At 70.4% G+C, this 53,641-nt stretch carries 52 protein-coding genes, 4 tRNA genes and 2 pseudogenes; 16 read left to right on the top strand and 42 right to left on the bottom strand.

The annotated features are described in order from the left end of the window. Nucleotides 1-138: 138 nt before the first annotated feature. Nucleotides 139-390, top strand: a pseudogene (locus tag NH287_RS15430) (zinc ribbon domain-containing protein); the annotation flags it as partial. Nucleotides 391-414: 24 nt separating this feature from the next. Here NH287_RS15430 and NH287_RS06075 read toward each other — a convergent pair. The 11 genes from NH287_RS06075 to rplU all read right to left on the bottom strand — a co-directional run bounded on the left by NH287_RS06075 (nt 415) and on the right by rplU (nt 7,861). After that, entirely contained in the window at nt 415-921 is a 507-nt protein-coding gene (locus NH287_RS06075; protein ID WP_139770613.1) for a hypothetical protein, read from the bottom strand. Between the two features lie 19 nt (nt 922-940). Then, nucleotides 941-1,016: transfer RNA gene (locus NH287_RS06080), tRNA-Ala, on the bottom strand. A 72-nt stretch (nt 1,017-1,088) separates the two neighbouring features. Beyond that, nucleotides 1,089-1,466 carry a ribosome silencing factor gene (rsfS, locus tag NH287_RS06085; protein WP_253034887.1) on the bottom strand — a complete coding sequence of 126 codons (378 nt, stop codon included), beginning with the start codon at nt 1,464-1,466 and terminating at the stop codon, nt 1,089-1,091. Next, nucleotides 1,466-2,695: a hypothetical protein gene (locus NH287_RS06090; protein ID WP_253034888.1), complete on the bottom strand. Its 1,230-nt coding sequence runs from the start codon at nt 2,693-2,695 to the stop codon at nt 1,466-1,468. The genes rsfS and NH287_RS06090 overlap by 1 nt, the downstream gene beginning before the upstream one ends. Beyond that, nucleotides 2,692-3,288, bottom strand: coding sequence for a nicotinate-nucleotide adenylyltransferase (nadD, locus tag NH287_RS06095; protein WP_064002209.1), 597 nt, complete (start codon nt 3,286-3,288; stop codon nt 2,692-2,694). The genes NH287_RS06090 and nadD overlap by 4 nt, the downstream gene beginning before the upstream one ends. Before the next feature lie 10 nt (nt 3,289-3,298). Next, nucleotides 3,299-3,523 carry a hypothetical protein gene (locus tag NH287_RS06100; RefSeq protein ID WP_253034889.1) on the bottom strand — a complete coding sequence of 75 codons (225 nt, stop codon included), beginning with the start codon at nt 3,521-3,523 and terminating at the stop codon, nt 3,299-3,301. Between the two features lie 44 nt (nt 3,524-3,567). After that, the gene (locus tag NH287_RS06105; protein WP_217531487.1) at nt 3,568-4,827 is read right to left on the bottom strand and encodes a glutamate-5-semialdehyde dehydrogenase; all 1,260 of its coding nucleotides are present in this window, start codon (nt 4,825-4,827) and stop codon (nt 3,568-3,570) included. Nucleotides 4,828-4,869: 42 nt separating this feature from the next. Further along, complete coding sequence (gene proB, locus NH287_RS06110; protein ID WP_064002212.1) at nt 4,870-5,700, bottom strand: glutamate 5-kinase; 831 nt, start codon at nt 5,698-5,700, stop codon at nt 4,870-4,872. After that, complete coding sequence (gene obgE, locus NH287_RS06115) at nt 5,697-7,202, bottom strand: GTPase ObgE (protein WP_253034890.1); 1,506 nt, start codon at nt 7,200-7,202, stop codon at nt 5,697-5,699. Before obgE ends, proB begins: the two co-directional genes overlap by 4 nt. 71 nt (nt 7,203-7,273) lie before the next feature. Beyond that, complete coding sequence (gene rpmA / locus NH287_RS06120) at nt 7,274-7,531, bottom strand: 50S ribosomal protein L27 (RefSeq protein WP_064002214.1); 258 nt, start codon at nt 7,529-7,531, stop codon at nt 7,274-7,276. 21 nt (nt 7,532-7,552) lie between these two features. After that, nucleotides 7,553-7,861: a 50S ribosomal protein L21 gene (gene rplU / locus NH287_RS06125; RefSeq protein ID WP_064002215.1), complete on the bottom strand. Its 309-nt coding sequence runs from the start codon at nt 7,859-7,861 to the stop codon at nt 7,553-7,555. Nucleotides 7,862-8,072: 211 nt separating this feature from the next. On the opposite strand from rplU, the gene NH287_RS06130 reads away from it, so the two are divergent. Beyond that, nucleotides 8,073-8,345 carry a DUF4031 domain-containing protein gene (locus tag NH287_RS06130; RefSeq protein WP_217531489.1) on the top strand — a complete coding sequence of 91 codons (273 nt, stop codon included), beginning with the start codon at nt 8,073-8,075 and terminating at the stop codon, nt 8,343-8,345. Between the two features lie 9 nt (nt 8,346-8,354). On the opposite strand, the gene NH287_RS06135 is transcribed toward NH287_RS06130, so the two are convergent. Then, nucleotides 8,355-10,703: an Rne/Rng family ribonuclease gene (locus tag NH287_RS06135; protein ID WP_253034891.1), complete on the bottom strand. Its 2,349-nt coding sequence runs from the start codon at nt 10,701-10,703 to the stop codon at nt 8,355-8,357. A 302-nt stretch (nt 10,704-11,005) separates the two neighbouring features. Between NH287_RS06135 and NH287_RS06140 the strand changes: the two genes are divergently transcribed. Further along, nucleotides 11,006-11,611: a vitamin K epoxide reductase family protein gene (locus NH287_RS06140; protein WP_253034892.1), complete on the top strand. Its 606-nt coding sequence runs from the start codon at nt 11,006-11,008 to the stop codon at nt 11,609-11,611. 52 nt (nt 11,612-11,663) lie between these two features. On the opposite strand, the gene ndk is transcribed toward NH287_RS06140, so the two are convergent. From ndk to ileS, 4 genes are read right to left on the bottom strand one after another with little or no spacing between them, the layout of a single operon-like run. Next, on the bottom strand, nt 11,664-12,080 hold the full coding sequence (ndk, locus tag NH287_RS06145; RefSeq protein WP_064002219.1) for a nucleoside-diphosphate kinase: 417 nt from the start codon (nt 12,078-12,080) through the stop codon (nt 11,664-11,666). 1 nt (nt 12,081) lies between these two features. Beyond that, nucleotides 12,082-12,477 (bottom strand): DUF4233 domain-containing protein, encoded by a 396-nt coding sequence (locus NH287_RS06150; protein ID WP_253034893.1) that lies wholly within the window; start codon nt 12,475-12,477, stop codon nt 12,082-12,084. Further along, nucleotides 12,474-13,826: a folylpolyglutamate synthase/dihydrofolate synthase family protein gene (locus NH287_RS06155; RefSeq protein ID WP_253034894.1), complete on the bottom strand. Its 1,353-nt coding sequence runs from the start codon at nt 13,824-13,826 to the stop codon at nt 12,474-12,476. Before NH287_RS06155 ends, NH287_RS06150 begins: the two co-directional genes overlap by 4 nt. After that, complete coding sequence (gene ileS / locus NH287_RS06160) at nt 13,823-17,200, bottom strand: isoleucine--tRNA ligase (protein ID WP_253034895.1); 3,378 nt, start codon at nt 17,198-17,200, stop codon at nt 13,823-13,825. The genes NH287_RS06155 and ileS overlap by 4 nt, the downstream gene beginning before the upstream one ends. Nucleotides 17,201-17,421: 221 nt before the next feature. On the opposite strand from ileS, the gene NH287_RS06165 reads away from it, so the two are divergent. After that, the gene (locus tag NH287_RS06165; protein ID WP_253034896.1) at nt 17,422-18,084 is read left to right on the top strand and encodes a hypothetical protein; all 663 of its coding nucleotides are present in this window, start codon (nt 17,422-17,424) and stop codon (nt 18,082-18,084) included. After that, nucleotides 18,081-18,593 (top strand): GNAT family N-acetyltransferase, encoded by a 513-nt coding sequence (locus NH287_RS06170; RefSeq protein WP_217531494.1) that lies wholly within the window; start codon nt 18,081-18,083, stop codon nt 18,591-18,593. Before NH287_RS06165 ends, NH287_RS06170 begins: the two co-directional genes overlap by 4 nt. On the opposite strand, the gene NH287_RS06175 is transcribed toward NH287_RS06170, so the two are convergent. Further along, on the bottom strand, nt 18,590-19,003 hold the full coding sequence (locus NH287_RS06175; protein WP_217531495.1) for an OsmC family protein: 414 nt from the start codon (nt 19,001-19,003) through the stop codon (nt 18,590-18,592). The genes NH287_RS06170 and NH287_RS06175 overlap by 4 nt on opposite strands. Before the next feature lie 48 nt (nt 19,004-19,051). Here NH287_RS06175 and NH287_RS06180 point away from each other — a divergent pair, with 48 nt between their 5' ends. From NH287_RS06180 to NH287_RS06190, 3 genes are read left to right on the top strand one after another with little or no spacing between them, the layout of a single operon-like run. Then, nucleotides 19,052-19,795, top strand: coding sequence for a methionine ABC transporter ATP-binding protein (locus NH287_RS06180; protein WP_217531496.1), 744 nt, complete (start codon nt 19,052-19,054; stop codon nt 19,793-19,795). Next, nucleotides 19,792-20,484, top strand: a complete 693-nt coding sequence (locus tag NH287_RS06185; protein WP_253034897.1) for a methionine ABC transporter permease — start codon at nt 19,792-19,794, stop codon at nt 20,482-20,484. The genes NH287_RS06180 and NH287_RS06185 overlap by 4 nt, the downstream gene beginning before the upstream one ends. A 45-nt stretch (nt 20,485-20,529) precedes the next feature. Beyond that, nucleotides 20,530-21,339: a MetQ/NlpA family ABC transporter substrate-binding protein gene (locus NH287_RS06190; RefSeq protein ID WP_253034898.1), complete on the top strand. Its 810-nt coding sequence runs from the start codon at nt 20,530-20,532 to the stop codon at nt 21,337-21,339. A gap of 140 nt (nt 21,340-21,479) precedes the next feature. On the opposite strand, the gene NH287_RS06195 is transcribed toward NH287_RS06190, so the two are convergent. Then, nucleotides 21,480-22,313 (bottom strand): type IV toxin-antitoxin system AbiEi family antitoxin domain-containing protein, encoded by an 834-nt coding sequence (locus NH287_RS06195; RefSeq protein WP_253034899.1) that lies wholly within the window; start codon nt 22,311-22,313, stop codon nt 21,480-21,482. Nucleotides 22,314-22,585: 272 nt separating this feature from the next. Here NH287_RS06195 and valS point away from each other — a divergent pair, with 272 nt between their 5' ends. Both valS and NH287_RS06205 read left to right on the top strand, forming a co-directional pair. Continuing rightward, nucleotides 22,586-25,162, top strand: a complete 2,577-nt coding sequence (gene valS, locus NH287_RS06200; protein WP_253034900.1) for a valine--tRNA ligase — start codon at nt 22,586-22,588, stop codon at nt 25,160-25,162. 1 nt (nt 25,163) lies between these two features. Next, the gene (locus tag NH287_RS06205; protein WP_217531501.1) at nt 25,164-25,412 is read left to right on the top strand and encodes a hypothetical protein; all 249 of its coding nucleotides are present in this window, start codon (nt 25,164-25,166) and stop codon (nt 25,410-25,412) included. 7 nt (nt 25,413-25,419) lie between these two features. Here the strand turns inward: NH287_RS06205 and NH287_RS06210 are convergent, their stop codons facing one another. Next, complete coding sequence (locus tag NH287_RS06210; protein ID WP_217531502.1) at nt 25,420-25,635, bottom strand: hypothetical protein; 216 nt, start codon at nt 25,633-25,635, stop codon at nt 25,420-25,422. Continuing rightward, nucleotides 25,632-26,231, bottom strand: a complete 600-nt coding sequence (locus NH287_RS06215; protein ID WP_253034901.1) for a helix-turn-helix transcriptional regulator — start codon at nt 26,229-26,231, stop codon at nt 25,632-25,634. The genes NH287_RS06210 and NH287_RS06215 overlap by 4 nt, the downstream gene beginning before the upstream one ends. A 97-nt stretch (nt 26,232-26,328) precedes the next feature. Between NH287_RS06215 and NH287_RS06220 the strand changes: the two genes are divergently transcribed. Further along, nucleotides 26,329-28,386 carry a M3 family metallopeptidase gene (locus tag NH287_RS06220; protein ID WP_253034902.1) on the top strand — a complete coding sequence of 686 codons (2,058 nt, stop codon included), beginning with the start codon at nt 26,329-26,331 and terminating at the stop codon, nt 28,384-28,386. A 6-nt stretch (nt 28,387-28,392) separates the two neighbouring features. On the opposite strand, the gene NH287_RS06225 is transcribed toward NH287_RS06220, so the two are convergent. The 6 genes and pseudogenes from NH287_RS06225 to NH287_RS06250 form a co-directional block, all read right to left on the bottom strand. Beyond that, complete coding sequence (locus NH287_RS06225) at nt 28,393-28,956, bottom strand: dihydrofolate reductase family protein (RefSeq protein WP_217531505.1); 564 nt, start codon at nt 28,954-28,956, stop codon at nt 28,393-28,395. A 39-nt stretch (nt 28,957-28,995) separates the two neighbouring features. Beyond that, entirely contained in the window at nt 28,996-30,264 is a 1,269-nt protein-coding gene (gene clpX / locus NH287_RS06230) for an ATP-dependent Clp protease ATP-binding subunit ClpX (protein ID WP_253034903.1), read from the bottom strand. A 129-nt stretch (nt 30,265-30,393) separates the two neighbouring features. Continuing rightward, complete coding sequence (locus tag NH287_RS06235; RefSeq protein ID WP_064002237.1) at nt 30,394-31,059, bottom strand: ATP-dependent Clp protease proteolytic subunit; 666 nt, start codon at nt 31,057-31,059, stop codon at nt 30,394-30,396. 20 nt (nt 31,060-31,079) lie between these two features. Next, nucleotides 31,080-31,676 (bottom strand): annotated as a pseudogene (locus tag NH287_RS06240) (ATP-dependent Clp protease proteolytic subunit); the annotation flags it as partial. A gap of 165 nt (nt 31,677-31,841) precedes the next feature. Then, nucleotides 31,842-33,401: a trigger factor gene (gene tig / locus NH287_RS06245; RefSeq protein ID WP_253034904.1), complete on the bottom strand. Its 1,560-nt coding sequence runs from the start codon at nt 33,399-33,401 to the stop codon at nt 31,842-31,844. 68 nt (nt 33,402-33,469) lie between these two features. Beyond that, nucleotides 33,470-33,546: transfer RNA gene (locus NH287_RS06250), tRNA-Pro, on the bottom strand. A 94-nt stretch (nt 33,547-33,640) separates the two neighbouring features. On the opposite strand from NH287_RS06250, the gene NH287_RS06255 reads away from it, so the two are divergent. Beyond that, nucleotides 33,641-33,714 (top strand) — tRNA-Gly (locus tag NH287_RS06255). Between the two features lie 73 nt (nt 33,715-33,787). Here the strand turns inward: NH287_RS06255 and NH287_RS06260 are convergent. From NH287_RS06260 to NH287_RS06295, 8 genes are all read right to left on the bottom strand, one after another. Further along, nucleotides 33,788-36,250, bottom strand: coding sequence for an RNA helicase (locus NH287_RS06260; protein ID WP_253034905.1), 2,463 nt, complete (start codon nt 36,248-36,250; stop codon nt 33,788-33,790). Continuing rightward, nucleotides 36,247-37,002: a twin-arginine translocase subunit TatC gene (gene tatC, locus NH287_RS06265; RefSeq protein WP_217531542.1), complete on the bottom strand. Its 756-nt coding sequence runs from the start codon at nt 37,000-37,002 to the stop codon at nt 36,247-36,249. The genes NH287_RS06260 and tatC overlap by 4 nt, the downstream gene beginning before the upstream one ends. Nucleotides 37,003-37,063: 61 nt before the next feature. Further along, nucleotides 37,064-37,318 (bottom strand): Sec-independent protein translocase subunit TatA, encoded by a 255-nt coding sequence (tatA, locus tag NH287_RS06270; RefSeq protein WP_217531510.1) that lies wholly within the window; start codon nt 37,316-37,318, stop codon nt 37,064-37,066. A 56-nt stretch (nt 37,319-37,374) separates the two neighbouring features. Next, nucleotides 37,375-38,334 carry a YafY family protein gene (locus tag NH287_RS06275; protein ID WP_253034906.1) on the bottom strand — a complete coding sequence of 320 codons (960 nt, stop codon included), beginning with the start codon at nt 38,332-38,334 and terminating at the stop codon, nt 37,375-37,377. Then, the gene (locus NH287_RS06280) at nt 38,331-39,329 is read right to left on the bottom strand and encodes a YafY family protein (RefSeq protein WP_253034907.1); all 999 of its coding nucleotides are present in this window, start codon (nt 39,327-39,329) and stop codon (nt 38,331-38,333) included. Before NH287_RS06280 ends, NH287_RS06275 begins: the two co-directional genes overlap by 4 nt. A gap of 44 nt (nt 39,330-39,373) precedes the next feature. Continuing rightward, entirely contained in the window at nt 39,374-40,339 is a 966-nt protein-coding gene (locus NH287_RS06285) for an FKBP-type peptidyl-prolyl cis-trans isomerase (RefSeq protein ID WP_253034908.1), read from the bottom strand. 4 nt (nt 40,340-40,343) lie between these two features. After that, complete coding sequence (locus NH287_RS06290; RefSeq protein WP_253034909.1) at nt 40,344-41,357, bottom strand: tRNA (adenine-N1)-methyltransferase; 1,014 nt, start codon at nt 41,355-41,357, stop codon at nt 40,344-40,346. Further along, nucleotides 41,354-42,034: an HAD family phosphatase gene (locus tag NH287_RS06295; RefSeq protein WP_253034910.1), complete on the bottom strand. Its 681-nt coding sequence runs from the start codon at nt 42,032-42,034 to the stop codon at nt 41,354-41,356. Before NH287_RS06295 ends, NH287_RS06290 begins: the two co-directional genes overlap by 4 nt. A 78-nt stretch (nt 42,035-42,112) precedes the next feature. Here NH287_RS06295 and NH287_RS06300 point away from each other — a divergent pair, with 78 nt between their 5' ends. Further along, nucleotides 42,113-42,976 carry a PAC2 family protein gene (locus tag NH287_RS06300; RefSeq protein WP_253034911.1) on the top strand — a complete coding sequence of 288 codons (864 nt, stop codon included), beginning with the start codon at nt 42,113-42,115 and terminating at the stop codon, nt 42,974-42,976. A 6-nt stretch (nt 42,977-42,982) separates the two neighbouring features. Here the strand turns inward: NH287_RS06300 and NH287_RS06305 are convergent, their stop codons facing one another. From NH287_RS06305 to NH287_RS06325, 5 genes are all read right to left on the bottom strand, one after another. Further along, nucleotides 42,983-43,816, bottom strand: coding sequence for an undecaprenyl-diphosphate phosphatase (locus NH287_RS06305; RefSeq protein ID WP_253034912.1), 834 nt, complete (start codon nt 43,814-43,816; stop codon nt 42,983-42,985). A 10-nt stretch (nt 43,817-43,826) separates the two neighbouring features. After that, complete coding sequence (locus NH287_RS06310; RefSeq protein ID WP_253034913.1) at nt 43,827-45,125, bottom strand: M20/M25/M40 family metallo-hydrolase; 1,299 nt, start codon at nt 45,123-45,125, stop codon at nt 43,827-43,829. An 86-nt stretch (nt 45,126-45,211) separates the two neighbouring features. Then, a tRNA-Leu gene (locus NH287_RS06315) sits at nt 45,212-45,296 on the bottom strand. A gap of 92 nt (nt 45,297-45,388) precedes the next feature. Then, nucleotides 45,389-46,492, bottom strand: coding sequence for a VIT1/CCC1 family protein (locus NH287_RS06320; protein WP_253034914.1), 1,104 nt, complete (start codon nt 46,490-46,492; stop codon nt 45,389-45,391). Between the two features lie 80 nt (nt 46,493-46,572). Next, on the bottom strand, nt 46,573-48,414 hold the full coding sequence (locus NH287_RS06325) for a DEAD/DEAH box helicase (protein ID WP_253034920.1): 1,842 nt from the start codon (nt 48,412-48,414) through the stop codon (nt 46,573-46,575). A 98-nt stretch (nt 48,415-48,512) separates the two neighbouring features. Between NH287_RS06325 and NH287_RS06330 the strand changes: the two genes are divergently transcribed. Further along, a complete protein-coding gene (locus tag NH287_RS06330) occupies nt 48,513-49,355 on the top strand; it encodes an SGNH/GDSL hydrolase family protein (RefSeq protein ID WP_253034915.1) in 843 nt (280 codons plus the stop codon). A gap of 6 nt (nt 49,356-49,361) precedes the next feature. Here NH287_RS06330 and NH287_RS06335 read toward each other — a convergent pair whose 3' ends face one another. After that, nucleotides 49,362-50,153 carry an RNA methyltransferase gene (locus tag NH287_RS06335; RefSeq protein ID WP_253034916.1) on the bottom strand — a complete coding sequence of 264 codons (792 nt, stop codon included), beginning with the start codon at nt 50,151-50,153 and terminating at the stop codon, nt 49,362-49,364. Between the two features lie 77 nt (nt 50,154-50,230). On the opposite strand from NH287_RS06335, the gene NH287_RS06340 reads away from it, so the two are divergent. Then, on the top strand, nt 50,231-51,076 hold the full coding sequence (locus NH287_RS06340; protein ID WP_253034917.1) for a Sir2 family NAD-dependent protein deacetylase: 846 nt from the start codon (nt 50,231-50,233) through the stop codon (nt 51,074-51,076). 26 nt (nt 51,077-51,102) lie between these two features. Continuing rightward, nucleotides 51,103-51,708 carry a histidine phosphatase family protein gene (locus NH287_RS06345; protein WP_253034918.1) on the top strand — a complete coding sequence of 202 codons (606 nt, stop codon included), beginning with the start codon at nt 51,103-51,105 and terminating at the stop codon, nt 51,706-51,708. 3 nt (nt 51,709-51,711) lie between these two features. On the opposite strand, the gene NH287_RS06350 is transcribed toward NH287_RS06345, so the two are convergent. Together NH287_RS06350 and NH287_RS06355 are read right to left on the bottom strand one after the other, a co-directional pair. Continuing rightward, nucleotides 51,712-52,866 carry an acyl-CoA dehydrogenase family protein gene (locus NH287_RS06350; RefSeq protein WP_253034921.1) on the bottom strand — a complete coding sequence of 385 codons (1,155 nt, stop codon included), beginning with the start codon at nt 52,864-52,866 and terminating at the stop codon, nt 51,712-51,714. Nucleotides 52,867-52,874: 8 nt separating this feature from the next. Continuing rightward, nucleotides 52,875-53,641, bottom strand: a 767-nt coding sequence (locus NH287_RS06355; protein WP_253034919.1) for a dihydrolipoamide acetyltransferase family protein, incomplete at its 5' end; no start/stop codon positions are given.

Genomic DNA, 53,641 nt, shown 5'->3' on the forward strand with positions numbered 1-53,641 from the left:
AGAGGGAGTGGTCATCGGTGTGACGCCTTTCGAGTGGGATGTGAGAGTTTCCTCGAAGGAAGATCCCGGTGGCCACGCTGACGTTTACTGGCCGGGATCGTTACACCACTCTACGGGGCACTACTCAGCCACGACGTGATGGTCACACCCGAGGTCTGGTCGAAAGTGCAGCAGATTCTCGACCGCAACAACCAGCGAGGTCAGCGACCGCAGAAGCACGACCACTACCTCAAAGGCGCGCTCTACTGCTCCTGTGGGGCAAAGCTCATGCTTGAACGTCCGCAGGGAAACACGGGCGAACGGTACGACTACTTCTCCTGCTCAGGTCGCCGTCGCAAAACCACGAGTTGCACGCGAAGTGCGATCCTGGTGGAGCGGATCGAACTGAAAGTCGAGCAGGCATACGCCACGAAGTCACTCACCGAAGACCAAGCTGCCGGGGTTGGGAAGATTCTGCACGAGGTGTTCGACAGGCTCGAAGGCGGGGCCAGCGACGAGCGCGCGGCACTCACCGAGCAGAAGGCTCGCCTCGAGTCCGAACGGTTGAAGCTCGTGCAGGCGCACTACGCCGATGCGATCCCGGTCGATCTGTTGAAGAGCGAGCAAGACCGAATCCAGAACGCACTCGGCGCGATCCAGACCAGGCTCGACAGCCTGCATTCCCGCTACGCGGACGCCCGTGAAGGCCTCGAAGACATGCTCGCCGTGCTCACCGATCTGCAAGGGTTGTACCTGCGTTGCGAACCCGCTGAACGCCGGTTCCTGAACCAAGCCTTGTTCACGCGCATCATCGTGGACGAGAACGAGAACGTCGAGCTGCAGCCCCAGGCCGGTGTCGACACCGTGACTTCGCAGAGAATCAACACCTACAGCGCAGGCCCGGTAGCAACAACGAAAATGCCCCGCATTCAAGCGGGGCAAGTTTCGACTTTCGAACTTTTGGTGGACCTGAGGGGACTCGAACCCCTGACCCCCTGCATGCCATGCAGGTGCGCTACCAGCTGCGCCACAGGCCCTTGGTCGCCGCTCGCGGCAACTCATTCAGCTTACTACACGCCGAGGAGTGCTCTGAACACGAGGCGACATCGTCACTCGCTCGGAGTGGGCTCCGCGATCGTCACGGGGATGACCGGGCAGTCCTTCCACAGGCGCTCGAGCCCGTAGAAGACCCGCTCCTCCTCGTGGAAGACGTGGACGACGAGGTCGCCGAAGTCCAGCAGCACCCAACGCGACTCGTCGCGCCCTTCGCGGCGCAGACGCTTCTGCCCGGCCTCGAGCATCTTGTCCTCGACCTCGTCGGCGATGGCGGCAACATTGCGCTCGCTGTTTCCCGTCACGAGGAGGAACGCGTCGATGAGCGGGAGCGGACCGGAGACGTCGAAGGCGACGAGATCCGTGCCGCCCTTGCTGCCGGCGGCGGCGGCGGCCACCTGGACGAGTTCGTGCGTGTGCTCTGCAGCGACCATCAGAAACTTCCGTTCACAAGGATGAGGACGAGCACTGTCGCGATGGCGAGCCCGAGGGCTCCGGCGCAGATCGCGAGTGTCATCATGAGGCGGCTGCCCTTTTCGGGCGCCGGGGGGCGGATGATGTCATCCGCACTCTTGATCGTACTGATCGCGGCCGACGCGGCGATCGGGGTGGGCGACGACGCCGGCGGGAGTTCCCCGTCCATGAGGGCGGCGTCGGCATCCTTCCCGTCGGAGACCCCGGGGGCTCCACCGGTCGAGCCGAACGTGTCGGGCAGCTGATAGCTGCCCGTGATGATCAACTCACCGGTACCGAGGATCGGGACCGACAGCGAGCCGGTGTCGGGCGTCTGCGACAGGATGAGGGCGTTCGGCGCGGAGGCGGACCCGCTCCCTCCCCGGGTCAGCAGGTGGTCGAACGACGGCGGCAGTTCGACGTGCGCCGCCCCGTCCTCGAGCAGCTGCGCGCCGAGATCGGGCGCGACGACGCGCGCCGGCTCCTGCTCCTCGTCGTGCGCCTCCGTCTCCTTGCGCTCCGCGGGTTCGGCGGCGGCGTCGGCCGGTTCGTCGGCATCCGCCTCTGCGGGCGCGTCGTCCTGTGCGCGCTCCTCCTCGGCGAGATTCTCGTGCTCCGCGGACTCGTCGCCGTGGGCCGCGGGCTCCTCGTCGTCGACATCGTGCGCGTCCTCGTCGACATCGTGCGCGACCTCGTCGACGGCTCCGTGCGCGTCCTCGTCGACGGCTCCGTGCAGCGGCTCGGCCTCGATCTCGTCCGCGGGCTCATCGACAGCAGGCTCGTCCGCCGCTGCAGGCTCCTCGGGGTGTTCGATGTCCTCGGCGTCGACGACGTCGGGAGCATCCTCGGGCGCCTCATCTCCGGCGTCGGCCTCGGTCTCCGAGGTGGGGACGTCGCCGGTGTCGGTCGGGATCACCTCGACGGTGCCGGTGCGCAGCTTCTCCAGCAGACGCGCCTGTCGCCGCGTGACGGGATGCGCGTCCGGGTCGAGGTCGGAGAGATCGTCGAGCGCGATCGGCGTCCGCTCGGGCGCGACCTCGGCTTCGTGGGCGGCGGCCGCCTCGGCCGCTTCCTCCGCGGCGGCATCCGACATCTCGGCATCCGCCCGCGCCTGCTCGGGGGTGATGATGGGCGTGGATGCCGTGTTGCGCAGCTCGCGCAGTTGGCGCCGGGTGAGCGGCGGAGTGCTCGGCTGGTCAGGTGTGCTCATGCCTTGCTCCGATACAGGTGATGCTTCGCGATGTATTGGACGACGCCATCCGGGACGAGGTACCAGACGGGGTGTCCACGGCTCACGCGAGCGCGGCAGTCGGTGGAGGAGATCGACAGGGCGGGGATCTCGAGCTTACTGACGTCCTCAGCTGGCAGCCCGTCGACGCTGAGCGTGTGCCCCGGACGCGACACCGCCACGAAGTGCGCGAGCTCCCACAGCTCGGCGACGTCGCGCCATCCGAGGATCTGCGCGATGGCGTCGGCCCCGGTGATGAAGAAGAGGTCGGCGTCGGGCCGCTGCGCCTTGAGGTCCCGCAGGGTGTCGATCGTGTAGGTCGCCCCGGTCCGGTCGACGTCGACGCGGCTCACGGTGAACATCGGGTTGGATGCCGTCGCGATGACGGTCATCAGATACCGGTGCTCCGCCGAGGAGACGCCCGACTTCTGCCACGGCTGACCGGTCGGGACGAAGATGACCTCGTCGAGATCGAACGACTGAGCGACCTCGCTCGCCGCCACGAGGTGGCCGTGATGGATCGGGTCGAACGTGCCGCCCATCACACCGATACGCGGTGCGCGCGTGGTTGCCATGGACACGGCCTCAGTGGTGGCCGTGGCCCGCCTGCTGCACGGGGTTCTTCGCGGCGTACGCCTCGGCCTTGTGCGCGTGGCGGTTGGCCACGTTGCGGTACGACACCGACACGAGCGCGAGCAGCAGGAACAGCACGAGGGCCACCACACCGTAGACGAAGGTCGTGGCCATGACGTTGCCGCCCTGGTGCTCGGCCTCCGCCGCAGCGGAAACGATGGTCGTCGCGAGATTCATTCGGGCTCCGTTCGAGGGGTCGGGTGCAGGAACAGTTTAGGTGGTCAGGAGCGGATCTGCCCGGCGCCCCGCGCCAGCCACTTGGTGGTCGTCAGCTCCGGGAGGCCCATGGGGCCCCGCGCGTGGAGCTTCTGCGTCGAGATGCCCACCTCAGCGCCGAAGCCGAACTCGCCGCCGTCGGTGAAACGGGTCGACGCGTTGACCATGACGACCGCGGCATCCACCTCGGCGAGGAACCGCTCCGCGGCCGCGTCGTCGGCCGTGATGATCGACTCGGTGTGCTGTGTCGAGTAGCGCCGGATGTGCGCGAGGGCCTCGTCGAGGTCGTCGACGACACGCACCGAGATGTCGAGGCTCATGTGCTCGGTCGCCCAGTCGGCCTCCGTCGCGGGGACCACATCGGCCGCCAGTGCCGCGGTGGCGTCGTCGCCGTGGACGGTGACCCCCTGGGCCTGCAGAGCGGCCACCACGGGCGGCACGAGGCGCTCGGCGGCGCCCCGATGCACCAGCAGAGTCTCGACGGCGTTGCATACGCTGGGGCGCTGCACCTTCGCGTTGACGGCGATGTCGGTCGCCCACTCGAGCGGAGCCGATTCGTCGAGGACGATGTGCACGACGCCCGCACCGGTCTCGATGACCGGCACCGACGACTCCGTGACGACCGTCTCGATCAGCTGCGCGCTGCCGCGCGGGACGAGGACGTCGACGAGTCCGCGGGCGCGCATGAGCGCCCGCGCGCCGTCCCGACCGAAGTCGTCGACGGTCTGGATGGCCTCGGGGTCGACGCCGGCCTCGGCGAGGGCGCCGCGCATGACGGCGATGAGGGCCGCGTTCGAGGACTGCGCAGCGCTCCCGCCGCGAAGGACCACGGCGTTGCCCGACCGCAGCGCGAGGGCGGCGATGTCGACGGTCACGTTGGGGCGGGCCTCGTAGATCGAGCCGATCACCCCGAACGGGACGGACACCTTCTGCAGGTGCAATCCGTTGGGCAGGACGCGCTCATCGAGCACGCGACCCACGGGGTCAGGGAGCTCGGCGACGTCGCGCACGGCGGCAGCGAGGGCGCGCACCCGCTGATCGTCGAGCGTCAACCGATCGAGCAGGCCGGTCGAGAGGCCGTCGGCGCGGCCGCGCGCCAGGTCCTCGGCGTTGGCGGCGACGATGGGCGCGATGTTCGCCTCGATCGCGGCGGCGATCGAGCGCAGGAGGTCGGCCTTGGCGGCATCCGTCAACAGACCCAGGGACCGGGACGCGGTGCGCGCCGCGTGCATGCGCTCCTGGGGGGTGGTCGCGGTGATCGTCATCCGCCAAGTCTAGAGCGGACGGATGCCGCCGCTCCCCCCGTGTCAGGCCTCGGGAACCCGCACGGACCCGGTGATCGACGGCGCGGCCGGATGCGGGTTCGGCGCGAACCACGTGCCCACCTCGTCGCCGCGGAGCGCCGCGTGCACGAGATCGGCGCTCGTGACGAGCACCGCGATCCCCGCAGCGGACGCGAGCCGGGCCGCCGACACCTTCGTGGCCGCTCCCCCGGTGCCGACGCTGTTCACGACGACGGAGCCGAACTGGTACCCGGCGAGGTCGTCACCGAAGTCGACGCGCGTGATGGGGACGGCGCCGGGCTCGTCGGGCGGGCGGGTGTAGAGCGTCTCGATGTCGCTCAGCAGCACGAGTGCGTCGGCCCCGATCAGCTGGGCGACGAGGGCGGCGAGCCGGTCGTTGTCGCCGAAGCGGATCTCGTGGGTCGCGACGGTGTCGTTCTCGTTGACGATCGGCAGGATCCGCAGACCCAGCAATCGCTCCATCGCGCGTCGCGCGTTCGAGCGGTGCGTCGGGTTCTCGAGGTCGCCCGCCGTCAGCAGGACCTGACCCGCGACGATCTCGAACGGGCGCAGCGCCTCCTGGTAGCGGTAGATGAGGACGTTCTGCCCCACCGCGGCGGCCGCCTGCTGCGTGGCAAGGTCGCTCGGACGCGCGTCGAGGAGCAGGAACGGCATGCCGGTGGCGATGGCGCCGGAGGAGACCAGCACGACCTCGGTGCCGCGCGCGTGCGCCTCGGCGAGGGCATCGACGATCGGTCCGATCTTGCCGGCGTTCTCACCGCTGATCGAGGACGACCCGACCTTCACCACGACACGGCGTGCGCCGGCGAGGCCTGCGCGGTCCTGCAGCGTCACGACGCGTCCTCGTCCTCCCCGCGGGCCGCGAGGCGCTCGGACTCGAGCTCGGCGCGGGCCTCGGCCTTCGCATCCATCCGCTCGTGATAGCGGTCACGGCGCTGGGACGTCGTCCGACGCGGGTTCAGATCGAGTCGGGGGTCGGTGCCGCGCGGCGCGGTCATGAGCTCGGCCGCGGACCCGAGGGACGGGTGCCAGTCGAACACGATGCCGTCACCGGGGCCGATCACGACCGTCGACCCGGCCTGCGCGCCGGCCTTGAAGAGGCCGTCCTCGACGCCCAGCTTCTCGAGGCGGTCCGCCAGGAATCCGACGGCCTCCTCGTTCTGGAAGTCGGTCTGCTGCACCCACCGCAACGGCTTGTCGCCGAGGATGCGGAAGATGTTGCCGTACGTGCCGCCCTCGACGCGGATCTCGAAGTCCTTCGTCGATCCCTTCGGGCGGATCACGACGCGCTCCGGCGCGGGCGCGGCAGCGAGGGCCGCGCGGTGCTCCTCGACGATCTCGCCGAGCGCGAAGGTCAGCTGACGCAGACCGTCGCGGCTGACGGTCGAGATGTCGAACACGCGGAAGCCGCGCGCTTCGAGCTCGGGTCGGACGAGGTCGGCGAGGTCCTTCGCCTCGGGGACGTCGAGCTTGTTGAGTGCGACGAGCTGCGGACGCTCCAGCAGGGGCACCTGGCCCTCGGGCACGGGGTAGGCCCCGAGCTCGGCGAGGATCACGTCGAGGTCGCTGAGGGGATCGCGACCGGGCTCGAGCGTCGCGCAGTCGAGGACGTGCACGAGCGCCGTGCAGCGTTCGACGTGACGCAGGAACTCGAGTCCCAGACCCTTGCCGTCACTGGCACCCTCGATGAGGCCGGGCACGTCGGCGACGGTGTACCGCGCATCGCCGGCCTGGACGACCCCGAGGTTCGGGTGGAGCGTCGTGAACGGGTAGTCGGCGATCTTGGGCCGCGCGGCGGAGATCGCCGCGATCAGGCTCGACTTGCCGGCGGACGGGAAGCCCACGAGGGCGACGTCGGCGACCGTCTTCAGCTCGAGGTGGACATCGCCCTCCCAGCCGGGCGTGCCGAGTAGCGCGAAGCCGGGGGCCTTGCGCTTGGGGTTCGCGAGCGCCGCGTTGCCGAGACCGCCCTGCCCGCCCGGCGCGACCACGAAGCGGATGCCGGGGGTCGCCATGTCGATGAGGGTTTCACCGTTGTCGTCTTTGACGACCGTGCCGACGGGGACGGTGAGCTCGAGGGGCTCGCCGTTCGCGCCGGAGCGGTGGTCACCCATGCCGAACCCGCCGTTGCCGGCCGAGCGGTGCGGCGAGTGGTGGTACGACAGGAGCGTCGTCACCTGCGGGTCGGAGACGAGGACGATGTCACCGCCGTGCCCGCCGTTGCCGCCATCGGGGCCGGCGAGCGGCTTGAACTTCTCGCGCTTGACAGAGACGCAGCCGTTGCCGCCCTTGCCCGCGCGCAGATGCAGCGTCACGCGGTCGACGAACGTCACCATGCGATGTCTCCTATCAGGGGAAAAGACGAGGGGCGGGCCGTAGCCCGCCCCTCGTGAAGGATTGCGTCCGATTACTCGGCGACCGACACGATGTTGACGACCTTGCGGCCGCCCTTCGTGCCGAACTCGACCGCGCCCGCGGCCAGCGCGAACAGCGTGTCGTCGCCACCGCGGCCGACACCGGCGCCCGGGTGGAAGTGGGTGCCGCGCTGACGGACGATGATCTCGCCGGCGAGGACCTGCTGGCCGCCGAAACGCTTCACGCCGAGGCGCTGTGCGTTGGAGTCACGACCGTTACGGGTGGAGCTTGCGCCCTTTTTGTGTGCCATCTCTCGTGTCCTCTCGGCTTCTTACTTGATGCCGGTGATCTTGACGCGCGTGAGGTCCTGGCGGTGGCCCTGGCGCTTCTTGTAGCCGGTCTTGTTCTTGAACTTCTGGATGACGATCTTCGGGCCGCGCTCCTCGCCGAGGACCTCGGCGGTGACCTTGACCTTCGCGAGCTTGTCGGCGTCGGTCGTCACGGCGTCGCCGTCGACGAACAGGACGGCGGGGAGCTCGATCTTGTCGCCGACCTTCGCCGCCTGACGGTCGAGGACGACGATGGTGCCGACCTGGACCTTCTCCTGACGGCCACCGGCGCGCACAACTGCGTAAACCACTTCACACCTTGTTTCTTCTGTGGAGCGCTCGGCTCCGATTGTCTGATGAGACTGGAAGTCGTGGTGCGGAAGCCAGGCTCTGCGTCGCAACTGCCTGCGACACGTGACGCACCAAGGAGCCAGAATACCCGATCGCCGCAGTGAGGGCAAAAGCGCGGCCCGGCGCGCCGCGGCCGGTCCCCCTCGCGCGGTGCGGTCATATGATCGGCGGATGGCCATCCTCGTCGACTCCGCGATGTGGCCGGCGCACGGCAGGCTCTGGGCCCACATGGTCTCGGACAACGACCTCGACGAGCTCCACGCCTTCGCGGCGACCCACGGCATCCCGCCCCGCGCCTTCGACCGCGACCACTACGACGTCCCCGAGGACGCGATCGACCGCCTCGTGGCGGGCGGTGCGGAGCGCGTGAGTGCGCACGACCTCGTCCGTCGGCTGATCGCCTCGGGACTGCGCGTCACCGCCCGCGAGCGCCGCGGACGGTGACGTGCGCGTTCAGTCCTCGGTCGGGGTCTGGACGGGCGTGCCGGTCAGCGCGGCGGTCGTCACGCGACGACGCGCGCGCCCCTGACCGGGCGCCTTCGGCTCGGGCAGCGCCTCGAGCACCGAGTCGAGCAGGCGGTCGGCGTCGGTCTTGGCGGGCTCCGCCTTCTTGCGGCGCGGGCGCTTGGGCCGCTCGGGACGCTCGGCGACGGGCTCCTCCGCGACGACGGCGGCGGGCTCCTCGTGCGGCTGGATGGTGGATGCCGCGATCTGCGCGAGCGCGGACTTCACACCCTCGGTGATCACGTGCGTGCCGCCGGGTGCCGGTGCGGCGGCGGCGCCGTTCTGCGCCGGCGCGGAGCCGCCGTTCTGACGCGGGCGCCGGTTGTTGCCGTTGCCGTTGCCCCCGCCCGACGAGGCGCGGTGCTTGACGACCGGGTCGTGGTGCACGATGACGCCGCGACCGGCGCACACCTCGCACGCCTCACTGAAGGTCTCGAGCAGCCCGAGGCCGATCTTCTTGCGGGTCATCTGCACGAGGCCGAGCGAGGTGACCTCGGCGACCTGGTGCTTCGTCCGGTCGCGGCTCAGGCACTCGACGAGGCGGCGCAGGACGAGGTCGCGGTTGGACTCGAGCACCATATCGATGAAGTCGACGACGATGATGCCGCCGATGTCGCGCAGCCGCAGCTGGCGGACGATCTCCTCCGCGGCCTCGAGGTTGTTCTTGGTGACGGTCTCCTCGAGGTTGCCGCCCGTGCCGACGAATTTGCCGGTGTTGACGTCGACGACCGTCATGGCCTCGGTGCGGTCGATGACGAGCGATCCGCCGGAGGGCAGCCACACCTTGCGGTCGAGCGCCTTCTCGATCTGCTCCGTCACGCGGAACACGTCGAACGGGTCCTGCTCCCCCTCGTACTTCTCGATGCGCTCGAGCAGGTCGGGGGCGACGCCGGTGAGGTAGGACGTGATCGTCTGGTACGCCTCATCTCCCTGGATGAGCATCTTGCGGAAGTCCTCGTTGAAGACGTCGCGGACGATCTTGACGAGCAGGTCGGGCTCGGAGTGCAGGAGCGCGGGCGCCTGGCCCGTCTGAGCCTGCGTGCTGATGTGCTCCCACTGCGAGGTGAGGCGCTGCACGTCGCGGGTGAGCTGCTCCTCGGTGGCTCCCTCCGCCGCGGTGCGCACGATGACGCCCGAGGACTCCGGGAGGACCTCCTTGAGGATCTTCTTGAGGCGGGCGCGCTCGGTGTCGGGGAGCTTGCGCGAGATGCCGTTCATCGCGCCGCCGGGCACGTACACGAGGTAGCGGCCGGGGAGCGAGATCTGGCTGGTCAGTCGCGCACCCTTGTGGCCGACGGGGTCCTTGGTGACCTGCACGAGGACGCGGTCGCCGGACTTGAGGGCGAGTTCGATCCGGCGCGGCTGGTTGCCGGTCTCGACGGCATCCCAGTCCACCTCGCCCGAGTACAGCACGGCGTTGCGACCGCGACCGATGTCGACGAAGGCCGCCTCCATGCTGGGGAGCACGTTCTGCACGCGGCCGAGATAGACGTTGCCGATGAGGGAGGCGTCCTGGTTGCGCGCGACGTAGTGCTCGACGAGGACGTTGTCCTCGAGCACGGCGATCTGGATGCGGCCGCCGCGCGAACGAACGATCATGTCGCGGTCGACCGACTCGCGGCGCGCGAGGAACTCCGCCTCGGTGACGACGGCGCGCCGACGGCCCGCCTCGCGTCCGTCGCGGCGACGCTGCTTCTTGGCCTCGAGGCGCGTCGAGCCCTTGATGCGCTGCGGCTCGGTGATGACCTCGACGACGCGACGACGCGGCGCCGCGGGCTCGTCGTTCTGTTCGGACGTGTTGCCGCCGCCGCGCCGGCGGTTGCGGCGACGCGATCCCCCGGATGCCTCGGCTCCGGCGTCGTCGCGGTCGTCACGATCGTCGCGCGACAGGGCAGGGAGCGGGGCGACCTCGGGGGCGTAGAAGTGCAGCGCGGTCGACACCGCGGAGACGAACTGCTCCGGGAGCAGACCGAGGCTCACGGCGGTGGGGATCGCGGGGGCGGCGGGCTCTTCCGGTGCCCCCGGCGCTTCCGCCGCGGGCGTCTCGGTCACGGGCGCCTCCTCCGCGGGCGCCTCGGTCCCGTGCGCCTCTTCGGCGGGCGCCTCCGCGGCCGGAGCCACCTCGGCGGGGGCCTCGACCTCGACGGCCGCGTCCACGGGCGCGTCCTCGGTCGGCTCGGCGGGCTGCGACTCCGCCTCGACGGGCTGGCCGGTCTCGGTCCCGCCGTCGGCGTCGTGAGGCGTCAGAACGCCCTCGGTCGCATCGGATGCTGTCGTGTCGTTCGTCTCATCTGCCATCTCTGGCTTACTCCCAGCCGACGGCTCCGCGTGCCGTCCGGCGAAAATCGGGCGGCTCCGCTCCGGTCTCGGAGGTGTGCCGCGAACTCATCTGGTCTGCAGCCGATCCCCGCACTCGCGGCGGGGTGATGCTGCGCGGGCGTTGCTCGCCCGAAGTCTTCTGGTGACATCCTGGCGGCGCGGCCGCGGGGACGTCGACCCCCATTATCCCACTTCCCGAGCCGGAGCCGTGACCGACGCCCTCGGACATGCACGGCCGGCGCCTCAGGGAGCGGATCACGCGCGGTGCGATAATCGCCCGCATGCCCTCCCCGAGCCGCACCTCCCGCCCGACCGTCTTCGCCCTGTGGCTCATCTTCGCCGGCGTCGTGGGCTGGTTCGCCGCCTTCCAGCTGACCACCGAGCGCTTCCATCTCCTCGAGAATCCCGGGTCGGCGGCATCCTGCGACATCAGCCTGCTCGTCCAATGCGGCAAGAACCTCGAATCGGCGCAGGGGTCGGTGTTCGGATTCCCGAACCCGATCCTCGGCCTGACGGGCTGGGTCGCGCCGATCGTGGTCGGTGCGGCGCTGCTCGCCGGCGCGCGCTTCGCGCGGTGGTTCTGGGTGCTGTTCGGGGTCGGCGTCACCGCCGCCTTCGCCTTCGTCCTCTGGCTCATCTCGCAGAGCATCTTCGTGCTCGCGACCCTCTGCCCCTGGTGCATGGTCACGTGGTCGGTGACGATCCCGACGTTCTTCGCCGTCGCCGTGCATCTGGTGCGGGTCGGCGCGCTGCCGGCGTCCGCTGCCGCACGCCGTCGCGCGGACGCCCTGATGGCGTGGACGCCGCTCATGGCGATCGTCGCCTTCGCCATCATCGGGGTGATCGCGCAGGTGCAGCTGGACTGGATCTCGGAGTTCACCCGCTGACACGACGAAGCGCCCGCCCCGATGACGGGACGGGCGCTCTCGTGGATCCGGGTCAGTCGAACCAGATGGCGAGCTCGCGGTTCGCGGACTCGACGCTGTCGCTGCCGTGGACGAGGTTCTGCTGGACGGCGAGACCCCAGTCGCGGCCGAAGTCGCCGCGGATGGTGCCCGGTGCCGCCGTGGTCGGGTCGGTGGTGCCGGCCAGGGAGCGGAACCCCTCGATGACGCGGTTGCCGGCGAGGCGGATGGCGACCGAGGGCCCCGACATCATGAACTCGAGCAGCGGCTCGTAGAAGGGCTTGCCGGCGTGCTCGGCGTAGTGCTGCTCAAGACGCTCGCGGTCGGGCTCGACGAGGCGGATGTCGACGAGCGAGTACCCCTTCGCCTCGATGCGGGCGAGGATCGCGCCGGTGAGTCCGCGGGCGACCCCGTCGGGCTTCACCAGGACGAGGGTCTGTTCGGTGGCCATGTCAGTCTCCGTTCTTCTCCGCCTCGGCGGCGAGTGAGGCGTTGCGCGCATCGAGCGCGCCGCCCTTGATGGTGCCATAGACGTACAACGCGCCGAAAACGGCCGCCGCGATGAGGAGCGCGGGCACGAGGATCGCCCCGAGCGCGATGACGACCTGCAGGGCGCCGCCGGCGATGACCGCCCAGCGGTACCGGGTGACCCCTGCGAGGGCGATCATCAGGACGCCGAGGACGACACCGCCGACGATCCCCCACCACGGCTCGATGCCCTCGGGCAGCGCGCGCAGGCCGTAGACCGCGAGCCCGGCCAGGAACGCGACGATCGACTCGAACCCGAGGATGACCGAGAGGAGCGACTCCCGGGCGCCGCGCCGGCGGCGCACGCGTGGCCCGCTCACGCCTCGTACCCCGACTTCCAGTCCTCCGCCTCGGCGAGCACGACGGCTTCGCCGGCGAGCACGACGCTGCCGGCGATGACGACGGCCCGGCGGTCGGATGCCGCAGCCCACGCACGCGCGGCCTCGGCGGCATCGGCGAGGTCGCGGTGGACCGTCACGGGTGTCTCGGTCTGCTCGACGAGGTCGGCGACGGCATCCGGTTCCTCCGCCCGGTCGGACTCGGGCGCCGTGGCGAACACGTGCGCGACGGCGGGCGCGAGCGTGCCGACGATGCCGGCGACGTCCTTGTCGGCGAAGGCGCCGAGAACGAGGCCCCACTCGTCGAAGTCGAACGACTCGCCGAGCGCTGCGACGAGCGATCGCGCGCCATGCGGATTGTGGGCGCTGTCCACGAGCACGGTGGGCGCGACTCCCACGAGCTGCAGGCGCCCCGGCGAGGTGGCGGCACCGAGTCCGTCGGCCAGCACATCGGGGGCGATCGGCTGCGTGCCACCGCCGATGAGCGACTCGACCGCGGCGATCGCGAGGGCGGCGTTGCGCCCCTGGTGCGCGCCGTAGAGGGGCAGATACAGCTCCTCGTAGGTCGCGGCGAGTCCGCGGACCGTGAGCAGCTGACCGCCGACCGCGAGCTTCTGGTCGAGCAGGCCGAACTGCTCGCCCTCGACGGCCAGGGACGCGCCCTGAGCCCGCGCGGCCGTCGTCAGCACGCTGAGGGCCGCGGGTTGCTGCGCCGCCGAGACGGCAGCCGCGTTCGGCTTGATGATCCCGGCCTTCACCGTCGCGATCTGGGCGATCGTGTCGCCGAGCTTGTCGGCGTGGTCGATGTCGATGGGGGCGAAGACCGCGACGTCGCCGTCGGCCGTGTTCGTCGAGTCCCACGCGCCGCCCATGCCCACCTCGATCACGGCGACGTCCACGGGGGCGTCGGCGAACGAGACGAAGGCGAGCACGGTGAGCAGCTCGAAGAAGGTGAGCGGCGGCTCGCCCTTGCCGTCGAGCTCCTCGTCCACCAGCGCGACGATCGGGGCGATCTCGTCCCACGCGTCGGCGACCGCGGCATCGGCGATCGGCTCGCCGTCGATCATGATCCGCTCCGTGAACCGCTCGAGGTGAGGGCTGGTGAACAGCCCCGTGCGCAGTCCGTGGGCGCGCACGATCGATTCCGCGATGCGGCTCGTCGACGTCTTGCCGTTCGTGCCCGTCACGTGGATGACGCGGTAGGTCCGCTGCGGATCGCCGAGGAGCTCGAGGGCGCGGCGGGTGCGCTCGACGCGGGGCTCGACCCACCGCTCGCCCTGCCGCTGCAGGAGCGCCGCGTAGACGGCATCCGCTCGGGTCCGGTCGCTCATGAGGTCGCTCCGATCCGGCGGACGCCGATGGTGAGGTCGCCGGCGTTCGCGTACGTGCCGGCGGGGACGGATGCCGTGTACTCGGGGCTCGAGCGCAGGGCCTCGCCGCGCAGCGTGTCGCCGTCGGCGGTCGCGACGAGGTCGGCGACCGACAGGGTCTCGCCTGCGACGTCGGCGACGTCGAACGCCGCGGCGACGGCTTCGGCGTCGGCACGGTCGGCGAAGGTGAGCTGCAGCGCGATGCGGTCGCTCACCTCGAATCCGGCCGCCTTGCGGGCGTCCTGCACGGCGCGGATGACGTCGCGCGCGAGGCCTTCGGCCTCGAGCTCGGGCGTCGTCGTGGTGTCGAGCAGGACGAAGCCGCCGCGCGGAAGGAGCGCGATCGCGGTGCCCTCGGCGACGCCGCCCGCCTCGAGCGTGAGGTCGTACTCCCCCGGCTCGAGCGCGATGCCGTCGACGACGACCACGCCGCCCTCCTCGCTCCACAGGCCCGCCTTGGCGCCCTTGATGACGTGCTGCACCTGCTTGCCCAGGCGCGGCCCCGCGGCGCGCGCGTTGACCGCGAGACGCTGGCTGATGCCGTACTGCTCGGCCAGGCCGTCGGTGAGCTCGACGACCTCGACCGCCTTGACGTTGAGCTCGTCGCGGACGATGTCCTCGAACTGCGCGAGTCCGTCGGCGCCCGTCACGGCGACCGTCAGCGACGCGAGGGGCAGACGCACGCGCTTGCCCTCCTTCTTGCGCAGCGCGTTGGCGACCGACGAGACCTCGCGGACGGTGTCCATGGCTTCGCGGATGTCGGATGCCGCGGCGAACCGCGCGGCGTCGGGCCAGTCCTCGAGGTGCACGCTGCGACCCCCGGTGAGTCCCTGCCAGACGCGCTCAGCGACGAGCGGGATGAGGGGCGCTGCGACGCGGGTGAGCGTCTCGAGCACCGTGTAGAGCGTATCGAACGCCTCGGTCGTGCTCGGGTCGGCGGCATCCACCCCCACCCAGAACCGGTCGCGGGAGCGGCGGATGTACCAGTTGGTGAGCGCCTCGGCGAACTCGCGGAGCTTGGCGGCGGCCATCGTCGAGTCGAGCGCCTCGAGGTCGGCGGCGACGTCGCGGACGAGGTCGCCGGTGAGCGCCAGGATGTGACGGTCGAGGACGTTCGTGGAGTCCGTGCGCCAGACGGCCTCGTACCCCTCGCCGTCGGGTCCGCCGGCCGCGTTCGCGTACGTCGAGAAGAAGTACCAGGCGTTCCACAGCGGCAGGAGGAACTCGCGCACGCCAGAGCGGATGCCCTCCTCGGTGACGACGAGGTTGCCGCCGCGCAAGACGGACGAGCTCATCAGGAACCAGCGCATCGCGTCGGAGCCGTCGCGGTCGAAGACCTCGCTGACGTCCGGATAATTGCGCAGGGACTTCGACATCTTCTGCCCGTCGCTGCCGAGGACGATGCCGTGGCAGGCGACGCCCGAGAACGCGGGACGGTCGAACAGCGCACCCGAGAGCACGTGCATGACATAGAACCAGCCGCGGGTCTGCCCGATGTACTCGACGATGAAGTCGGCGGGGGCGTGCTCGTCGAACCACTCGCGGTTCTCGAACGGGTAGTGCACCTGCGCGTACGGCATCGAGCCGGAGTCGAACCACACGTCGAACACGTCCTCGATGCGGCGCATCGTGGACTGCCCGGTCGGGTCGTCGGGGTTCGGCCGCGTCAGGTCGTCGATGAACGGGCGGTGGAGGTCCACCTCGCCGGCCTCGTTCACCGGCAGGCGACCGAAGTCGCGCTCGAGGTCCTCGAGCGAACCGTAGACGTCGACGCGGGGGTACTCGGGGTCGTCGCTCTTCCACACCGGGATCGGCGAGCCCCAGAACCGGTTGCGGCTGATCGACCAGTCGCGCGCGCCCTCGAGCCACTTGCCGAACTGTCCGTGCTTGACGTTCTCGGGCGCCCACGTGATCTGCTCGTTGAGCTCGGCGAGGCGGTCCTTGATCGAGGTGACCCGCACGAACCAGCTCGAGACGGCCTTGTAGATGAGGGGGTTCCGGCAGCGCCAGCAGTGCGGGTACGAGTGCTCGTACGACGCCTCGCGCAAGAGGCGCCCCTCGGCCTTCAGCAGGCGGATGAGGGGACGGTTCGCGTCCATCCACAGCTCGCCGGCGACGTCGGTCACCTGCGGCAGGAAGCGTCCGCCGTCGTCGAGGCTCATGATGAGCGGGATGCCGGCGGCCCCCGTCACACGCTGGTCGTCCTCACCGTATGCCGGGGCCTGGTGGACGATGCCGGTGCCGTCGGTCGTGGTGACGTAGTCGTCGACGAGGATGCGCCAGGCGTTCTGCGTGGCCCACGTCTCTTCGTCGGCGTAGTAGTCGAACAGGCGGTCGTACGCGACGTCGGCGAGCTCCGCTCCGCGGACGGTCTGGTCGACGGCGGCGCGCGCCTCCTCGGCGGAGGCGTAGCCGAGGTCCTTCGCGTAGTTCGCGAGGAGGTCGGCGGCGAGCAGGTAGCGGTGGGACTGCCCCTCGAGGGCGTCCTCGTGAACGTCGGCGGCGCCGGCGGGACCGCCCGGCAGGACCACATACTCGATGTCGGGTCCGACGGCGAGCGCGAGGTTGGTCGGCAGGGTCCACGGCGTCGTCGTCCAGGCGAGCGCACGGACGGCGGTGAGGCCCAGGGCCTCGGCCTTCGCGCCGACGAGCGGGAAGGTCACCGTCACCGACGGGTCCTGGCGCATCTTGTAGACGTCGTCGTCCATGCGCAGCTCGTGGTTCGACAGCGGCGTCTCGTCGCGCCAGCAGTACGGCAGCACGCGGTGCCCCTCGTAGGCGAGGTTCCTGTCGTAGAGCTCCTTGAAGGCCCACAGCACCGACTCCATGTACCCGGTGTCGAGCGTCTTGTAGCCGCGCTCGAAGTCGACCCAGCGGGCCTGCCGGGTGACGTAGTTCTCCCACTCCTGCGTGTACTCGAGCACGGAGGAGCGCGCCTTCGCGTTGAAGGCGGCGATCCCCATGTCCTCGATCTCGCTCTTCTCGGTGATCCCGAGCTGCTTCATCGCCTCGAGCTCAGCGGGGAGGCCGTGCGTGTCCCACCCGAAGACCCGGTCGACCTTCTTGCCGCGCATGGTCTGGAAGCGCGGGAAGAGGTCCTTCGCGTAGCCGGTGAGGAGGTGCCCGTAGTGCGGCAGGCCGTTGGCGAACGGCGGACCGTCGTAGAACACCCACTCGTCGGCGCCGTCGCGCTGCGCGATCGAAGCGCGGAACGTGTCGTCCTGCTCCCAGAACGCGAGGACCTCGCGCTCGAGGTCGGGGAAGCGCGGGCTCGGGACGACGGCCGCGGGCGCGTCGGCGGCCGGGCCGAAGGCGGAAGGTCGGGGGTAGGTCATGTCACTCCTGCAGGTCTGCTCCTGCGAGGACGATCCGGAGACCGCGGTACCACCCCGCTTGATGCCACCCGGATCCGGGGGCACCCACTCACCTGCGGCGATGACGGGCCTGCCCCGCTCGGTTCTACTGGGCGGCGGACCGCTGTTCTTCCGAGAGCTCCCCGGTGATGGCCGGATCGGTGCTGATGTCCACAATCATACCGTCGGCATAGCCTGGCGTCATGGCCCGCCCCCGCACCCGTCCCGAGCCGCCCCGCATCCCCGATCCCGATCTGCCCCGCGCGCTCGAACCCGCGACGCTGCGCCGGTCGGGCGCGTTCTCCGAGGCGCGCATCGACCTCGACCCCGGAACGACGGATGCCGCGCACAGCCGCATCAGCGAGAGCGTCGTGGCCCCGGCATCCGTTCACTCCATCGATCTGACCGGCGCGATCCTGGCGGACGTCGTCCTCGACGCGGTGTCGACAGCCGAGCTGGTCGCCCGCGAGGGGACGTGGCGGACGGTCGTGGTGCGCGGCGGGCGGATCGGCACGCTCGACCTCTCGCGAGCGCGGTGCGACGGCCTCGTCCTCGACGGCGTCCGGGTCGACTACCTGACGGGTGGGGGCGCGACCCTGCGCGACGTCGAGGTGAGCGGATGCCGCATCGGCACCCTCGACCTGCCGGGCGCCCGCGTCGAGCGGATGCGGTTCGGGGGGACGTCGGTGGACGAGATGGACGTCAGGGAGTGGCAGGCGAGCGACGTCGACCTGCGCGGCGCCGAGGTGCTGTCGTTCACGGATGTCCGGATGCTGCGCGGCGTGACCGTGACCGCCGACCAGGCGGCCTCGCACGCACTCGCGCTCGCGGCATCCCTCGGGATCGACGTCCGGACCGGCGAATGAGGCTGCGTACTGCCCGGTTGGTTCTCCGAGACATGGGCGAAGACGATCTGCCGGCGCTCCGGACGATCCTCACCGACCCGGTTGCGATGACCGCCTACGAAGGGGCCTTCGCCGAGGCGGAGTGCCGGGCGTGGCTCGATCGCAACCTGCAACGTTACGAGGAGGACGGGTTCGGGCTCTGGGCGGTCGAGCTCGCCGCCGAGCCGGGCGGGATGATCGGCCAGTGCGGGATCACCCGCCAGCGGATCGAAGACGTCGAGGTCCTGGAAGTCGGGTACCTCTTCCAGCGGGCGCACTGGCATCGGGGATACGCGACCGAGGCCGCCGCGGCGTCACGCGACTGGGCCTTCCGCAACCTCGACGCCCCGACCGTGTGGGCAAAAGTCCGCGACACGAACATCGCGTCCATGAACGTCGCCATCCGCCTCGGGATGACGGTCCGTCGCCGCTTCGTCACCCGCTACCGAGGCGTCGACATGCCGCACCTCGGTTTCGCCGTGGACCGCTAGGAGGCCCACTCCTCCGCACGGATGCCGACGGTCGCCGCACCCTGCAGCAGGCGGGAGATCGGGCATCGATGGTGGGCGGCAGCGACGAGTTCCTCTGTCTCGGCGAGGGTGCGTCCCTCGGCGGAGACGAAAGCGGTGACGTGGAACTCGTAGCCGCCGCGCTCCGGGGAGTCGTGGAGCTCGACCTCGACGCGGACCCGAGTCCGGTGCGCGGCCTTCACGATCGCCTGCAGGGTGGCGTCGAGGCAGGTGGCCCAGGCGAGGGCGAGCAACTGCTCGGGATTGCTGCGCGACAGGTCCGCATCGGGGCTCAGCGGGTTCGAGACCGCGACCTCCAGGCCGCCGACGACCCGGCTGACACCCGTCCCGCCGTCGTCGTTGATCGCCTCGGTCCGGTACCTGGTGCTCATGGCAGAACTATAATTGGACTTCATCCAACAACGTTCTGAGGTCCGTCCGTGCTGCCTGCGCCCCCTGTCGAGCTCGCTCGCGCAGGTGTGGAGTACCCCGGAGGCGTCCGCGGTCTCGCGGACGTGGACCTGACCGTCGCGGACCGCGAGATCCTCGGCGTCATCGGCGAGAGCGGCGCCGGGAAGAGCACCCTCCTCTCGGTGCTGACGGGTGAGGTCGCCGCCACCTCCGGCACGGTCAGCGTGCTCGGCCAGGATGTCGGACGGCTCGGTCGAACGGGGCTCCGCAGCCTGCGGCGCGAGATCGGCGTCGTCTTCCAGGGCGTGCATCTCCTCGCGAATCGCACCGTGCGGCAGAACGTCGACCTCCCGCTCGCCCTCCGCCCCCGGAGCGAGCGGTCAGCCCAGGCCGTCGATGATGCGCTGCGCTTCGTCGGGCTCGACCACCGGGCCGACGCGTATCCCGCCCAGCTGAGCGGTGGTCAGCGCCAGCGCGTCGGCATCGCCCGCGCCCTCGTGACGCGCCCCCGGCTGCTGCTCTGCGACGAGCCCACGTCGGCGCTCGACGCGGCGACCGCCGGCGAGGTGCTCGATCTTCTGCGCGACGCCCGCGATCGCTTCGGGACGACCGTCGTGATCGTCACCCACGACCTCGACGTCGTCCGCTCGATCTGCGACCGCGTCGCCCTGTTCGACGACGGCCGGCTCGTCGAGATCCTCGCGGTCTCCCCGACCGCACGCGGCGAGCGCGAGACGTACCTCGATCGCGCGCGACGGGAGCTCGGCGCATGAACGACCCCGACGACGTCCTCGCCTCGCTCGGAGCGTCGCTGGCCGAGCGCGGCGACGACCTCATCGAGGCCCTGGGCGAGACCGGCTACATGCTCGGCGTCTCGCTGGCGGCCGCCGTGCTGCTCGGCCTGCCCCTCGGCGCCGCCGTCTACCTCACCCGACCCGGGGGCATCCGCTCGCAGCGGGTCGTGTGGACCGTCGCGAACGTCCTGATCAACGTCATCCGCTCGTTCCCGTTCCTGCTGCTCGTCGTGTTCCTCGTGCCGGCGACCCGGGCGATCTACGGCACCACCTTCGGCACGCCCGCTGCGACATTCTCGCTGTGCGTCGTCGCCGTCGCCGTGTACGGCCGGCTGGTCGAGCAGATCCTTCGCGAGGTGAGCCCCGGCATCCCCCGCGTCGCGCAGACCCTCGGGGCCACGGTGCCGCAGACCGTGTGGCGCTTCTTCCTGCCCGAGGCGCTGCCGGGTCTCGTGTACGCGCTGACCTCGGCGAGCATCAGCCTGCTGTCCTACTCGACCGTCCTCGGCGTGGTCGGCGGCGGCGGGATCGGAGACTTCGCGCTGCGGTACGGCTACCAGGAGTACGACGACGCGCTCATGTACTTCACGATCCTCGTCATCCTCGCCATCGTCCTCGTGATCCAAGCGGTCGGGCAGCGGATCTCGGTCCGCCTCGACCATCGCTGAGCGTCCGCCACCACCGGCATCCACCCCCATCCCACAAGGAGCACCATGTCCCCGCGCCGCCTCACCCTCGCCGCCGCCCTCACGGCCGCCGCCGTTGCCCTCCTGGCCGGCTGCGCCTCACCCGCCGCACCGGGCGGTGAGCAGGTGCAGACGCTGCGGGTCGGCGCCGTCACCTCGCCCATGACCGACGTCGTCGAGGCCGCGGCCGACCAGATCGAGGACGGCTACGCCATCGAGCTCGTCGAGGTCGCCGACTACGTCACGATCAACAAGATGCTCGCCGCCGGCGACATCGACGCGAACTTCTCGCAGCACGAGCCCTACATGCAGGAGTTCAACGCCGCGAACGACGCATCGCTGACAGCGGTCCAGCCGATCTACAACTTCACGATCGCGTTCTACTCGAAGACGATCGACGACATCGCGGACCTGCCCCAGGGGGCGACCGTCGCGATCCCGAACGACGCCTCCAACACCGGCCGCGCGCTGAAGATGCTCGCCGACGCGAAGATCGTCACCCTCGCCGAGGGCGTCGACCCGTACGAGGCGACCGTGGACGACATCGCCGAGAACCCGAAGGACCTGCAGTTCCTCGAACTCCAGATCAACCAGCTCAACACGGCGTACGACGAGGCCGACCTGGTCTTCCAGTGGCCGTCCCACATCGCCGCCCTCGGCCTCACCCCGCAGGACGACGGGCTGCTGACCGAGCTCGACGACCGCTTCGCCCTGCAGCTGGTCGTTCCCGAGGAGGACGCGGATGCCGCCTCCACCGAGGCGCTCATCGACGCGTTCACGAGCGACCCGGTGCGCGAGATCATCGACGGCAACGAGACGATCGAGGCCGCGTTCTGACGCGCTGACGCCGGCCGCGGCGCGCGGCGCGTCGCTGTGCGGAGGTTCGCGAGGAGATGACGCGTCCCGAGGGGCGGATCCCGGCATCCGCTCCTCGATAACCTCCATCTCCTCGCGAACCGTCACCGACAGCGTCACCGTCACCGCTCAGCGAGATGCAGCCCCTGCGCCACCGCGCGCGCGACGGCGTCCTGCACGACGTGCCAGCGATGCACGACCTGCGCGTACCCGACGCGGATCACGTGGTACCCGAGCAGCATCAGTTCGGCGTCATGGGCGTTGTCCCTGTCGCGCTGCGCGCCGACGTGGGTGCCGCCGTCGATCTGCAGGACGAGGCGATCGCCCAGCAGGAAGTCCACGCGATGTCCGGCGATCCAGGCCTGCGGCACGATGGGCACCCGCAGCCACGCGAGCCGCGGCGGGATGAAGGACTCGAGGCCCGAACCGGCGAAGGGTGTCACCTGGGCCAGGACCTCGCGTGCCCGTCCGCGGAACGGCAGCCGATGGAGCGCGGGCAGCTGGACCAGTCCCCGCTCGATCGCGGACTCCCAGATCGCGAGGGCCTCCTCGAACGGCAGACAGCTCGCGCTGAGCGCGAGGACGTTCTCGATCGGGTCGACGAGCGCGTCCGGTGCGCGCGGCACGATCGGCTCGGACCAGTGGACGACCGTGCCCGGGTCCTCGGTCCGGACGGATCCCGAATGAGCGGATGCCGCGACGTGCGCCCCCTCCGCGTGCAGCACCCACAGCCCCAGTCGCTGCGCCTGCGTGACGCACGAGAGGACGACCCCTGCAGCGGCCGCCGCGCGGAGCGCGGGGTCGCTCGACGGGAGGGCGACCCACCCTCGCCGCGGCCTCACGAGCTCCCCGGTGTCCACCGCCGTGCGCACCGCGCGCTCACTGAAGCCGAGTCGGCGCAACGCCGCCGATCGGACGATCCCACCGCGCTGACCCACCGCATCCGTCACCCTCATCCGCACAGCCTGCGGCCCCGACGAGGCGCGGAATCGGCACGGCCGGAACAGTGTGCACGGGAGCGGCCCGGTCCGCACCCGGGAGGAAGCGCCGGAGGTTCGCGAGGAGATGACGCGTCCCGAGGGGCGGATCCCGGCATCCGCTCCTCGATAACCTCCATCTCCTTGCGAACCGTCACCCGTCCGGCTGACGCCTCGGCGGTAGACTGGCTCGGCACCCACACTCAGGCACGCTCACACAGTGCCGCACATATCGCTCGAGGAGCCCCACCATGACGAATGCGCACATTCCCGACAAGCCCGCCCTGGAAGGCCTCGAGCAGAAGTGGGATGCCGCGTGGTCCGACGCGGGCACGTACCTGTTCGACCGCGACGCGGCCAAGGCGAAGGGGCGCGCGGGCGTCTTCTCTATCGACACGCCTCCCCCGACGGCATCCGGCTCGCTCCACATCGGGCACGTGTTCAGCTACACGCACACCGACGTGAAGGTGCGCTACGAGCGCATGCGCGGCAAGACGGTGTTCTACCCGATGGGCTGGGACGACAACGGTCTGCCCACCGAGCGACGCGTGCAGAACTACTACGCCGTGCGCTGCGACACCTCGCTGCCCTACGACGCGGACTTCACGCCGCCGTTCCGCGGTGACGCGAAGAGCCTCAAGCCGGCCGACCAGGTGCCGATCAGCCGTCGCAACTTCATCGAGCTCTGCGAGGAGCTGACGATCGAGGACGAGAAGCAGTTCGAGGACCTGTTCCGCAAGCTCGGCCTGTCGGTGGACTGGACGCAGACCTACCGCACCATCTCGGACGACACGATCCGCACGAGCCAGCTCGCCTTCCTCCGCAACCTCGAGCGCGGCGAGGCCTACCAGGCGATGGCGCCCACCCTCTGGGACATCGACTTCCGCTCCGCCATCGCGCAGGCCGAGCTCGAGGATCGCGACCAGCAGGCCTCGTACCACCGCGTCGCCTTCCACAAGAGCGACGGTTCGGGCGACATCCACATCGAGACGACACGTCCCGAGCTCCTCCCCGCGTGCGTGGCACTCGTCGCGAACCCCGACGACGAGCGCTACCAGCCCTACTTCGGCTCCACCGTCCGCACCCCGCTGTTCGACGTCGAGGTCCCCGTCCTCCCCCACCCCCTCGCGGTGAAGGACAAGGGCACGGGCATCGCCATGATCTGCACGTTCGGCGACGTGACCGACATCATCTGGTGGCGCGAGCTCGACCTGCCCAACCGCACGATCCTCGGCCGCGACGGTCGCATCATCGACGAGGCCCCCGACGTGCTCGTGACGGATGCCGCGAAGGCGGCGTACGCGGAGCTCGCCGGCAAGACGGTGTTCAGCGCCAAGAAGCGCATCGTCGAGCTGCTGCAGGAGTCCGGTGAGCTGCTCGAGGTGTCGAAGCCGTTCACCCACCCGGTGAAGTTCTACGAGAAGGGCGATCGTCCCCTCGAGATCGTCTCGACGCGCCAGTGGTACCTCCGCAACGGCGCCCGCGACGCGGAACTGCGCGACAAGCTCATCGAGATGGGCCGCGGCATGGGCTGGCACCCGGACTTCATGCGTGTGCGGTACGAGAACTGGACGAACGGCCTCACCGGCGACTGGCTCGTCTCGCGGCAGCGCTTCTTCGGCGTGCCCATCCCGGTCTGGTACGGCCTCGACGAGAACGGCGAACGCGACTACGACCGCGTCCTCACCCCCGACCTCTCGCGCCTCCCGGTCGACCCCACGACGGACGTGCCCGACGGCTACACCGAGGACCAGCGCGGCGTGCCCGGCGGCTTCGACGCCGAGCGCGACATCTTCGACACCTGGGCGACGTCGTCCTTGACCCCGCAGCTCGCGGGCGGCTGGGAGCGCGACCCCGAGCTCTGGAACCTGGTCGCCCCGTTCGACGTGCGCCCGCAGGGGCAGGACATCATCCGCACGTGGCTGTTCTCGACCATGGTCCGCTCGGTGCTCGAGGACGGCCGCGCGCCGTGGACGGATGCCGCCATCTCGGGCTTCATCGTCGACCCCGACCGGAAGAAGATGTCGAAGTCCAAGGGCAACGTCGTCACGCCCGCCGACATCCTCGACGCGCACGGCACCGACGCGGTCCGCTACTGGGCGGCCTCGAGCCGACTGGGCGCCGACGCCGCGTTCGACCCGCAGAACCCGACCCAGGTGAAGATCGGTCGCCGCCTGGCGATCAAGGTGCTGAACGCGGCGAAGTTCGTGCTCTCGTTCCCCGTCCCCGAGGACGCTCGCATCACGCACGCTCTGGACGCGTCGATGCTCGCGACCCTCGACCAGGTCGTCCGGGATGCCACGAAGGCGTTCGACGCCTTCGACCACGCCCGCGCGCTGGAAGTCACCGAGGCGTTCTTCTGGACCTTCTGCGACGACTACCTCGAGCTCGTCAAGGAGCGTGCGTACAACCAGGCCGACGCCGGTCAGGCGTCGGCAGCGCTCGCGCTCCGCATGGCCCTGTCGACGCTCCTGCGTCTGCTCGCGCCGGTGCTCTCGTTCGCCGCGGAGGAGGCCTGGTCGTGGTTCGAGGAGGGGTCGGTGCACACCGCCTCGTGGCCCGAACCGCTCGGCATCGAGGGCGACCCGGCCGTGCTGCGGACGGTGGGCGAAGCGCTCATCAGCGTGCGCCGCGCGAAGACCGAGGCGAAGGCCTCGCAGAAGACGCCGGTCGCGTCGCTGACCATCACGGGACCGGATGCCGCACTCGACGCCATCCGCTCGGCCGAGGGCGACCTGGCCGCCGTCGGACGCATCGTGCAGGTCTCGTACGCGACCGGCGACACGGTGTCGGTCGGCGACATCGTCCTCACCCCGCAGGAGGCCTGACATGCAGCTCGGAACCCGTTGGACCAGCGGCGACCAGCCGCCGTCCGCCGTGCCGGAGATCCTGCGAGAGCAGATCGCGGCCGTCGACGCCACGATCGACCAGGATCCGCTCGGCCAGCCCCGCCCACGATGGACGCTGACCTGGCTCGAGGGACGCCCGGTCGCGGAGCTCGAGACAGGGGTCGTCGTGCGTGTGGGCCGCGAGGGCGAGATCGTCGTCGGTCATCTCGACGACGACGGCATGGCCTGACGGGGGCTCAGCCGCGCGGGTGACGCGCGAGGTGCGCGGCGACGTCGGCGCGGGTGCGCTCGACGTGCTCGTCGGCGGCTGACTGCGTCAGTGCCTGCTCGGCGCGGCGCATCATCCGTGCGGCCACGGCGCGCTGCACCGAGGCCGACGCCGCGAGCAGTGCCGCCTCGAGCCGAGTCGGACGCGCGGCGACGTCCAGCACAGGAATGGTGATCGTGGTCATCGTCCGTCTCCGTCCTCGGGAAGTTGGAACACGTCCACCCGGATGGTGAACGGCAGTCGGTCGGGCTCCTCTTCGCGCCCGCGGGCACCAGCGACGGCCTCGTCAACGACGGCGGACAGACGCTCGATGAGCGCCATGGCGTCATCGCGCGTGAGGTGGATGTTCGCGGTGGAGATCATCGCGGCGTCGTCCTCCTTGTCGGGCGACGCGATGCCCTCACTGACGTGCCGCATCAACTGCTGGTGCCGGCGACCGAGGAACTCGTTCATGATGAGCTGCGTAGCCGACCGGATGGCCGGCGACGCGAGGGCCTCGGGGCTGTCGAAGGAGACGGATTTGTCCGCACGTTCCCACCACCGCTCCCGCGCCGAACCGCGGTCGGGGATCTCGCGGATGAGGTCCTGTTTGGCCAGCGCCCGCAGGTGGTAGCTCGTCGCCCCCGAGGACTCCCCCGTGCGCTCGGCGAGCGAACTCGCCGTCTGGGGGCCGTACTGCGACAGGATGTCGAAGAGCTGCACACGCAGTGGATGCGCGAGGGCACGGAGGGCCCCGGCATCCAATTTGCGGTCTTCGCGCACCTGTCGCTGTTCGGTCATGATGCAAAGATACCTTTGCATGGCTCGCTTTGCAAGGTTTTCTTTGCAACGAGCCCTTTGCACGCCGCGGCTTCCGACCGCGACGTACGCTGGGACGATGACGGATGCCGCTGCCAACCCGCTCCTCTCGCCCTCCCCTCTCCCGTTCGATCTGCCGGATTACCCCCGCATCCGCCCTGAGCACTACCTGCCCGCTTTCGAGCAGGCGTTCGCGGCTCACCGCGCGGAGATCGAGGCCATCGCCGCCTCGACGGAGGAGCCCACGTTCGAGAACACGCTCGTCGCCCTCGAGCGCTCCGGCGAGCTGCTGGGACGCGTCGCACGCACCTTCTACACCGTCAGCTCCGCCGACGCGACGGCCGAGATCCAGGAGATCGACGAGCAGCTCGCGCCGCTCATGGCCGCGCACCAGGACGCCGTCACCCTCGACGCCCGCTTGTACGCGCGGGTCGCCGCCGTCCACGCGCAGCTGGACGACCTCGGCCTCACCGGGGAGGACCGCTACCTCGTGGAGCGCACCCACCGCGAGATGACGAACGCAGGTGCCGGACTCGACGAGGCCGACAAGACCGTCCTCACGGAGCTCAACCAGCAGCTCTCCGTGCTGACGACGACTTTCGAGAAGAACCTCCTCGCCGACACCAACGAGCTCGCCGTCGTGTTCGACGACGCCGCGGAACTCGACGGCCTCACCGACGGCGAGCTGTCGGCCGCGGCACGCAACGCCGCCGATCGCGGCCTCGACGGAAAGTTCGTCGTCACGCTGACGCTGTTCACGGGGCATCCCTACCTCTCCTCGCTCACGTCCCGCGCGAGCCGCGAGAAGCTGATGACCGCCTCCCGCTCGCGAGGGCGACGCGGCAACGAGAACGACAACCGCGCGGTCCTCACCGAGATCGTCCGGCTGCGCGCCGAGCGCGCCCGGGTGCTGGGGTACGACTCGCACGCGGCGTACGTCACCGCGGACGAGACGGCCGGTTCGCCCGAGGCGGTGCACGCGCTGCTGCGCCGCCTCGCGGTGCCGGCGGCGGAGAACGCCCGGCAGGAGCAGGCGGCACTGCAGGAGATCATCGACCGCGACGGCGGTGGGTTCGACCTGGCGGCGCACGACTGGGCGTTCTACACCGAGCGGGTCCGCGCCGCACGGTACGACCTCGACCGCACCGCGCTGCGGCCCTGGTTCGAGGCCGAGCGCGTGCTCGTCGACGGCGTGTTCCGCGCGGCGACCGACCTGTACGGCATCACCTTCACCGAGCACCCCGATCTGCCCGCCTACCACCCCGAGGCGCGCGTGTTCGAGGTCCGGAACGAGGACGGCTCGCATCTCGGGCTCTACATCCTCGACCTCTACACCCGCGACTCGAAGCGCGGCGGGGCGTGGATGAATTCGATCCTGTCGCAGTCCGCGCTGCGCGGCACGGCGCCGATCGTCGTGAACAACCTCAACGTGCCGCAGCCCGCGCCCGGCAGCCCCACGCTGCTGACCCTCGACGAGGTCACGACGCTCTTCCACGAATTCGGTCACGCGCTGCACGGACTGTTCGCGACGGTGACCTACCCGCACTTCGCCGGCACGGCGGTCTTCCGCGACTTCGTGGAGTTCCCGAGCCAGGTCAACGAGATGTGGATCTTCCGGCCCGAGATCCTGGCCTCGTACGCCCGCCACATCGACACTGACGAGCCGCTCCCGGCGGAGGTCGTCGCGAAGCTGCGCGAATCGGAGGCCTTCAACCAGGGCTTCGCCACCAGCGAGTACCTGGCCGCGTCCTGGATCGATCAGGCGTGGCACAGCCTCGATGTCGAGGACACGGCATCCGAGATCGACGTCGACTCCTTCGAGGCGACAGCACTCGCCGACATCGGACTCGACAATCCCGCTGTTCCGACCCGCTACTCGTCGACCTACTTCGCCCACGTCTTCTCTGGCGGGTACAGCGCGGGCTACTACTCCTACATCTGGAGCGAGGTCCTCGACGCCGACACCGTCGAATGGTTCCGCGAGAACGGCGGCCTCACCCGTGCGAACGGCGACCGGTTCCGCGATCGCCTGCTCGGTGTGGGCGGGTCGAAGGACCCGCTCGAGGCCTACCGCGACTTCCGCGGTCGCGACGCGCGGATCGAGCCGCTGCTCGAGCGCCGCGGTCTCACGGGCTGACCGGGCTCAGTCCGCCGCCGAGCCGACGCGGTAGACGAGTCGCGCGAACTGTCCGACCGCCTCGGCCGACACGAGCCGCAGGCGGTCGGACTCGAGTCGACGCGGCAACAGCGGTGCGCCGCCGGTGAGGAAGACGGGCGCGACCGACACGGCGATCTCGTCGAGCGCGCCGACGTCGAGGAACTGACCGGCGAGGTCTCCCCCGCCGACGATCCAGACGTCGCCGTCGCCGGCGGCCTCACGGATGTCGGGAAGGACGGATGCCACCGGTCCCCGGACGAAGCGGATGTCGGCGCCCGCGGGTCTCGGCAGGTCCCGCGTCGTGAACACGAACGTCGGACGGTCGCCGTGGAACTGCGTCCACCGCTCGGGGTGGGCGAGGATGTCGGACTCCGCCAGCACCCACTCGTAGGTCGTCGATCCTTCGACGAGCACGGTCGCCCCGGACGGCAGGAGGGCGTCGTCCGGAGTGTCGCCGTCCTCGACGGCGAACAGCCAGGCGAGGGAGTTCTCCTCGTCGGCGATGAATCCGTTGGCCGTCGTGGCGGTGTCGTAGAGGATGCGTCCCATGACGGGGACGCTACCCCCGGCCTACGACATCCGCGGGCGTCAGGCGCTCTTGCGCTTCTGGCGCAGCACGAGGGTGGGGGGCGCGCCGTCCTGGACGGCGGCGCGGGTGACCACGACCTTGTCGACGTCCTCCGCGGAGGGGATCTCGAACATGATCGGACCGAGGACGTCCTCGAGGATGGCCCGGAGTCCGCGGGCGCCGGTCTTGCGGGCGACGGCGAGATCGGCGATGGCGCGGAGGGCGTCATCCTCGAACTCGAGCTCGACACCGTCCAGCTCGAACATCCGCTGGTACTGCTTGACGAACGCGTTCTTCGGACCGGTGAGGATCTCGATCAGCGCGGTCTGGTCGAGCGGCGACACCGTCGTGACGACAGGCAGACGGCCGATGAACTCGGGGATGAGACCGAACTTGTGCAGGTCCTCGGGGAGGACGTCGCGGAAGACGTCCAGCTCCTGCTCCTTATCCTGCAGCGGAGCGCCGAAGCCGACGCCGTGCTTGCCGACACGCGACGAGATGATGTCCTCGAGCCCCGCGAACGCGCCCGCCACGATGAACAGGACGTTCGTCGTGTCGATCTGGATGAACTCCTGGTGCGGGTGCTTGCGGCCGCCCTGCGGCGGCACCGAGGCGACGGTGCCCTCGAGGATCTTCAGCAGTGCCTGCTGGACACCCTCACCCGAGACGTCACGGGTGATCGACGGATTCTCGGCCTTGCGGGCGATCTTGTCGACCTCGTCGATGTAGATGATGCCCGTCTCGGCGCGCTTGACGTCGAAGTCGGCGGCCTGCAGCAGCTTGAGGAGGATGTTCTCGACGTCCTCGCCGACGTAGCCGGCCTCGGTGAGGGCCGTCGCGTCCGCCACCGCGAAGGGGACGTTCAGCCGCTTGGCGAGCGTCTGCGCGAGGTACGTCTTGCCGCATCCAGTCGGTCCCAGCAGCAGGATGTTGCTCTTGGCGATCTCGACCTCGTCGGCGCGCTGCTCGGCGGACTGGATCGTGCTGCGGGCGCGGACGCGCTTGTAGTGGTTGTAGACGGCGACGGCGAGGGCGCGCTTGGCGGAGTCCTGGCCGACGACGTACTCCTCGAGGAAGCTGAAGATCTCGCGCGGCTTGGGAAGGTCGAAGTCCTTGACCTCACCGTCGCCGGACTCGGCCATGCGCTCTTCGATGATCTCGTTGCAGAGCTCGACGCACTCGTCGCAGATGTAGACGCCGGGGCCGGCGATCAGCTGCTGGACCTGCTTCTGGCTCTTGCCGCAGAAGGAACACTTGAACAGGTCGGCGCTCTCACCGATGCGTGCCATGGTGTCCCCCTCAGGATCTCGTGCCGGTGGAGATGAGCCTAATCGCAGATCCGGGCACGCGGCGGATTGCGACGCGAGTGTGGACGACGACGCCCCGCCGACGGATCGGCGGGGCGTCGGGTGCCGGCATCACGCGGTGATGGCGGCGGGGGTGCGCTTGCGCGAGGTCAGGACCTGGTCGACGATGCCGTACTCGAGCGCCTCCTGGGCCGAGAGGATCTTGTCGCGGTCGATGTCCTTATTGACCTGCTCGACGGTGCGGTTGGTGTGACGGGCCATCGTCTCCTCGAGCCAGGTGCGCATGCGGAGGATCTCCGCCGCCTGGATCTCGATGTCCGACGCCTGCCCGTGACCGGCCTCGCCGACGGCCGGCTGGTGCATGAGGATGCGGGCGTTCGGCAACGCGAGACGCTTGCCGGTGGCACCCGCGGCCAGCAGGACGGATGCCGCCGAGGCCGCCTGTCCGAGGACGACCGTCGACACCTGGGGCGAGATGTACTGCATCGTGTCGTAGATCGCCGTCATGGCCGTGAACGAGCCACCGGGCGAGTTGATGTACATGATGATGTCGCGGTCGGGGTCCATCGACTCGAGGACCAGCAGCTGCGCCATCACGTCGTCCGCGGATGCGTCGTCGACCTGGACGCCCAGGAAGATGACGCGGTCCTCGAACAGCTTGTTGTACGGGTCCTGGCGCTTGTAGCCGTACGCGGTGCGCTCTTCGAACTGCGGCAGGATGTAGCGGCTCGAGGGCATGGCGACGCCCTGCGGGCGACCGAAAGTGGGGGTGTGCATTCTCTTCGTCCTCCGGGCGATCAGTTCTCGGTCCCGCCACCGCCGGCGACGTCGGCGGCGTGTTCGCGGATGTGGTCGACGAAGCCGTACTCGAGGGCTTCCTCGGCCGTGAACCAGCGGTCGCGGTCGCCGTCGGCGTTGATCTGCTCGACGGACTTGCCGGTCTGCGCGGACGTGATCTCCGCGAGACGGTTCTTCATCGAGATGATCAGCTGGGCCTGGGTCTGGATGTCGCTGGCCGTACCGCCGAAGCCACCGTGGGGCTGGTGCAGCAGCACACGGGCGTTGGGCGTGATGTAGCGCTTGCCCTTCGTGCCGCTGGTCAGCAGGAGCTGACCCATCGAGGCGGCCATGCCGATGCCGACGGTGACGATGTCGTTCGGCACGAACTGCATCGTGTCGTAGATCGCCATGCCGGCGGTGATCGAGCCACCGGGCGAGTTGATGTAGAGGTAGATGTCCTTCTCGGAATCCTCGGCCGCGAGCAGCAGGATCTTGGCGCAGATCTCGTTCGCGTTCTCGTCGCGCACCTCGGAACCGAGCCAGATGATTCGGTCCTTCAGCAGCCGGTCGAAGACACTGGTCGCCATAAGGGGTTCAGCCATGGATGCTCTCCTGGATTCGTGTTCGTGCTTCGAATCTAGTGGCGCGTCCCGAGCGCCTCGCCCGTGTTCGCCGTGGGCATACCGGGGCGGGCATCCAGCCGCGCGAGCCCCGCGGACGCGGCCCGGAGACGCCGAAGGGCGGCGGGGCCGTGAGGCACCCGCCGCCCTTCGAAACGATCACTCCGCGTCGGCGGCCTTCTTGGTGGCGCGCTTGGCGGGAGCCTTCTTGGCGGGCGCCTCGGCGGCGTCCGCGTCGGCCTTCTTGGCGGCCGGCTTGCGGGCCGGAGCCTTCTTGGCGGCCGGCTTCTCCTCGGCTGCCTCGTCGGCGGCATCCGCCTTGTCGGCGGCGGCCTTCTTGGCCGGAGCCTTCTTCGCCGGAGCCTTCTTCGCCGGAGCCTTCTTGGCAGGCGCCTTCTCGGCGGCCGGCTTCTCGTCGGCTGCCTCCTCAGCGGCGTCCTCGTCCTCGGCGGCGAAGCCGGCCAGGTCGACCTTCTTGCCGTTGGTGTCGACGACGTTCACCTTGCCGAGCGCGATCGCCAGGGCCTTGTTGCGGGCGACCTCACCGACCATGAGCGGGATCTGGTTGCCCTCCTGCAGCGCGTTGACGAAGTCCTGCGGCGACATGCCGTACTGCGCCGACGACTGGATGAGGTACTGGGTGAGCTCCTCCTGGGAGACCTGCACCTCGTGCTTCTCGGCGATCTTGTCGAGGATCATCTGCGTGCGGAACTGCTTCTCGCTCGCCTCGGTGACCTCGGCGCGGTGCACGTCGTCCTCCAGGCGACCCTCGCCCTCGAGGTGGGCGTGGACCTCGTCCTCGACCAGCTTGGCGGGGACGGGGATGTCGGCCTTCTCGATGAGGGCCTCGACGAGCTTGTCGCGCGCGGCCGAGCCCTGCGTGAAGACGGCCTGCTCCGAGACGCGCTCGACGAGGCTCTCGCGGAGCTCGGCGATCGTGTCGAACTCGGAGGCCACCTGCGCGAAGTCGTCGTCGGCCTCGGGGAGCTCGCGCTCCTTGACGGCCTTGACCGTCACGGCGACCTCGGCCTCTTCACCGGCGTGGTCGCCGCCGACGAGCTTCGAGCGGAACGTGGTGTCCTCACCGGCGGTGAGCGAATCGACGGCCTCGTCGATGCCCTCGAGCAGCTCGCCCGAGCCGACCTCGTAGGACACGCCCTCGGCGCGGTCGATCTCGGCGCCGTCGATCGTGGCGACGAGGTCGAGCTCGACGAAGTCGCCGGCCTTGGCGGGACGGTCGACGGTCACGAGCGTACCGAAGCGGCTGCGGAGCTTGTCGAGCTCGGCGTCGACGGCGGCCTCGTCGGTCTCGACGGCGTCGACCTCGATCGTGATGTCGTCGTAGGAGGGCAGCTCGAACTCGGGGCGGACGTCCACCTCGACCTCGACCTTGAGGTCGCCGGAGAAGTCCTTCGTGCTCGGCCACTCGACGATCTCGGCGGCCGGGCGGCCGACGATGCGCACCTCGTTGGCCGTGACGGCCTCGCGGTAGAACGCGTCGAGCCCCTCGCTGACGGCGTGCTCGAGGACGGCCTCGCGCCCGATGCGCTGGTCGATGATCGGCGCGGGGACCTTGCCCTTGCGGAAGCCGGGGATCTGGACGTCCTGCGCGATGTGCTCGTACGCGTGGGAGATGCTCGGCTTGAGCTCCTCCGGGGTGACCGTGATGTGGAGCTTCACCCGGGTGGGGGTGAGCTGCTCGACGGTGCTGGTGACCATGCCTGTCGTTCTCCTTGTCCGGCCGCGCACACGCGCGTCCGTTCGGTGATCTGGGTTCGTGGGGCCGTTGGTCGGGGCGACAGGATTTGAACCTGCGGCCTCCCGCTCCCAAAGCGGGCGCTCTACCAAGCTGAGCTACGCCCCGGGCGCGCACGCTGGCGAGCGCCGAAAAACGGCCGTTGGTCAGTCTAGCCGACCATGTCGGGTACACTCGTCGAGGCGCTCATCGCGGCGCCGACGGGGATGTAGCTCAATGGTAGAGCCTCAGTCTTCCAAACTGATTACGCGGGTTCGATTCCCGTCATCCCCTCCATCGCCCTCACGTTCGGCCGCAGGCCGTGCGGGAGGGCGATCGTGTTGTCAGCCGGGCCGCACCCGGCCAGGCGTCACACCGAGCTGTAGGCGACGATGCCCCGTCGCACGGCGTCGAGGGCCCTCCGCGCGGTCGTCGCGACATCGGCATCCGCCACGATCGACAGCTGATCGAGCAGGTCGATCGTCTGCTTCGTCCACCGGACGAAGTCGCCGGCTGCCATGTCCGCCTCGGTGAGGACGACGTCGAGCGACGCTCCGCGTGCCCAGGAGTTCATGGCCTGCGCGAGGCCGGTCGCGATCGCCTCGGTGCCGGGTAGGTGGTGGGCCTGTTCGAGATCGTCGAGCCGGCTCCAGAGGTCCTGCGTCTTCGTGAGGGCCTCGCGGAACGGCCCGCGCGGCAGGCGGTACTCCCCCGCCTCGTCGCGGCGCGGCTCGTAGACGAGGCAGCACGCGAGGGCGGCGAGGCCGGCGGGGTCGAGCTCGCGCCACAGCCCGCGGCGCAGGGACTCCGCGACCAGCAGATCGCGTTCGCCGTAGATGCGGCGCATCGTCCGCCCCGCCGCCGTCAGCGTGGCCGCGCCGTCGTCGTCTAAGGCGACGTAGTCCAGCTCGGCCAGCACGTCGATGATGCGGTCGAAGATCCGCGCGACGGTGCCGGTGCGGGTCTCGATGTCGCGGCGCGTGCGATCGGTGCGCCGACGCAGCTTCCAGTACCGCTCGGCCCAGCGGGCATGGTTCTCGCGATCCGGGCAGCCGTGGCAGGGGTGCCGCTGCATCCGGCGACGCAGCGACTGGATCTCGTTCTGGCGTTGCTGACGGATGCGGGCCGGCGCCGTCCGATCGGCGCGGTTGAGCTTCTCGGCGTCACTGAGGTCGCGCCGGATACCGGAGTACTCGGCGAAATCGCCGCGGTCGCACGTCATCGACTTCTCGTAGCCCGCGAGGGATGCCTCGGCCTCCTTCACCTGCCGGGCGAGGCCCACGACGGCGCGGTCGGCCTGGAACTGCGCGAACGAGGACTCGAGGATCTCTCTCGCCCGCGGCCGGCCGAACTGGTCGATCAGGTTGACCGCCATGTTGTACGTCGGCCGGAAGCTCGAGTTGAGGGGGTACGTGCGGCGCGACGCGAGCGCCGCCACCGCCTGCGGGTCGAGCGACTCGGTCCACTGGACGACCGCGTGCCCCTCGACGTCGATGCCGCGCCGGCCGGCGCGCCCGGTGAGCTGGGTGTACTCGCCCGACGTGATCGCGACCCGCGCCTCGCCGTTGAACTTCTCGAGCTTCTCGAGCACGACGGTCCGGGCGGGCATGTTGATCCCGAGCGCCAGGGTCTCGGTCGCGAAGACCACCTTCACGAGTTTGCGCTGGAACAGTTCCTCGACGACCTCCTTGAACGCGGGCAGCAGGCCAGCGTGATGCGACGCGATCCCCCGCTCGAGGTTGTCGCGCCATTCCCAGTAGCCCAGGACGCCGAGATCCTCGTCCTGGAGCGCCCGCATCCGCTCATCGATGATCCAGCGGATCTCGTCGCGCTCCGCGGTGTCGGTCAGCCGCACACCCGCGCGCCGGACCTGCTGCACCGCGGCGTCGCATCCGACCCGACTGAAGATGAAGAAGATGGCGGGCAGCAGGTTGGAGCGACCCAGCAGCTCGACGACCTGCGGACGGTCCATCCGCTCGATCCGCATCGCCGTCGACGGTCGTACGGGACGCTTACCGCCCCGGTGCGGGCGGCGCCTCTCCTGGTCGCCGCGTGAGCGGTACTCCATGGCGCGGCGATTGTTCTCGTAAAGGGCACCCTTGGGTGAGCGGATGCGGGTGAGCTCCTGGTTCACCTGTGCGGTGGCGACGCCGGCGCGGTCGTCGAACAGCGGCAGGAGGTCGCCGCGCACGAGGACGTGCTGCTCGAGCGGAACGGGACGGGTCTCGGAGACGATCACGGCCGTGTCGCCGCGGACCGTGTCGAGCCAGTCGCCGAATTCCTCGGCGTTCGAGACCGTCGCCGACAGGGAGACGAGGCGCACAGCGGGCGGCAGATGGAGGATGACCTCCTCCCACACCGGTCCGCGGAACCGGTCGGCGAGGTAGTGCACCTCGTCCATCACGACGTAGCGGAGTCCGCGCAGGGCCGGCGAGTCGGCGTAGAGCATGTTCCGGAGCACTTCGGTGGTCATGACCACGACGCGCGCGTTCCCGTTGATGTTCGTGTCGCCGGTGAGCAAGCCGACCTCGCCCTCGCCATAGACCTCCTGCAGCTCGCGGAACTTCTGGTTCGACAGCGCCTTCATCGGCGTCGTGTAGAAGGCCTTGTCGCCCGGTTCCCGCATCGCGAGGTGGATGGCGAACTCGCCGACGATCGTCTTGCCGGCGCCCGTCGGGGCGGCGACGAGCACGCTCCTGCCCTCTTCGAGCGCGTGACAGCCCTCGATCTGGAACGGGTCGAGGTCGAACCGCTGCAGGGACGCGAAGGAGGCGGAGATCGGATGCCGGCGCTCCGACTGCGCGCGGGCGTAGCGTGCCGAGGGGTCCGTCATGCGACCGGACCGAGGAGCGCCTCGTCGCGCTTGCGTTTGCGGCGATCGAAGAGCATCGAGAGTCCGGCGGCGGCGAAGAAGAGCACCGTCAGGATGCCCGCGAGGATGAGCATGCTGACGACGTCGGCTGCGGGGGTGGCGGCTCCGGCGAACACCGTCGCGATGACGATCGCCACGCGCCAGCCCTTGATGATCTCGCGGCCGGTCATGACGCCGGCGAGGTTCAAGGCGACGAGGAACACCGGGGTCACGTAGGCGACGCCCACGACGAGGAGGAGTTTGAACACGAAGTCGTAGTAGTACTTCGCGTCGTAGAAGTTGGAGGCGCCGACGGGCGTGAAGCCGGCCATCAGCTCGACGAGGTGCGGAAGGATCAGCCAGCCGGTGAAGGTGCCTGCGAAGAACAGCGGCACGGCGGCAGCGACGAACCCGATCGTGTAACGGATCTCCTTCCGCGTCAGCCCGGGCATCAGGAAGGCCCAGATCTGCCACAGCCAGACAGGCGCAGAGATGAGCAGGCCGACGGCGAAGGAGATGCGGATGCGGAGGTCGAAGGCGGATGTCACCGTCGCGAACATGAGGGTGACGGCATCCTCGTCACCTCGACGCTCGGCGACGATGCGGATGGGCTCCGTCATCGCCCAGATGATGCCGTCCGTCAGGATGAAGGAGACGATCATCCCCACGACGAGCGCCGCGGCAGCGATCAGCAGCCGTTTGCGGAACTCTCGCAGATGGTCGCCGAGCGACATCCGCTTGTCCCGGTAAGGGGCGTCGTCTCGCGCGGCGTCCCGTTCGGTGGTCGTCACTGAATCAGGATGCGGGGCCCTGCGGTGGACCCTGCGCGGGCGGCGGCGTCAGCGGGGTGACCGAGGACGGCGCCGGAGGAGCCTGGTGGTTCGGCGTCTCAGCCGGCCCGTCCTCCTCCTTCATCGCCTTCATCTCGCCCTTGAAGACACGCGCCGACTGACCGACGCTCTTCGCCAGCGCCGGCAGTTTGGCCGCACCGAACAGAAGGAGGATCACCGCCAAGACGATGAGAAGATGCCAGCCCTGCAGACCGCCCATGAAAGCTCCTCGGGGTTGAAGTCGTTCCAGTCTAACCGCCCGGGAGCGGCCGGTCCTCAGGTGTACTGCGCGAGCCCCGCCTCGGCCCACGCCCGCGCCGCTTCCCGCGCGGTGGCGGGCGAGACGACCTCGACGTCGCCCCCGAGACGCGCGGCCAGTCGCTTCAGGCTGCGCTCGTCACCGACCCGCAGACGGACCGACCGGCCATCGCCCTTGCCCCGCACGACGGCGCGCGCCGCGAACTCGCCGAGCAGCGGAACGACGTCCTTACGGCAGCGGAGCTCGACGATCACATCGGACTCGGTCGGTTCGAACAGGCCCGGCAGCGGGTCCGCGCCGTGCGTGCTCGGGATGTCGGTGAGGACGACCTCGGAGACCCGGTCGAGGTGGAACGTGCGCACGGCCTGCCGCAGGTGGCACCAGCCCTGCAGGTACCACTGGCCGTCGGCGATGTGGACCTTGACGGGGTCGACCGTGCGGGTGGTCACCGGCGCATCCGGAGCCCGGTACTCGAACGAGACGGCGACGCCCTGCTGGACGGCCGCCGCGACCGTGGTGCGGACGTCGTCGACGACGGGGGTGGCGACGATCACCTCCGCCGGAGCACTCGACGCGCCGGCGGCGAGCTTGGCGAGGAGCCCCTGGACGACGCCGCTGTCCCCCACTCCCGGAAGGCTCGCCGCGAGCTGCAGGCCCGCCAGCAGGGCGGCCGCCTCGCGGGCGGTCAGCCGCGGCGTGCGCTCGAGCGCGACGGCGTTCGTGATCGAGATGGTGTCCTGCTCGTCGAGCAGATCCCAGTCGATGTCGAAGAGGTCGTTCGCCATCTGCCAGAAGCCGCCGTCGCCCGGCAGGCCGATGACGGTCAGCTTCTCGACCATCGAGCGCATCTCGTCGGGCGCGACCTCGAAGTCGCGTGCGGCGTCCTCGACGGTGACCTCGCCCTTCGAGATCAGGTACGGCACAAGCTGGAGGATCAGGGAGGCGCGGTCGGTCGCGACCAGCGGTTGCGCGCTCATCCGGCGGCCTCCGCGTGCAGGTCGCGGGCGCGGCGGAGGCGCGCGACGACGAGGTCGGCCAGCTCGACCGGCTCGATCACCCGGACCTCGGGACCGTAGGAGGCGAGCTCGTCGGCGAAGATCTGCGCGTCGACGTAGGGCACCCGGCATCCGGTGTCGTCGGCGGCGACCGCGCGACGGTTCAAGCGCACCGCGGCCTCGGTCCCCGGCTCGACCTGGACGAGCGCGCGCTGACGACGGGCGACCGCCTCGAGCCCGGCGATCGCCTTGTCGCCCGCGCCCTCGCGCAGCGAGAGATCGAACGAGGCCCGGGTGACGACGACGTCCGAGGAGATGCGGGTCAGCAGGAAGGTGCGCTCGGCGTCCTGCAGCAGATCGAAGCCGTACACGTGCCACCGACCCTCGTACTCGACGAGCGCCCACGGCTGCACACGGCGGCGGTGCGCGGCATCCGATCCGCCCTTGACATAGTCGAACTCGACGACCCGCCCCTGCTCGATCGCGCGCTGCAGCGGTGAGAAGGACGGCTCGCGCAGGCTGATGCGCGGGGCGTAGCCGATGATGGGGGCGTCGACCTCGATGCCGAGCGCCTGGATCTTGCGCAGACCGCTGCGCGCCGACGCCGACATGGAGCTCTCGCCCCAGACGCCGCTGGCCAGGTTGAGCACCGCGATCTCGGCCGGGGTGAAGTCGATGTCGACCGGCAAGGAGTACTCGGCCGTCGGGATTCGGTACCGCGCCTCGCGGAGGTCGTCGGGGTCGGCGTAGTCACCGATCGTCTCGATCGGAACGCCGAGCGAGCGCAGGCTGTCCTTGTCGCGTTCGAACATCTTCTCGAGCGCATCCTTCGACGCACCCGCCGCTCCCTGCTCGCGGTAGCCCGACACGGACGCGAGGATCGTGTCCTTCGTCAGCCCTTGCTCCGTCGCAAGCAACGCGACGACGAGGTTGACGAGCCGTTCCTCGGGCGCGCTGCGGATCGGATCGGTGGGCACACGGCAATCCTAGGCGCGGGACCGGTCGCCGGCCCCGCGCGGGCTCACTGTGTCGCCGTGGTGGCGTCGTCGCTCGTGTCGATCCCGAGGATGTCGATCACGAAGACGAGCGTCGAGTTCGCGGGGACGGAACCCGAGGCCGTGTCGCCGTAGGCCTGGTCGGGAGGGATGACCGCGAGCACCTGCGACCCCACGGTCTGACCCTCCAGCGCCTTCTGGAAGCCGGGGACGACGCTGTCCAGCGACAGCGTCGCCGGGGAGCCCTTCTCCCACGTGGAATCGAACACCTCTCCGGTGTTCCAGAGCACACCGGTGTAGTTGACGCGCGGCGTCGAGTCGGCGGTGAGCTTCTCGCCGTCGCCCTTCTTGAGCGTCTTGATGATCAGGTCCTTCGGCGCGACCGCGTCGGGGACGATGATGCCCGGGGTGCCGTCGGGGGCGAGGACGACGGTGGGGATGTTGCTGCCGTCGACGTACTGCGGCACGCCGTTCGCCGCCGGGAGGAAGACCGTGTTCACGTCGATGACGACCACGGCCGCCTGCTCCTCGCTCAGGCCGATCTGGCTCACGAGGTCGGGGTTCAGGTCCTTCGCCGGGATGGCCGAGACGATCCGCGAGCCCGGGCGGGCGCAGTCGAGGATCTTCTCGATCGTCGGGAACGTCTGCTCGAGGACGCTCACCTGGACGAGGCGGGTGGGCGCGGACAGTACCGTCTGACCTGTCGCGCCGTCGAGGAGCGTGATCCCCAGCTGGACGTCCTGCTTGCTCGTCGTGATCGGGGTGCCCGAGCCGGTCGCGATGTCGGTGAACGAGGTCTTCGTGACGTAGACCGGGTCGGTGGTGGTGGCCGCCGGTGCCGCCTCGGCATCCGTCACATCGACGAGGTCGAGGGACGAGGCGGGCGCGGTGACGCGCTCGCAGCCGGCGTCTGCGGGACCGGTGGGGGCGCACCCGACGAGGGCCAGGGCGGTCAGGCCGAGCACGGCCACGGCAGCGGGGATCTGACGCATTGGATCAGTCTACGGTCTCGCCGGAGCGGTCCTCGGCAGCCTGCCGGGCGCCCTCGACGGCGCGCTGGGCGTCGCGCACCCGCTTGCGGAGGTTCTTGTCCGTGATCTCGCGGTCGCCCACGGCGCCGGGGGTCCACGCCTCGACGTCCTCGTCGGCGTACGACGGCTTCTTCAGCGCGCGCTTGCGCACATCGGGCGGCATCGCACCGGGGGCCAGGCGACGGGCGGTGAGGAGGAACCCGGTGTGCGCGACCATGCGGTGGTCCGGACGCACGGCGAGACCCTCGACGTGCCACCCCCGCACCATCGTCTCGGTCGCCTCGGGCTCGGTGAACAGGCCCGAATGCCGGATGTACTCGGCGACCCGGCTGAGCTGGGTCGCCGTCGCGATGTAGCAGAGCACGACGCCGCCCGGGGTGAGCGCCTCGGCCACGACGTCGATGCACTCCCACGGCGCCAGCATGTCGAGCACGACGCGGTCGACGCTGCCCGGCTCGGTCGCCTGCGGCAGTTGCTCGGCGAGGTCGCCGACGACCACCCGCCACGAGTCGGGGTAGTGCCCGAGGAAGGTTTCGACGTTGGCCTCGGCGACCTCGGAGAACTCCTCGCGGCGCTCGAACGACAGCAGGCGACCGGAGGGCCCGATCGCGCGAAGCAGCCACAGCGACAGCGCGCCCGAGCCGACGCCGGCCTCGACGACGGTCGCCCCGGGGAAGATGTCGGCGGAGGCGAGGATCTGCGCGGCATCCTTCGGGTAGACGATCGCCGCGCCCCGCGGCATCGACATGACGAAGTCGCGCAGCAGCGGACGCAGCGCCAGGTACTCGTGGCCGCCGCTGTTCACGACGACCGAGCCGTCGGGCTGACCGATGATCGCCTCGTGGCGCAGCACGCCGTGGTGCGTGTGGAGCTCGCCGCCCTCCCGCAGGGTGACGGTGTGCATGCGCCCCTTGGGTCCGGTCAGCTGGACACGGTCACCCAGCCGGAACGGGCCGCTCGGCCGCAGGTCGGCGCTCACGCATCCACCTCCTGGCGCACGCGGGCGAGCACGTCGGCGACGTCGGCGACCGTCCGGCCGTCGAGGGTGGGCCACAACTCGTGCGCCCCCACCCCGTCGAGCGGGACCATGTGCGGGATGCCGACCGTCACCGTGCCCGCGGCGATGGCGGAGGCGGTGCCGGTGAGCGAATCCTCGAAGGCGACCGTGTCGGCGGGTTCCACCCCGAGCGCCGCACAGGCCTGCAGGTACGGAGCGGGATGCGGCTTGGCGTGGGTGACGTCATCGCCGCCGATGACGAGATCGAACGCGTCGAAGTCGATGAGCTCGGTGATGACCCTCGCCATACGACTCATGGACATGGTGACGAGGGCCGTCGGCACGCCCTGCTCGCGGAGCTCGCGGAGCAGCTCCCGAGCACCGGGACGGAAGGGCACGCCGTCCTCGCGCAGGCGGCGCATGACCTCGTCGGTCAGGTGGGCGACGATCTCGTCGACCTCGAGGCGCACACCGGCGCCCTGCAGGACGCGGGCCGCGTCCTCGAGGCCCATGCCCACCATGGCGAGACCGTCCTCGTGCGTCCAGGTGCCGCCGAAGCGCTCGACGAGCGGGGTCTCGGCGGCCATCCAATAGGGCTCGGTGTCGACGAGGGTGCCGTCCATGTCCCAGAGGACCGCGGCGGGAAGCGGGGAAGTCACCGGTCAATGCTATGCGAGGGCTTCCGCCCGCCCGGTGACGGGCGGCGTATCGTGGGGGTACCGACAGAGAGGACGTCCGTGCAGGGACTGGGACAGCGGGTGCTCGTGATCGCCGTCGACGGCTGGAACGACGCCGGAGAGGCCGCCACCGCCGCGGTCGCACAGCTGCGCTCGTCCGGGACGTTCGAGAGGGCGTTCGGCGTCGACCCGGAGCTGTACTTCGACTACCAGTACACGCGTCCGCAGATGCAGATGGATGCCGACGGTGCCCGTCGCCTGGTCTGGCCCGACGCCACCCTCTGGCGCCCCGTGACGCCGCGCGAAGACGGCCCCGACCTCTGGCTGCTGACCGGGACGGAGCCGGCGCGCGCCTGGCAGGCGTTCGCGGCGGAGTTCGTCGACGCCGCCCTGCGCGAGGACATCACCGGCATCGTGGCCCTCGGATCGATGATGAGCGACGTCCCGCACACCCGCCCGATCTCGGTGTTCGCGGGATCCGAGAACGAGGAGTTGCGCTCGGCTCTCGGGCTCGAGCGCTCGACCTACGAGGGGCCGGTCGGCATCCTGTCGGCGCTCGCCGCAGCCGGCGAGGCCGCCGGCATCCCCTCGGCCGGTCTGTGGGCGAGCATCCCCCACTACGTCGGCGGACACACGCCGTCGCCCAAGGCCACCCTCGCGCTCCTCGACAAGCTCGAGGAGATCACCGGTGCGACGATCACGCGCGGCACGTTGCCGGCGGACGCGCTCGCGTGGGAGGCGTCGATCGACGCCGCCGCGGCCGACGACGAGGAGATGACGGAGTACATCCGCCAGCTCGAGACGACCCGTGACGCATGGGACTCCCCCGAGGCGTCGGGCGACGCCATCGCGCAGGAGTTCGAGCGCTACCTGCGCCGCCGCGGCGACGGGCCGCGCGGGCCGAAGGACGACCCGCGCCGCTGAGCGGGCTCAGTAGGCCTGCAGCACCCCGGTGGCGAGCAGGATCAGCAGGACGACGCCCAGCACGACCCGGTAGAGGACGAACGGCAGGAAGCTGCCGCGCTTGAGGTATCGCATGAGGTAGGCGATGACCGCGAGACCCACGCCGAACGAGACGACCGTCGCGACCGCGGTCTCACCCAGGGTGAACGGCGACTGCCCGGGCTCGCGGATCGCCTGCAGCAGCTCGTAGAGGCCGCTGCCGAACACGGCCGGCACCGCCAGCAGGAACGCGACCTCCGCCGCGGCCGGACGGGTGTACCCGAGCGCCAGGCCGGCGGTCGTCGTGGCACCCGAGCGCGAGACGCCGGGGATGAGGGCGAGCGCCTGGGCGAAGCCGAGGGTCAGTCCGTGACCCATCGTCAGGTCCTTCTCGGTGCGGTCGCGCTTCCCGAGGGCGTCAGCGACACCGAGGATCAGGCCGAACACGATGAGGACGATCGCGACGAGCCAGAGGTTGCGGAACGTCTCGCGGATCACATCCTGGAAGAGGAAGCCGAGCACGCCGATCGGGATCGTGCCGATGATGACGATCCACCCCATCCGCGCGTCCGGGTCGTTGCGCGGGACACGCCCCGTGAGGGACTTCGCCCACGCGACGATGATGCGCACGATGCGGGCCCAGAAGTACACGAGGACGGCGAGCTCGGTGCCGATCTGCGTGATGGCGGTGAACGTCGCACCCGGGTCCTCGGCCGAGGGCAGGAACTCCCCCACGATGCGCAGGTGCGCACTCGAGGAGATCGGGAGGAACTCGGTCAGACCCTGGACGATGCCCAGGATGATGGCCTCGAGGATCGACATGCGGGGCCTTTCAGTACGAGCGGATCAGATCGGTGAGCACACGCTGCCCGAACACCAGCGCGTCGATCGGGACACGCTCGTCGACACCGTGGAACATCCCCGTGAAATCGAGATCGGCGGGCAGTCGCAGCGGTGCGAACCCGAACCCGGCGATGCCGAGCTCGGCGAGAGCCTTGTTGTCGGTCCCTCCCCCCATAAGGTACGGGATGACCGGTACGCCGGGATCGTGCCTGCCCAGCGCGCCGACCATCGCGTCGACCACGTCCCCGGCGAACGGCACCTCGAGTCCGATGTCGCGGTGCACGACCTCGATGCGGATGTCGTCGCCGACGATCCGCTGCACCTGTGCGAGCACCTCGTCCTCGCGCCCGGGGAGGGTGCGGATGTCGATCGCGGCGGTCGCGGCATCCGGGATCACGTTGTGCTTGTAACCGGCGGTGAGACCGGTCGGGTTCGTGGTCGTCCGGAAGGTGGAGCGCAGGAACGCGGATGCCGCGCCCGCCGTGTCGGCGACGGTGTCGGGGTCGTCGGCCAGGGTGCCCGACAGCTCGGCGAGCGAGCCCACGAGCTGGCGCGTCGTCGAGGTGAGTTCGATCGGCCATCCCGTCCGGCCGAGAGCGGCGACGGCCTCGGCGAGGCGCGTGACGGCGTTGTCGGGGTGGTGACGGCTGCCGTGCCCGGCGAGGCCGGTCGCGTGCAGCCGGATCCAGACGAGCGCCTTCTCGCCGACCTGCAGCAGGTACGCGCGCTCGTTGCCGACGGCGATCGAGTATCCGCCGACCTCGCTGATCGCCTCGGATGCGCCGGCGAACCACTCGGCCCGGTCCCGGACCACCAACTGGGAGCCTTCGACGCCGCCGTTCTCCTCGTCGGCGAAGAAGGTCAGGATCAGGTCGCGCTCGGGCTGCTCCCCCGCCCGCAGGAGGTCGCCGACCGAGGTGAGGATCATGGCGTCCATGTCCTTCATGTCGACGGCGCCGCGACCCCACAGCATCCCGTCCTTGACGACACCTTCGAAGGGGTCGACGCTCCAGTCCTCGGCCACGGCGGGGACGACGTCGAGGTGGCCGTGGAGGACGAGAGCGGGCTTGTCGGGGTTTCGCCCCGGCACCCGCGCGGTGACGTTCGTGCGGCGCGGGATCGGCTCGTAGAACTCCGGGGTGAGGCCGAGAGACTCGAGGTACGCGCCGACGTACTCGGCGGCCTCCCGTTCGCCGTTCGCGCGCCCTTCGCCGTAGTTCGTCGTGTCGAACCGGATCAGGTCGCGCGCGACGCGGGCGACCTCGGGCAGATCGTCGGGAGCGGACATGCCGCCCACGCTACCCGGTCGGCAGGACGGCGCCGGGGAGGCCGGAAACGAGAAATGGGCCCCTTTCGGGACCCATTTCGACTCTGTGCGCGAGGGGGGACTTGAACCCCCACGCCCTATTCGGGCACTAGCACCTCAAGCTAGCGCGTCTACCTATTCCGCCACCCGCGCAGAGTTTTCTCCCGTCGTTTCCTCGGGGATTTCGGTTTCGCAACCGAGGATCGACAGTAGCACGTTCTGACCGCTCCCGATAATCGGGGCGACTACGCCGCCGAGACGCCGAAGAGCAGACCCAGCAGGTAGGTGATCGCCGCCGCACCGAAGCCGATCGCGAGCTGGCGGAGGCCGCGGCGCAGGGGCGGGGCGCCCGAGAGCAGCCCGACGGTGGCGCCGGTGAGCAGCAGCGCGAGCCCGACCAGCGCGAGGGCGAGGACGACGGCGGAGAGCCCCGAGAGGCCGAAGATCCACGGCAGGACCGGGATGACGGCACCCGAGGCGAAGAACGCGAAGCTGGATGCCGCGGCGCCGAACGCCGAGCCGACGGATTCGAGGTCGGCGGGCGGCTCCGCGGCGCGCCGGTAGGGCACGGCGCGGTCGCTCGCCTGGGCGGTCGCGATGACCTTGCGTGCCCGGGCCAGCGCGTCGTCCTCGTCGAGCCCGCGCGTCCGGTACACCAGGGCGAGCTCGTTGGCGTCCAGGTCGAGGTCGGGCAGGACGTGGTCGGTGTCGTTGTTGGGATGCGTCGCCTCGATCAGTTCGCGCTGCGACCGGACCGAGACGAACTCGCCGGCCGCCATCGAAAGGGCGCCGGCGAGGAGACCCGCGATGCCGCTGAAGAGCACGAACTGCGGCGCGACCCCGGTCGCGCCGATGCCCATGACGAGGGCGAGGTTGGACACCAGTCCGTCGTTGGCCCCGAAGACGGCGGCGCGGAAGGTGCCCGACAGGCGCATCCGACCGCGCGCGGCCAGGCCGCGCACGACCTCGCCGTGGATCTTCTCGTCCGCTCGCATGGCGGGGGTGGCGTGCGGGTCGTCGTCGTACGGGGAGCGGTTCTCGGCGTTCTGCGCGAGCGCGAGGACGAAGATCGAGCCGAAGCGGCGCGCCATCGCCGCCAGCATCCGTGTGCGCACCGACGCCCTCGGCAGCCGCTGCGGCTCGCCTCCCAGCAGTTCCAGCCAGTGCGCTTCGTGGCGCCCCTCCGCGTCGGCGAGCGCCGTCAGGATGTCGCGCTCCTCCCCGGACTTCCGTGCGGCGAGTTCGCGGTACACGCGGGCCTCGGCGCGTTCGTCGGAGAGATAGGAGGCCCAGCGTCGCCGATCCCTCGGGGTGGCGTCGGGCAGCGGGGTCGCGTTCGTCGTGCTCATGTCCCCTTCACGGTAGTCACCGCGTCCGGCCGGGACCGCGCCGAAGCCGGAACTGCCAGCATTTCGGGGATCCGAAGGGGTCAGGAGTGGACGCGCCGTCGGAGGACGTCGATGCGCGCCTGCAGCTGCGCGACGGTCGCGCGCGCGACCTCGGGTCCCCCGCACACGCGACGCAGTTCGGCGTGCACGGCGCCGTGAGGTTCGCCGCTCTGCCGCGCGTAGAGCCCGACGAGGCTGTTGAGCAGCTGTCGCTGCTCGCGGAGGGTACGGTGCAACGCCGGCGGCAGGGTGTTCTCCGGCTCTCCCGTCTCCTCGCCGCGCGCCTTCTCCTGGGCTTCGCGGGCGTGACGGTGACGCGACTGCCGCGACTGCCGCTGCATGAGGAGTTCGTGCACGTGCTCGGGCTCCAGCAGGCCCGGGATGCCGAGGAACTCCTCCTCCTCGAGAGTGCCGGGGACGGCCAGCTGCCCGAACTCCTTGCCGTCGTAGAGCACCCGGTCGAAGTGCGCGGTCGAGCCGAGAGCCTGGTAGCTGCCCTCCTCGAGCAGCGAGTCCGACGCCTTGTCCTCGCGCTCGGCCGCCTCCAGCAGCGAGTCCTCGAGACCGTCGTCGTCCGTCTCCTCGCGGTCGAGGGCGTGGTCGCGCTCGCGTTCCATCTCGTTCGCGAGGGCGAGCAGCTGCGGCACGTTGGGGAGGAAGACGGATGCCGCTTCGCCGCGGCGCCGGGCCCGCACGAAGCGTCCGATGGCCTGAGCGAAGAAGAGCGGGGTCGAGGCGCTCGTCGCGTAGACGCCGACGGCGAGACGGGGGACGTCGACCCCCTCCGACACCATCCGCACCGCGACCATCCACCGCGTCGTGGATTGCGAGAAGGTCTCGATCCGCCCCGACGCGGCCTTGTCGTCGGAGAGGACGACCGTCGTCGGCTCCCCCGTGATGTCGCGGAGGATCGCGGCGTAGGCGCGGGCGGCCGTCTGATCGGTCGCGATGACGAGACCCCCGGCATCCGGGACGTCCTGACGGACTTCGCTCAGTCGGCGATCCGCAGAGCGCAGCACGGCGGAGATCCACTCGCCCTCGGGGTTCAGCGCCGTCCGCCACGCCTGCGCGTTGATGTCCTTCGTGTTGTCCTGACCGAGGTGCGCCTCGTACTCGTCACCGGCCTTGGTGCGCCACTTCATCTGGCCCGCGTACACGTGGAAGAGCACCGGACGGACGACGCCGTCGGCGAGCGCGCGGCCGTAGCCGTAGTTGTAGTCGGTCCGCGAGATGCGGATGCCCTTGTCGTTGGGGTGGTACTCGACGAACGGGATCGGCGCCGTGTCGCTGCGGAACGGCGTGCCCGACAGCAGCAGCCGTCGGGTCGCCCGCCCGTAGGCCTCGCGCAGCGCGTCGCCCCAACTCAGGGCGTCGCCCCCGTGGTGGACCTCGTCGAGGATGACGAGGGCGCGCGAATCGAGGACGAGACGCTCGTGCACGGAGGCCTTCACCGCGACCTGCGCGTAGGTGACGGCGACGCCGTGGTAGTGCCGCGCCGGTGAGTAGTGCTTGTTGCTGAAGCGCGGGTCGAGCCGGATCGAGACGCGCGCCGCGGCATCCGCCCACTGCGTCTTCAGGTGCTCAGTCGGCGCCACGACGATGATGCGATCGATCACCCCGCGCCGCAGCAGCTCGCTCGCGAGCCGGAGCGCGAAGGTCGTCTTGCCGGCGCCGGGGGTGGCGGCGGCGAGGAAGTCGCGGGGTCCCCGTCCGACGCCGTCGGGCCCGTCGGCCTCGAAGTACTGCTCGAGGGCCTCGGCCTGCCAGGCACGCAGGTTCTGGGCCGTTCCCCACGGGGCGCGCTGCGGGAACGCGGGCGAGAGGTGCTCGGCGGCGAAACTCCCGAAGTGGGGCTCCTGCGAAGCCGCCCCCTCTTCGTTCATCGTCTCGCTCGTCACGTCGATCCACCCTAATCGTCCGGTCCGACACCGGGCGCCCCGGGTCGCCGCGCGAGGACGGGTAACCTCGAGGCGGAGGTGCCATGCACGACATCGACTCCGGGCCCGACGAGAACCGTTCGCCCTATGTCCCCAACTCGACCGCCCACCCGTGGCGACGGATGGTGTCGATCGGTGACTCGTTCACCGAGGGGATCGGCGACCCCTACCCCGACCGCCCGGGTGAGCACCGCGGCTGGGCCGACCGCGTCGCTGCCGTGCTCTCATCCCAGGTGGAGGACTTCGCCTACGCGAACCTCGCGATCCGGGGCAGACTCATCCGCCAGATCGTGGACGGGCAGGTCGAACCCGCGCTCGCGTTGAAGCCCGACCTCATCACGCTCTCCGCCGGCGGCAACGACGTCATCCGCCCGCAGGGTGATCCGGATGCGGTCGCCGAACTCTTCGAGGACGCCGTCGCCCGGTTGTCGTCGCAGGGCGCGACGCTGCTCGTGTTCACGGCCGTCGACACCGAGTTCACCCCGGTGTTCCGCGGCATCCGCGGGCGCGTGGCGATCTACAACGAGAACATCCGGGCCATCGCGGATCGGTACGACTGCATCGTCGCCGATCAGTGGGCGCTGAAGTCGGTGCAGGACATGCGCTTCTTCGACGACGACCGGCTGCACTACAACGCGCTCGGGCACCACGAGGTGGCACGGATGGTGCTGCGCGCCCTGAACGTGCCGAATGACCTGCAGCCGATGGCTCCCGAGGCGCTGCCGCCCACCACGTGGCGCGCCGCGCGCGCGAACGACCTCGTGTGGGCGCGGGAGCACTTCGTGCCCTGGGTCCTGCGGCGCCTGCGGCACCAGTCCTCGGGCGACAACGTCACCGCCAAGCGTCCCGAAGCGCTGCCGTTCTCGACCGACGCACCGCAGGGCTGATCCGACTCAGCGCAACGCCCAGAGCGCGACCGCGGCGGCCGACGCGACGTTGAGGGAGTCGACCCCGCCCGCCATCGGGATTGTGACGATCGTGTCGGCCGCGGCGAGGGCGGCGTCCGACAGCCCCTCGCCCTCCGACCCCATGAGCACGGCGAGCCGCTCCGGTCGCGCGGCGGCGAACGCGTCCAGTGGCACCGCGTCCTCGGCGAGCGCGAGAGCCGCCAGATGGATGCCGGCGGCCGCGAACAGCGGCGACGCGGCATCCCATTCCGGCAACCGCGTCCACGGCACCTGGAAGACGGTGCCCATGCTCACCCGCACGCTCCGGCGGTACAGCGGATCGCCGCAGCGCGGACTGACGAGCACGGCGTCCGCGCCGAGGGCGGCGGCGGCGCGGAACGCGGCCCCCACGTTCGTGTGGTCGACGATGTCCTCGAGGACCACGACCGTGCGCGCACCCTCGAGGAGCGCGGCGGGATCCCGGAGCGCGGGGCGATGCATGGCGGCGAGCGCACCCCGGTGGACGGCGAAGCCCGTGACCTGCTCGGCGACGGTGTCCGGCACGACGTAGACGGGGGCGTCGCCGGCGAGCGGGAGCGCGTCGTCGAGCCACTTCTCCTGCACGAGCAGGGAGCGGGGACGGTGCCCCGCCGCGACCGCACGGGAGATGACCTTCGCCGATTCGGCGATGTAAAGGCCCCCGGCGGGTTCGGCGACGCGCCGCAGCGCCGTGTCGGTGAGGTCGCGGTAGTCCGACAGGCGCGGATCGGCGGGATCGTCGATCCGGGTCGTCGTCATACGCCCATGCTGTCACGGGCGCCGCGACGTGATCTGCGCGAAACGGCGACGGCGTAGGCTCGGAACCGAGGAGGGCCATGAGCGTGCTGGACCTGGATGCCGCGACGAGCGCCGCCGTGGAACGCGCGGTCGACGCGCTCGCCGGGCGCCGCGTCGCCGTCCTCACCGGCGCCGGGGTCTCGACCGATTCGGGCATCCCCGATTACCGCGGCAAGGGCGCCCCCGTCCGCACCCCCATGACGGCGCAGGAGTTCCTCGCCGACGACGCCTCCCGGCGGCGGTACTGGGTGGGCAGTCACCTCGGCTGGCGCACCTTCGCCGCCGCCGCCCCCAACGACGGGCACCGCGCGCTCGCCGACCTCGAGCGGTCCGGGGTCGCGACCGGCGTCATCACGCAGAACGTCGATGGGCTCCACCTGCGCGCCGGTAGCCGCCGGGTCGTCGAGCTGCACGGCACGATGCGGCGGGTGAGCTGCCTGCACTGCGGTCAGGTCTTCGACCGGCGCGACCTCGCCGAGCGCATCGAACGCGACAACCCGTGGATCACCGTGCCCGACAGCGTCGAGCTCGGTCCCGACGGGGACGTCCTGCCGGGTCGCAGCGACGGCTTCGTCGTCCCGGACTGCTCGGTGTGCGGCGGGATGCTGAAGCCCGAGGTCGTCTTCTTCGGCGAGTACATCCCGCTCGAGAAGTTCCGCGAGGCCGAGCAGCTGGTGCGGGCCAGCAGTGCGCTGCTGATCGCCGGGTCGTCGCTCGTCGTGAACTCAGGTATCCGCCTGCTCGACCGTGCCCGCCGCCGCAAGCTTCCCGTCGTCATCATCAACCGCGGACAGACGCGCGGCGACGCACGAGCGACCGTCAAGATCGACGCCGGGACCTCCGAGGTGCTGACCGCCCTCGGCCGGGCCCTCTCAGCGACCTGACACCGCACCCCGCGTAGGCTCGTCGGGTGACGATCCTCACCCTCGTACGCCACGGCGAGACCGACTGGAACCGCGCCCGCCGCATCCAGGGCTCGACGGACATCCCACTCAACGACACCGGTCGGATCCAGGCACGTGCCGCCGCCCATGACCTCGCCGAGCGCGTGACGCGCGCGAGCACGACCGTCGTGGTCTCGAGCGACTTGTCCCGCGCGCATGAGACCGCCCGCATCATCGCGGCGGAGCTGGGCTTGCCGGAGCCGACCACCCACGTCGGGCTGCGGGAGCGCTCGTACGGCGAGGCCGAGGGCGTCACCGACGTGGAGTTCGCCGAGCGCTGGGGACCTTGGGACACGGCCGTCGTGCCAGGCGCCGAATCCCGCGACGCCGTGACGGTCCGCGCGCTCGCCGCACTACAGGAGGTCGTCGAGCGCGCCCGGCGCGAGAACGATCCGCACGTCCCCGACCTCATCGTCGTCGCCCACGGCGCTCTCATCCGCGCCGTCATGGAGCGCGTGACGGGCGGCGTGCACCCCGGTCGAGGCCACAAGATCCTCAACGGGTCGGCTCACAGCTTCCGCGTCGAGCCCGAGGGTCTCATCCTGCTCGAGACCTCCGCCGTCCCCGTCTGACGATCAGGCGAGCCCGAGCGAACGGGCGATGAGGAGCAGCTGCACCTCGGTCGTCCCCTCCCCAACCTCGAGGATCTTCGAGTCGCGGAAGTGCCGGGCCACGGGGTACTCGTTGATGAAGCCGTTGCCGCCGAAGATCTGCGTCGCGTCGCGGGCGTTGTCCATCGCGGCGTCGCTCGAGGTGAGCTTGGCGATGGCGGCCTCGGTCTTGAACGGGAGCCCCGCATCGCGCAGACGAGCGGCATGCAGCCAGGCCAGCCGCGACACGTGCACGCGCTGCTGCATGCGCGCCAGCATGAACTGGATCGCCTGCCGACTGCCCAGCGACTCCCCGAACACGACACGGCTCTTCGCGTAGTCGACGGCCGCCTCGAGGCACCCCTCCGCGGCACCGGTGGCGAGCGCCGCAATCGCGATCCGACCCTCGTCGAGGATGTGCAGGAAGTTCGCGAAACCGCGGCCGCGCTCCCCCAGGAGGTTCCCCTCCGGGACGCGCGCGCCCGTGAAGACGAGCGGATGCGTGTCGCTCGCATGCCAGCCGACCTTGTCGTACGCCGGGCCGACCGTGAACCCCGGGGTGCCGCTCGGGACGATGATCGTCGAGATCTCCCGCGTCGCGGAACCCGGCTCACCCGTGACGGCGGTGACGGTGACGAAGCGCGTGATCGGGGTGCCCGAGTTGGTGATGAACTGCTTGGCCCCGTCGATCACCCACTCGCCGCCGTCGAGACGCGCGGTCGTGCGGGTGGCCCCGGCATCCGATCCCGCCTCGGGCTCGGTCAGACCGAACCCGGCGAGCGCACGACCCGCCAGCAGGTCGGGCAGGTGCTCCTCGCGCTGCGCGTCGGTCGCGAAGCGGAAGATCGGCATCGCCCCGAGGCTGACGCCGGCCTCCAGCGTGATGGCGACGGACTGATCGACGCGCGCGAGCGCCTCGATGGCGAGTCCGAGCGTGACGTAGTCGCCGCCCTGCCCGCCGACCTCCTCGGGGAACGGGAGGCCGAACAGTCCCATGTCGCCCATCTGGGCGACGACGTCCATCGGCAGGGTCTTCGTGCGATCCGCCTCGTACGACACCGGCGCGACCACCTCGTCGGCGAACGAGCGCACGAGACCGGCGAGCTCGACCTGTTCCTCGCTGAGACCGTATCCCGACATCGACAGGCTCATGCGAACACCATCGCCCGGGCCGGGTCCCGCAGGACGTCGCCCACGTCGGTGAGGAACCGAGCCGCCTCGGCGCCGTCGACCAGCCGGTGGTCGAACGACAGGCTCAGCGTCATGACGTCGCGCAGCGCGACGCCGCCCTCGTGCTCCCAGGGCCGGCGCTGCACCGCTCCGAGACCGAGGATGCCGGCCTCCCCCGGCACGAGGATGGGCGTGCCGGCGTCGACGCCGAACACCCCGTAGTTGGTGATCGAGAAGGTGCCGCCCGACAGGTCCGCCGGAGTGGCCTTGCCCGCCCGCGCCGTGTCGGCGAGGGCGCGGATCGCGTCGGAGAGCTCGAGGAGCGGCATCCCGCCGGCATCCTTCACCGAAGGAACGACGAGTCCGCGCTCGGTCGCCGCGGCGATGCCGAGGTTGACCTTCGCGAAGCGGACGATCTCGCCCGCCGCGTCGTCCCACGTCGCGTTCAACTCCGGCGTGCGGCGCAGCGCGAGGCAGACCGCCTTCGCGGCGACCGCCATGATCCCGACCCGGCGCGCCGCGTAGCGGGTGTCGGCCCGCAGACCCGCCACGAAGGCGACGGATGCCGTCACGTCGACGGTGAGGAAGGTCGCCGCGTGCGGGGCGGTGAACGCGGAGCGCACCATCGCGTCGGCCGTGTGCTTGCGCACCCCGCGGATCGGGATGCGCTCGTCGCCGGCCGCGCCGGCGACGGGTGCCGCGGCCGGCGGCACGGGCCCGCGGGGAGCCTCGGGGGTCGCCGGTG

Origin of the sequence: Microbacterium sp. CnD16-F (genome assembly GCF_024124465.1) — a bacterium.
In the GTDB taxonomy this organism is placed as follows: domain Bacteria; phylum Actinomycetota; class Actinomycetes; order Actinomycetales; family Microbacteriaceae; genus Microbacterium; species Microbacterium gawkjiense.

What these genes read in the sequence shown, in the direction of transcription:
- NH287_RS06170 (WP_217531494.1), top strand. Translation starts at nt 18,081, where the DNA reads ATGAGGCTGCGTACTGCCCGGTTGGTTCTCCGAGACATGGGCGAAGAC.
- NH287_RS06130 (WP_217531489.1), top strand. Translation starts at nt 8,073, where the DNA reads ATGGCCATCCTCGTCGACTCCGCGATGTGGCCGGCGCACGGCAGGCTC.
- NH287_RS06275 (WP_253034906.1), bottom strand. Translation starts at nt 38,334, where the DNA reads ATGAGCGCGCAACCGCTGGTCGCGACCGACCGCGCCTCCCTGATCCTC.
- NH287_RS06335 (WP_253034916.1), bottom strand. Translation starts at nt 50,153, where the DNA reads ATGACGACGACCCGGATCGACGATCCCGCCGATCCGCGCCTGTCGGAC.
- NH287_RS06185 (WP_253034897.1), top strand. Translation starts at nt 19,792, where the DNA reads ATGAACGACCCCGACGACGTCCTCGCCTCGCTCGGAGCGTCGCTGGCC.
- tatA (WP_217531510.1), bottom strand. Translation starts at nt 37,318, where the DNA reads ATGGGCGGTCTGCAGGGCTGGCATCTTCTCATCGTCTTGGCGGTGATC.
- valS (WP_253034900.1), top strand. Translation starts at nt 22,586, where the DNA reads ATGACGAATGCGCACATTCCCGACAAGCCCGCCCTGGAAGGCCTCGAG.
- NH287_RS06305 (WP_253034912.1), bottom strand. Translation starts at nt 43,816, where the DNA reads ATGTCGATCCTCGAGGCCATCATCCTGGGCATCGTCCAGGGTCTGACC.
- NH287_RS06350 (WP_253034921.1), bottom strand. Translation starts at nt 52,866, where the DNA reads ATGTCGGGATACGGTCTCAGCGAGGAACAGGTCGAGCTCGCCGGTCTC.
- NH287_RS06235 (WP_064002237.1), bottom strand. Translation starts at nt 31,059, where the DNA reads ATGCACACCCCCACTTTCGGTCGCCCGCAGGGCGTCGCCATGCCCTCG.
- NH287_RS06100 (WP_253034889.1), bottom strand. Translation starts at nt 3,523, where the DNA reads ATGAATCTCGCGACGACCATCGTTTCCGCTGCGGCGGAGGCCGAGCAC.
- NH287_RS06190 (WP_253034898.1), top strand. Translation starts at nt 20,530, where the DNA reads ATGTCCCCGCGCCGCCTCACCCTCGCCGCCGCCCTCACGGCCGCCGCC.
- NH287_RS06195 (WP_253034899.1), bottom strand. Translation starts at nt 22,313, where the DNA reads ATGAGGGTGACGGATGCGGTGGGTCAGCGCGGTGGGATCGTCCGATCG.
- NH287_RS06135 (WP_253034891.1), bottom strand. Translation starts at nt 10,703, where the DNA reads ATGGCAGATGAGACGAACGACACGACAGCATCCGATGCGACCGAGGGC.
- NH287_RS06140 (WP_253034892.1), top strand. Translation starts at nt 11,006, where the DNA reads ATGCCCTCCCCGAGCCGCACCTCCCGCCCGACCGTCTTCGCCCTGTGG.
- nadD (WP_064002209.1), bottom strand. Translation starts at nt 3,288, where the DNA reads ATGGCAACCACGCGCGCACCGCGTATCGGTGTGATGGGCGGCACGTTC.
- NH287_RS06205 (WP_217531501.1), top strand. Translation starts at nt 25,164, where the DNA reads ATGCAGCTCGGAACCCGTTGGACCAGCGGCGACCAGCCGCCGTCCGCC.
- NH287_RS06310 (WP_253034913.1), bottom strand. Translation starts at nt 45,125, where the DNA reads ATGTCCGCTCCCGACGATCTGCCCGAGGTCGCCCGCGTCGCGCGCGAC.
- rsfS (WP_253034887.1), bottom strand. Translation starts at nt 1,466, where the DNA reads ATGGTCGCTGCAGAGCACACGCACGAACTCGTCCAGGTGGCCGCCGCC.
- NH287_RS06215 (WP_253034901.1), bottom strand. Translation starts at nt 26,231, where the DNA reads ATGACCGAACAGCGACAGGTGCGCGAAGACCGCAAATTGGATGCCGGG.
- NH287_RS06340 (WP_253034917.1), top strand. Translation starts at nt 50,231, where the DNA reads ATGAGCGTGCTGGACCTGGATGCCGCGACGAGCGCCGCCGTGGAACGC.
- NH287_RS06220 (WP_253034902.1), top strand. Translation starts at nt 26,329, where the DNA reads ATGACGGATGCCGCTGCCAACCCGCTCCTCTCGCCCTCCCCTCTCCCG.
- tig (WP_253034904.1), bottom strand. Translation starts at nt 33,401, where the DNA reads ATGGTCACCAGCACCGTCGAGCAGCTCACCCCCACCCGGGTGAAGCTC.
- NH287_RS06165 (WP_253034896.1), top strand. Translation starts at nt 17,422, where the DNA reads ATGGCCCGCCCCCGCACCCGTCCCGAGCCGCCCCGCATCCCCGATCCC.
- NH287_RS06325 (WP_253034920.1), bottom strand. Translation starts at nt 48,414, where the DNA reads ATGAACGAAGAGGGGGCGGCTTCGCAGGAGCCCCACTTCGGGAGTTTC.
- rpmA (WP_064002214.1), bottom strand. Translation starts at nt 7,531, where the DNA reads ATGGCACACAAAAAGGGCGCAAGCTCCACCCGTAACGGTCGTGACTCC.
- NH287_RS06225 (WP_217531505.1), bottom strand. Translation starts at nt 28,956, where the DNA reads ATGGGACGCATCCTCTACGACACCGCCACGACGGCCAACGGATTCATC.
- NH287_RS06090 (WP_253034888.1), bottom strand. Translation starts at nt 2,695, where the DNA reads ATGAGCACACCTGACCAGCCGAGCACTCCGCCGCTCACCCGGCGCCAA.
- NH287_RS06105 (WP_217531487.1), bottom strand. Translation starts at nt 4,827, where the DNA reads ATGACGATCACCGCGACCACCCCCCAGGAGCGCATGCACGCGGCGCGC.
- NH287_RS06175 (WP_217531495.1), bottom strand. Translation starts at nt 19,003, where the DNA reads ATGAGCACCAGGTACCGGACCGAGGCGATCAACGACGACGGCGGGACG.
- tatC (WP_217531542.1), bottom strand. Translation starts at nt 37,002, where the DNA reads ATGTCGCTCGGCGACCATCTGCGAGAGTTCCGCAAACGGCTGCTGATC.
- NH287_RS06210 (WP_217531502.1), bottom strand. Translation starts at nt 25,635, where the DNA reads ATGACCACGATCACCATTCCTGTGCTGGACGTCGCCGCGCGTCCGACT.
- NH287_RS06260 (WP_253034905.1), bottom strand. Translation starts at nt 36,250, where the DNA reads ATGACGGACCCCTCGGCACGCTACGCCCGCGCGCAGTCGGAGCGCCGG.
- NH287_RS06285 (WP_253034908.1), bottom strand. Translation starts at nt 40,339, where the DNA reads ATGCGTCAGATCCCCGCTGCCGTGGCCGTGCTCGGCCTGACCGCCCTG.
- NH287_RS06155 (WP_253034894.1), bottom strand. Translation starts at nt 13,826, where the DNA reads ATGAGCGACCGGACCCGAGCGGATGCCGTCTACGCGGCGCTCCTGCAG.
- ndk (WP_064002219.1), bottom strand. Translation starts at nt 12,080, where the DNA reads ATGGCCACCGAACAGACCCTCGTCCTGGTGAAGCCCGACGGGGTCGCC.
- NH287_RS06330 (WP_253034915.1), top strand. Translation starts at nt 48,513, where the DNA reads ATGCACGACATCGACTCCGGGCCCGACGAGAACCGTTCGCCCTATGTC.
- NH287_RS06320 (WP_253034914.1), bottom strand. Translation starts at nt 46,492, where the DNA reads ATGAGCACGACGAACGCGACCCCGCTGCCCGACGCCACCCCGAGGGAT.
- ileS (WP_253034895.1), bottom strand. Translation starts at nt 17,200, where the DNA reads ATGACCTACCCCCGACCTTCCGCCTTCGGCCCGGCCGCCGACGCGCCC.
- clpX (WP_253034903.1), bottom strand. Translation starts at nt 30,264, where the DNA reads ATGGCACGCATCGGTGAGAGCGCCGACCTGTTCAAGTGTTCCTTCTGC.
- obgE (WP_253034890.1), bottom strand. Translation starts at nt 7,202, where the DNA reads ATGGTGACGTTCGTCGACCGCGTGACGCTGCATCTGCGCGCGGGCAAG.